This window comes from Hwanghaeella sp. LZ110 (assembly GCF_048892525.1).
In the GTDB taxonomy this organism is placed as follows: Bacteria; Pseudomonadota; Alphaproteobacteria; order UBA8366; family Aestuariispiraceae; genus Pacificispira.
Window position 1 is genome coordinate 454,115 of the sequence record NZ_JBLZHT010000002.1, and the last position, 56,700, is coordinate 510,814.

Below are 56,700 nucleotides of genomic sequence, written 5' to 3' on the forward strand. Positions count from 1 at the left end.
GCGTTATCATAAAGACAATAAAGGCATCGTGTCTGTTCAGTTAAAGAGGCATCTTTCTAAATTCGAGAATTTTTATCCAAGCCGCTCAGCCAACCCCTCGGCCCGAAGATGGGTATAGCGCCGGAGCATCTTGAACGAACGATGTCCGGAGATGGAAGACACCTCCATTGCATCGAGGCCCCGTTCAAACATGCGACTGGTTGCTTCATGTCGAAGATCATGAAAGGTCAGCCCTTCAATTCCGGCGCGTTCCACTGTGCGAACCCATGCCTTGCGTGCTGCATTCCTTGTGAGATCAAAAACAAAAGAGTCATTTGTGTCTTTGTCGAACTCTTTTGACCTTTGAAGTTCTTTCACACTTTGAAGCACTGCTAACGCGCGACGAGAAAGAGGCACGTCACGCGGGTCGCCATTCTTGGTAATATCAAGATGCGCATAGCGACACTCGGTATTGATCGAAGACCAGCGCAGGGAGAGCATTTCCCCGCGTCGCATGCCAGTCTCTATCGCGAAGATTATCAATAGCTCTATATAGCGATTGCGTGAGGCTCTGGCGGCTTCTAGCAGCAAAGCCTCCTCATTCCCCTCCAAACGCCTCTGACGCCCCTTCGCGGCGCTTGGGCGCCGTATCTGCCGAACGGGGTTCTCCAAGACGTGAATGCCCCACTCCCGGCGTGCTATCTCAATGGCATGGGAGAGAATGCTCAAGTCTCGATTGATTGTTCCGGGCGTTACAGTGAGGAGCCTCATGTCGCGATACTGCGCGACTACCTCGCTCGTCAGCGTTGCCAGCGTGTAGTGAGCAATATCGCTTTTCATCATTCCATTGATCTTGACCGCCTCTGGAATGGCCCCCCGCTTCTGCGGCGTTATCTCTGCCTTGTAACGTGCCAAAAGCTCCCGGACGGTCGTTTGCTCTGCTTTGCGCGTATCGATCCCAAAGGCCCCTCTATCGAGTTGAGATTCGAGGTTTCTCGCCCAACGCTCCGCATCAGACTTAAGATCAAAAGACTTCGCCCGGGGTGGCAGACCACGGCGTCGCACCTGTGCTTGCCAGCGTCCTCTGAGCCTTCGTATCGTCGCCATTCTCGCCTCCTTCGATCAAATCAACTATGATGTTGATAGGACGCCGGTAGAGGGCCGCCAAGGAGGTTTCCGGCGGTGTTGCGGCCCGAGTGTGCCGCAGAGCGCTAACGGCTCTCAGGGGCGCCTGGAAGCGCGTATAGAGAGCCTTGAGGGCCAAGGGTTTCCCGCTGGTCCAGAGGCAATTTCAATCGGTTAGGGGGACGCATGGGCACGGCAGAGGTCGAAAGCTCTCTGGTCGCCCATTCCAAGGTCGCAGAGGCCGCCGTGGTCGGCGCACCCCATGATGTGAAGGGTCAGGGCATCTATGCCTATGTCACCCTGAACAGTGGGGAAGAACCCAGTGATGAGTTGAAGAAAGAACTGGTCGCCTGGGTCCGCAAGGATATCGGCCCGATCGCCAGCCCCGATTGGCTGCAATGGGCACCAGGCCTGCCCAAGACCAGATCCGGCAAAATCATGCGCCGTATCCTGCGCAAAATCGCCGAAGACGATTTCTCCAATCTGGGCGACACCTCCACCCTGGCCGATCCCGGCGTCGTCGACAGCCTGATCGACAATCGCCAGAACCGGAAGTAAGCGGTTTAGGGTGTGCCGCACATGTGGCGATACTGAAAGGGCGGTGCCGATGGGTGCCGCCCTTTTTGTCCGGGTGTTTGATTCTATGTTGTGAATTTATTAATAGGATTTACTGGTCGTTGGGTCTATTTTGCGATGACCCTATGGAACTAAAGTAACAAAGATATGGCACTGGATAAATCTACACAAAAGATGGTTGATCGCTGTTGGGATACAGTCGAATTAATCCTTGAGGCGCCTAGGGTTTGTTCTTTTACAATTGGGATTACGATGAACCTAAAGGCGCGTCGAAGCGCTTATCGCTCAATTTTAATGCCACATCTTGTTGTCTTGGCAGAAGGATTTTCAGCAAAGAAGGCACATCAAATAGAAGCTGCGCTACAAGAACTTACAAGAGAAGATTTGAGAAAACATGCAAGTCGCAAGGCGGGATCTTACTCAGTTTATGAAAGAACCATTGCTAGCTTTGGCGGAAAGTCTGCAGAGAAAAACGAACATGAGTATTTTGTGTATCTAGCGTTTCGCGAAAGATTGCCTGGAGAATTACCTAGGTATGGGCGCTTTTGCCTGGAAATAGACCGCCAGTCGGAAACCGACTCTCCAAGATTCTTGCGATTTTTTAATCGGCTTCAAGACGCGAAAGATGCGGCTCAAAAACTTGATGACGGCAAATACAGCTTGTGGCTCAGTGAGCATGCCCACCCAAAGAACGGAGATGTAAAAGGAGGAGATTCAGCAAATTGGTTTTACTTCTGGTGGAATACAAAGGCCGGAAGTGGTGATAATCTTGGAAGCCCGCAACGGCGTGGAATTGGTTATGTCTATTCAGATGATGCAATCCGAAGTAAAGTTTCTCTTCCATACAAAATTTCGAAGTATGCGCCATCAAAAGACAAGTAAAAATATTTTATTTTAGATGTAATATAAAAAATAACGTTCTATACTATTGTAGTATTGAATGATGGTGACTTGTGAGGAGGGGGTCGCCGTCACGCGGTTCTCATGGAACCGGCTGCCCCGTTTGTTCAGTCACGGCTCAGTCATACCGAGAAATCTTTCATTCCTCCATTGAACGCGCCTATAGATTGCAGGGATATCTCCCGATTTGCGATTGATTTTGGGCTTTCTGACCCCATCTCAGAAACGGAGAATTTTGGGAAAATTATCAGGAAGACGTGCGGACTTATGGATATCAATAAATTGGTCGAAAGTTTTCTGGGATCGGGCGCATCCAATACGCCGTCGATGGGTCAGCAGGCGGGTCAGCAGGCGGGTCAACAGGCGGGCCAGCCGATGGGTCAGCAGATGAGCCAGCAGATTGGCGGGGCATTGAAAAGCTTTCCAGGCGGGCTGGCGGGTGGTGCGGCAGCGGGGGGGCTGGTCGCCCTGATGCTGGGCAGCAAAAAGGCCCGCAAGGTCGGCGGCACGGTTCTGACCTATGGTGGCATGGCCGTCGTCGGTGGCCTGGCGTTCAAGGCCTGGCAGAATTACAAGGCCAATCAATCCAACAGGCCGGCTGATATGCATGATATCCCGGCCCTCCCTTCGGACAGCGGCTTTGATCCCGCCCACAGCAGGGATGCACAGGGGAATGACATGCGTCTGGCCTTGATCCAGGCGATGATCAGTGCCGCCAAGGCCGACCAGCATATTGACGATGTTGAGAATAGCCGCATCCGTGAACAGATCGATGCCGCAGCCCTGGGCACGGATGAAAAGAGCTTCCTGTTCGATCAGTTGGGTCAAGACAGTGACCCTATCGCCATCGCGCGACTGGCCCAGGATGAGCCACAGGCGGCGGAATTGTATCTGGCCTCTGCCCTTGCCATTGACATCGATACGCCGGAGGAAAGCCGCTATATGGAACGCTTGGGCGATGCCCTGCGCCTGCCTGGACCGCTGATCAAGCAATTGCAAGACCATGCGGTGGCGGCCAAGGATGCGGGCATGTCCTGACCCGGTATCAGGCACATTTTCTGTCAGGGTGACCCGCGTTACACATGCCCATAGAAATCACGATGGACGGCAATGGAATAGGCATAGTCCAGCAATGTTGACCAACTGAATACCGGCATGTCGATCTCTCTTTGAATCGCGCGGGCAAAGGGTTGAAAGCCTGTACATTCCAGAACCATTGCCCCCATGGAGGGATGGCTGGTGGCGAAGTTCTTTGCGACGGCAACAATGTCCAGTTCGGCCTTCTGATATTCTGCTGTCGGTGTTTCCGGCCGCAGGTCTTTCGTCCACAGACTGTCGAACTGTGGGCATTTGCCATCATCCTTTGCGCCATGAACGACATAATTCGACTGCAGGCGAATACCGACCGACGTTAAGTGCCGATCCTGTAAATGGTCCCCTTCGGCGACCAGAAGTCCGACCACCTTGTTTGCGCCAATCAATGTCTGGGCCAGGGGCACCTGTAACAGGCTGGATGCAAAGACCGGCACCGATACTGCATTGGCAATTTCTTGCTGGAACCAGGCGAAATATCCGCATTCTGCCGCAATAGCGCGACAGCCCATGCGTTCCAGCTTTCGCGCGGCGGCCAGGACCGGCGCTAACAGGTCGCCCTTATGCTCCCCCCGGACCAGCTTCTTGATATCCACCCCTTCGGCGATTTCATATTGGATTGGATAGCCATGGGCGCTGGCATTGCGGACATCGCCCGGAAATCCAGGATAGACATCATCCAGAATGATAATCCCCAGCCCCATGCCATAACAGCTGTGGTTTCTGCGGGCATAGATTTTAGTGAGGGCGGGGTCATGGGACGGCATTCTTGGTTCCTTTCGTTCTTGCGGGGTTTCTTATTAATCCATTATATAATTATCGAAAAATAACGTTTTGTTATGGCAGGCGAAGAATGCTTATAGATGGGTCAAGGCGCGAAGAAATTTCTGTACGGCGGGTGCGCAGCCTGTTGGCCGTAGCAGAATTCCGCTCATTTTCTCTGGCTGCGAAGGCGCTTGGCTTGACCCAACCGGCCATTTCGCAACATGTCCAACAATTGGAGGCGCAGCTTGAAACGACATTGATGGTGCGCGACACGCAAGGGCTGCGCCTTTCATCTGGCGGGGCGGCGTTGCTGCCCGCCTTTCGACGATTGTTATCAAGCAATGGGGCGATACTGGACCAGTTGGCCTCCCTGGGTCAGGGGACAGAACAAATCCTGCGTATCGCCAGCCCTGCGTCTTTCGCCGCACTTTTCATTGCACCGACATTTCAGGCGATGCGGGCCAGGTTCCCCAAGCACATCCTGGACATTTCTGAAATCGATAATGAGGAGAGCCTGGACCTGGTGCGCCAGGGTGATATCGACTTTGCGATCACCAGCGTCTTCATCGCTTCGCCGGGTTTAAAATTTGAGGCACTGCATCAGGATTTCGCCTGTGTCGTCATGTCGGAAGAAAACCCGCTGGCGACCAATGTTGATCTGACCGATGAAGAAATCCTGGCGCAACCGATGATCCGCTTTCCCTCTGGCACTACGTCGCATGACTGGCTTACGGTCCTCTCACAGCGAAGTGGTGTGGAGCCCAACACAATTGCCGAAGTGCGGCAATTGGTGACCGGGTTTCAGATGATACGGCAGAATCTGGGCGTGGCGGTGGTGCCTGAGGGTGCCGCACAGGCCTGCACCCTTCCTGGTATTGTCGCAATCCCGCTCAGAGATCGCACATTCGTCCGGACGCTTGGTAGTGTCACAAGCGAAATTCAGCACCCGACAGAATTCCAAAATGAGTTACTGATAGGCTTGCGGAGCCGAACACGGATTTTCTCCAGTAGCCAGACATAATCGGTTCGTTTTGCACCGCGATTGTGGTGAAAACAGCCCCGGTCCAAAAAACATGGTGCTTTGAGAATATCAAATCCGCTACGCAGGTAAGACCTATGTCAGATATCTTTATACATATAGGTTGTCGCATCCATTCGGTCGCTGTCTGTGGCGCGGCAGAAATTGGGGATGGTGCCGGCTATTTTGTAATCCAGGCTGAGATATAGCGGTTCTGCGGCGTCGCCTGTGCGGGTGTCCAGGGTGATCAGACGGCGTCCCAATCGGGTGGCGTGGCCTTCCAGATCGGTCATCAGGCGACGCGCGATGCCGCGTTTCCGGAATTCCGGATGCACCAGAAGCTTTGAGATTTCGCAGCGATGGACCTGGTTCGGGGGCATGTCCAACAGCAATTGCCCCGTGCCGACAATCCGCCCCTGCATTGTGGCGATCAGCAACAGCCGCCCCCCGGAACGGATGATGGGGAACATTTTATGCTGCCAGAACTGACGGCTGTCTGTCATGGAGAAGGGCAGGATGAAATTAACGCTGCCCCCTGCCAGGACGGTTGCATGCAGCACCTCAGCCAGACCGTCCAGGCTGTCGTCCAGATCCTCGTTACTGACTGTGGCAATGGTGATGGGGGTCATCGTATCCTCACAATAGGACGAGCAAGTAAGTTGCACCGGTGTTTCTGGGTGTTTTGAAGCGGCTGGCACCAAATAGGTGATAACGCAGGCAATCCCCGGGGGTCAGGTGATACGGATCGTCGTCGATCCAGATATCCAAAACGCCTTTTTGCAGCAAAAGATGGTGTTCCAGCCCTGGCACAGGCGGGGCGGCATAGGCGATTTCCGTATCGGCGCGCAGTGTGCATTCCACGATTTCGGCCCTAAGCGGTGGTGCGGCAGGAGAGATCACGCGCCGTTCATAGCCGATCATTCCCTCCGTCCAGACGGGTTGATCCCCCCGGCGGCACAGGGGCGTGAAAGTCTCCTCAACCTGGGCAAGAAGGCGCGATAGGGGTAAGGCAAAGGCAGTACACAGCTTGCCAAGTACCTCTGCGGTCGGGCTGACCTCAGCATTTTCAACCCGCGACAAGGTGGCCCGGCTGACGCCGCAACGTGTCGCTAATTGATCCAGGGACCATTCCCGATCCAGGCGCAGTTTCTTTAAATGATCCGCTAATCGGTTCGAAAGAGGTGTTGTCACTGATTTTCCACAAAAGAGAAATTATTCCAGAAATGAGAATTATGTATACTGTCATATTTGTACAGCATGAAATTCAGCAAATAGGCCTCGGATTGTGTGAGTTACCGGAATCACGATACAATTAAGAATGTTCAACGAAAGTAGGGATAATGACGCATCACCCCCCTGAATTTGATATCTCCAATGGTGAGAGCGTCGCGCTGTATCTGGTCCCGGATTCGTCCAACGAAACCCTGACTGAAGACAGGGTCTATGAGGAAAACTTTCAGCTTCCCCATGTTTTTCAGCGCGACCAGACACTGGTTGGGATCACCCAGAAGCAGCATGTGACCCACACCCATGGGGGTGGATTGGTGCAACAGGCAGGGTTCTTTTATACCTCTTATGGCATCTATGGGGTATTGAGCAGTTATGATCTGAACACGGCACTGGCCGGCGTCGAATCCTTGCATGGGAATATCTCCAGTGCGACGGACTATACTGTCTATGACTTTAAGTTTTGCGCTGATATGCACGAAATCTGGGACTTTAAGCGTGGCGATGATGTTGCCGTTCTGGTCGAGGCTATTCGACGGGGCGGTTGCTTTCGCGCCGTTGTGGAAAAGAAGGATGGGTCGCGGCAATCGAGCCCTGTTGAGATGCCGTATTATTGGCCGGATCAAAATCTTGTCCAATTTCAAACGAAAATCGAATTCTTTCCCTCCGAGATTCTGGATGAAAGACGCATGACGGAAACCCTGTCTAAAGACGGCTATCCCCTGGGGGCAAATCCCGGTCCTATCACTGAATTGATTTTCAACAATGTTGCATCGACCTATCTGTCACTCTTTACGGATGGTCGTTATTATTCCCTGGGACAAGTCAAGCCAGGGACATTCCTGGAATATGAAAACTTAACGATCTTTGCCAATTGGCGTGTTAATGAAGAATAAACCAGTTTCAGGTAAATGTGCCCGTGCCGTACTTCCTGTCGGAAAGGCGTGCTGAATAGACTACGATCAGGAGTGTACTCTTGTCATTGTCCAATGATCCCAGTTTCGTTGTATCTGAGAAGATTCATGCAGTTTTGCACTATTGGACTGCACGAAAACAGGGCACAGACTGGCCATTGCGGGACTCTATCGTACCCTGGGAGCTCACGCGCTATCTGCCCAACATCGTGATCAGCGAAATCAATCGCAAAACGCATCAGGTCTATTATCGATTGGTCGGCACAAAAGTTGTCGAAATGTCCCGGTTTGATTTCACGGGGCGTTGGCTGCACGAAATGAGCCCGGCCTCTCAGGAACCCGGGGTGTGGGAACAGGCCTATGCTCTGATGATAGAGACCGGGTCGCCAGTTTACGGGCAAACGGGTATTCCCATTGCAGATGGCAGTGAAATCCTTGTGCAGGAAGAATTTGGAATGTTTCCGCTTCAGGTCCCCAATAAAGAGGTCTTTCAATGCCTGGCCCTGGAGGTTTATGGATCCGTGATGCATTTCAATCCGGATGATTTGCGTGCGATGCGACCGGTGAAAAGGTAGGATACCGGTCACAAGATGTGGACAAGCACGCATCGGAAAGGGGAGAAGGCGATGATACACGGGCTGCATCACAACGCATATCGATGTCGCGATTCAGAAGAGACGCGCATGTTCTATGAAGGCTTTCTGGGGCTGCCATTGGTTCATGCGTTTGAAATTGTTCAGACGAAAACCGGACGGGAAACAAGGGTTCTGCACAGTTTTTATCAAATGCAGGACGGGTCGTGCCTGGCGTTTTTCGAGGTTCCTTCCTCCCCCTTTGATTTCAAGGATCAGCATGACTTCGACCTGCATATCGCCTTGCTGGTTGATCGTCAGACATTGCTTGAGATGTTCGAATTGGGAAAGGCCCAGGGGCGGGAGACGCGCGGCATCGCGGATCATGGTTTCATAGAATCCATCTATTTTCGCGATCCCAATGGCTATGTCATTGAACTGACCGCGCCAACGCAACAGGCTGGCGCCATCCTGTCCAAGGGCAAGCAGGACGCGCGTGGCGTTCTGTCAAACTGGCAGGCGACAAAACCGGCCGCAGTTTCGGAATAATATTGTTCTAACCTTCCTGGCGGGAGGCTGAGGGGGCAGCAATGGCCGGTACGGGCATTAATCGACGCCGGAACGGCACTCGATGGGCGGGCGTTGCGGCATAGACCTGCTTATGCGCCTCTACAAAAAGAGCCCCGCCCAGCCTTGGTGCCCAGCGACGCCCGACCTTCTCAAAGCTAGGACCGGCCTTCAGGATCGGGTTCCAATCGCTGGGCGGCATATACAGGGCCCGGGTGATTGAAATCGGTTCAAACAAAGTATCGGCCAGCAAGCGTTCCATCTGTGCCTTGCTATAGGGTTTTCCATGACCAAACGGGGTGCGCTCTGTGCGGGACCATATTCCGCGACGCGACGGGACAACGGCCAATAAATGGCCTTGTCCAGACAGAACGCGCCAGCATTCCCGCATCATTGCGCGCAGATGCTCACTGTTTTCAACAGCATGTACCAGCAGCAATCGATCTATCGACATATCATCGAAGGGCAGGGAGGTCTCTTCCGCCAGGGCGACGCGATTGGGTTTGCCGCGTGGCCAATGGGTGACACCCTGATGGGCGGGCATAATAGCCAACAGGCGGGATGCTTCGCCGTCAAATTGTTTCAAATACGGGGTGGCATAGCCCAGTCCAACAACGCTCATCCCCTTTACATCGGGCCAGTGCGCCCGGATTTCAGCTTGCACGATCCCCCGCGCCGCCTTGCCCAGGCGGCTGCGATAGAATTGGTTAAAATCAACGACGTCGCTCCACATGGTGGTCACTATATCAGTTTGTGTAGCCAGGGGCAGCCATCAATAAATTCTAAGATATCACCGGCTCTTGCCTTCCCATCGGGGCCATGAAACTCTATCTGAAATAGGAAGATCAGGAAGAGAGGATGAATGCTGGATATCCGCCAAATACCGGTTTTGAATGATAACTACGTCTATCTGGTTCGGGAAACCCAATCCGGTGCCACCGCTGTTGTCGACCCTGCTGTTGCTGCGCCCGTGCTGGCGGAAGCACGGCGTTTGGGGTGGACCATCACACATATTCTAAACACCCATCACCATGGGGATCATGTCGGCGGCAATCTGGAAATTCAGGCTGCGACCGGCTGTCACATCGTTGGTCCGCGGGCAGACAAGGATCGCATCCCCGGCATTCAGACCCAAGTTGGGGACGGGGACCGCTATACCTTTGGACAGGCAGAGGCAACGGTGTTCGACGTGCCGGGTCATACACGGGGGCATATCGCCTATTGGTTTGCGGCGGATGATGCGCTGTTTTGTGGGGATACCTTGTTTGCCCTGGGCTGTGGGCGCCTGTTTGAAGGCACGCCCGCCCAGATGTGGAAAAGCCTTGGCAAGCTGAAGGCTCTGCCTGATGAAACGCGGGTTTATTGCGCCCATGAATATACTCAGGCCAATGCGAAGTTTGCGCTGTCGGTGGATGGCGACAATGCCGCATTGATTGCCCGGGCAGAGGAAATTGACGCGACCCGGGCCCGGGGCAAGCCGACGGTCCCCTCTATCCTGGGGATCGAAAAGCACACCAACCCCTTCCTTCGGGCCGATGATCCGGTCCTGGCCCGCAATCTTGGTCTGGGGAGCGCATCCGCCGAAGAGGTTTTCGCAGAGGTGCGGTCCCGAAAGGATCATTTCTAGGTTTTGCAACACAGTGTCCCTGACAGGACCTATCTAAAGGATGCTTACATGAAGTTATTTTACAGTGATGCCTCCCCTTATGCCCGGAAATGTGCAGTTGTTGTACAGGAAAAGGGTCTTGGGGATCAGATTGAGATTGACCGGATCAATGTCTATGAGATGGAATTCCGTGAGATCAATCCCCTAAACAAGATCCCCTGTCTGGTGCTGGAGGATGGAACGGGTCTGTTCGACAGTTTCGTAATCTGTGATCACCTGGACCGGATCGGGACCGGACCGCGCCTTATTCCGGAAGCCGGCAAAATGCGCGATCAGGTTCTGCGCCTGCATGCCATTGGTCAGGGCATGACCGATGCAGCGTTGAACCTGCGCAGCCAGGTAATGCGCGATGGCAAGCTGGATACGCCGCTGCCCAAGGATTGGTATATTGATCGCCAATGGGCGGCGATCCAGAAGAGCTGTGTTCTGTTGGATAAGGAAATCGACACGCTGCAGGGGGATTTGAACCTGGGGATGATTTCGGTCGGCACAGCGCTTGGCTATCTTGATTTGCGGATCCCTGAAGCGGCCTGGCGGCATCATGGTCCGGCATTGGTCGACTGGTACGATACGCTGATGCAGCGCCCCTCCATGCAATCGACCATCCCGAAAGGCTGACAGGGCGGTCATGGCGGAACTGACGGCGCAGGATATCATTGCGAAACTGGGATTATCCCGTCACCCGGAAGGCGGTTGGTATAGTGAAACCTATCGCCATACCACCCCGGACGGAGAGAGGGGGTATTCCACCGCAATCTATTACCTGCTGGAAGCCGGAGACTGTTCCGCCTGGCACCGCGTCACCGATGCGGATGAGGTCTGGCATTGGTATGCAGGTGGGCCGCTCGCCCTGACGATTTCACCAAATGGTCAGGATGTCATTGCGCATCGACTGGGACCGGATTTGTTGGTGGGACAGCGTCCGCAGGTCGTTGTGCCCGCCAATCACTGGCAAACTGCGGAAAGTCTGGGACATTGGACATTGGTCGGATGCACCGTTGCCCCGGCCTTTCAGTTTGGAAGCTTTGAAATGGCCCCGCCTGACTGGCGTCCAGGCTCGTCTGGAAAGGGTGAATCGTGACCTATGCCCTGCTGGCGGAGCGCCTGTTGAAGGTTGGGTTGCTGGCCCGGGGCGGGTTTCATCCCCAAACAGAAGATGACGCGCCGCCGACTTGCCGAACGGTTATCCTTGTTGGTAATGCGGGTCCGGAATTCTGGGCGCATTTTCAGGCCGGGCGTCGCTCAGAACCCAATCCACTGGATGCCTGGACCCGGCGGGAGGTGAACCGCATCGCAGCCTCTGCCTCCGGATGGGCGGTGTATCCATCGGACGGCCCCCCCTATTTCCCCTTTCAGAAATGGGCGCAAAAGGCTGACAGTGTTTTTCCCTCCCCGATTGGCATGCTGATTCATCCGCATTATGGATTGTGGCATGCCTATCGTGCCGCAATCTGTCTGCATGATGCGATACCCGTCCCGGCACGCATGGTGGCGGGCAATCCCTGCGATACCTGTGGTGATCAGCCCTGCCTGACGACATGTCCCGTCAGGGCATTTTCGACCAGCGGCTATGATGTTGCCCGTTGTGCAGCGCATATTGATACGCCAGAAGGGACGGATTGTCTGGAAAAAGGGTGCCGGGCCCGACGGGCCTGTCCCATTGCCAGTGAGGCGTTATATGCGCCCGGCCAGGCGGAATTTCACATGACGGCATTCCAGAACGCCCGCCACGCAGAGAAGAATCGTTAAATCAACGGATCGAATATTCCGTACGCGTACAGTTACGAAACGCTGGTTTCCCGTACAACCCGCGTTAAGGTCAGGACATCCACGGTGCGTGCCCCCTCCCGTTTCAACCGTCTGGCGATTGCATTCACGGTGGCCCCGGTGGTCAGAACATCATCGATCAACAGGACACGTTTATCTTTCAGCGTGTCCTTATGTTGGGCGGCAACACGAAAAGCACCTTCGACATTGCGACGACGGGCGGACGGGGACAGATGACCTTGAGAGTCCGTTTCCCGCTGGCGAATGACCAGATCGCCAATAAACGGAATGCCAGCCGCACGGGCCAAGGGCTGTCCCAGAAGGCTGGATTGATTATAGCGCCGCGAAAAGAGTCGACGGCGGTGCAATGGTACCGTGGCGATTATATCTGCCTCCTGCAACAATTCGCCACCTGCCCGACGCATCCATGCGGCCAATCCTGGGGCAAGATCAGTTCGATCCCCATGTTTGAAGGCAATAACGATCTGGGCGATCCGGTCGTCATAAGCGACAGCAGCGCGGGCCCGGTCAAAATAGGGGGGACGTGACAGGCACGCACCACAGCGAACACCAACGCCGAAATCAAGTTCAAATGGATAGCCGCATTGGCAGCATTGCGGCGCGGCGATAAAGCGCGCCTGAGTCCAACATTCCGTGCACAACCCGCCGGTCGAACCGGTTTGAACCCCGCAGCTTGCGCAACGGGGCGGCAATACGAAATTCAATGCGGCATGCAGTATTTGCGCAGGCAGGGCGGTTGCGACACCGGGGAAGGTTTCAATCCGCATTTTGGCCTGTGGCGATTGCGCCGGAAGGGATTGGGAAATCGGGGAATGTCAACGTGCCTTCCCGCCGTACTTGAGGAACCAGGGCAAGTTCCCAATCGATGTAGCGTTGCATGGCTGTCTTATCGACGGTAATTTCATAGGGTTTATGTAAGACATCATCTTCTGCTGAAAAAGCATCCTCAATGCCCGAACCCATCGGGCCGCCCGCTTGTTCCCAGGCAATTGTGCCCCCGGTCAGAACACGGACTCGATGGACGCCGGCGCGCATCATATCCTGTGCGGCCAAAGTTGCGATGCGGGGGTCCCGGGCGGTGAATACCAGCAATCGGCTGCACAAGACGGATTTCAAATCCTCCATGGCTCTGGCGCGGATGGCAAATCGGGCCCCCTGCGGATGCCCCTTGCGATGGCTCAGACTGGACGAAAAATCAATCATAACGGCATCCGTCAGTTTCATCGCATCCTGAGCGGCGATCTCGGAAACCGGCATCAGGCCCAATTCGAATACAGATTCCTCAATGGACCCTGTTTCCGTGCCACGAGACCCAATCCCTCCTTTCAAAACGGTGACATCCTGCCAGCCCATCTGGCGCAGCCAGGCGGCCGTCATAAGGGCGCGGGTTTCGGTGTCGTCAATCAGCACAAGGCGGCTGTTCAGAATGCCAACATATTCATCCGTTGCCTGGACCAGTTGCCCGCCCGGCGCATGATGGGAACCGGGTATATGCCCTGCCTCAAATTCCTCTATCGTGCGTACATCCAACAGATAGGTTGTACGATCGACTTCTGTGCGCCATGCGTTGATCGCATCCCAATCCAGCCTTTCTACACCGAAATGTGCCCCTACTTTGTGCGCGGCGGACCGTGCCCAATCATTCCCTGCCGCATCTGGTTCAGGGGCCAGGTTCGTGTTGCCACGGGCGCATTCCAGCCCGGCCAGCATCCATCCCATTGTGCCATTCTCCAGCGCCACAACCGGATTGGGGATCCCTGCATTGATGAGGGATTGTGCGCCAATGATAGAGCGAGTTCGCCCGGCGCAATTTACAACAATGGTCGTTGTTGGATTGGGCGCGACGGTTTTGACACGATGAACCAGTTCCGCGCCCGGCATATCAATTCCCCCCGGTATGGATAAGGAATTGAATTCGGTGAAAGGTCGGCTGTCCAGAATGACCAGATCATCCCCGGATCGCTGCATCTGGTTCAGGGTTTCAGCGGAAACATGCGGCGTCCCAAATTTCGCCTCGATATATTCTCCGAATGCTTTTGACGGAACGTTCACGCCTGAAAACAGGGGAAATCCTGCCGCTTCCCACGCATCAACACCGCCGTCCAGAATGGAAATATCAGTCCATCCCGCGAAGGCGAGTATGTCTGCGACACCTGTGACCAATCCTTCGCCTGCATCGCACAGAACGATCGGTACGGACTGGCGGGGGATCATGCGGCGGTAGAGAAGTTCAAACCGGCTGCGGGGCATATTGACCGCACGCAGGATATGGCGGGCGCCAAAGCAGCCTTGCTCTCTGGGATCGATCAGGGCAATTTCCTGCCCGCGGCACAAGGCGGCGTGAAGACTGTGTACATCGATGGTTTTGACTGACACCGGGAACCCTTTATCTTGAATGCTGTTTTCCTACTGTAAAAGCATGCGACGGGGTAGGGAAAGACTTTGATCCAATTGTGGAATGAGAAAGTGAGCCATTGTGTCCGGTGACACTCAGATAGTTTTTGATCGCGCGGTTTTGCGTCATCGACGGGACCGTGCGGCACTGCGGGCAGGGGATCATGATTTTCTGTTCCGGGAAATCGCCGATCGATTGGTTGAGCGGTTGGAGGATGTTGCGCGGACCTTTGAGTTTGCCCTGGACCTGGGGTCGCGCGATGGGATGCTTGCCGACACGCTGCGTACCAGTGGCAGGGTCGGTCGGATCATGCTGTGTGATCGCTCCCCGGTCTATGCCGCACAGGGGGCCGGGCGGGGCTATCCCAGTTTTGTGGCCGATGAGGATCTTCTGCCCCTGCAGGATGAGACTTTTGATCTGATCACATCCTGTCTGGCGCTGCATTGGGTGAATGATCTTCCCGGTTCTCTGGTTCAGATCAATAGGGCGCTAAAGCCGGATGGATTGTTTCAGGGGGTGATTTTCGGGGGGGAAACCTTAACGGAACTGCGTCAATGCCTTATGGAGGCGGAGCTTGCGGAAATGGGCGGCGTCTCGCCGCGTATATCCCCTATGGTGGATCTGCGGGATGCGGCGGGTCTCTTGCAACGGGCCGGCTTTGCCCTGCCGGTTGCGGATATGGACCGGATTGATGTCAGCTATGCCGATCCTTTCCAACTGATGGCGGATCTGCGCGCGATGGGAGAGGCGAATGCGGTTCTGGAGCGTCTGAAGCATAGCACACGGCGCAGTGTCTTCATGCGCGCGGCAGAGCTTTATGCGGCACGGTTTGGGGGACCGGACGGGCGCATCACGGCGCGGTTTGATGTGATTTTCCTGCATGGTTGGCGCCCCGCCGCGTCACAGCCCAAGCCCCTGTCGCCTGGCAGTGCGACAACGCGCCTGGCCGATGCATTGGGGACGGAAGAAATCCCGACCGGGGATGGGGTTCGCCCAAAAGGGCCGGGGCATTCCGATCAGTAATCAAGTGTGGTTGCCGCCGCGATTGCGCCTGTCTTGGCGCTTTGTATAAGGATCGCACATCCGCCCGTCCCCTTCATCTGATCCGGTGTCAAAGTCAGGTTTGCCGGGCCTCCCTGCCAGTTGGATGACAGGGTTTCAATGGACCGAACCACGCGGGCATTGACCAGGTTTTTGCCGGAGTTTTCTCCTCGCAGCACTTCGGTTTCATGCGGGGCATCAAATCCAATCAACAATACTTGATAGGATTCCGCGTCTTGTGGCATCCCATCCAGCGTTATCTGTGCGCCGCCCCCGGCTGTGGGGGTTACGGTCATCTGCGGCGGGTTTGACCCCATTTCCCGCATCTGCCGCTTCATGGCAGCCGATTCAATTCTGGCTTCTACGGCGCTGCGGCGCGATCCGACTTCATGGGCAGTCCCATCGATCACCATTTGCGGGGTATAATTATAGGCCGATCCCAGCAGGGTGTTGTAGTGCCGCTGACGCGCGGTAAAGGCCGGGTCCGCAAACGGATCCTTCCAGCCGATATAATCCCAATAATCGACATGAAACTCCAGGGCCAGAACGTCATCCCGTTTGGTCAGGTCTTTCAGAAAGGCTTCTGCTGGGGGGCAGGAACTGCAGCCCTGACTGGTAAACAACTCAACCACGACCAAGGGTGTCGCATCTGCTGCATCAGTGGAATTGCTGAACCCTGCCATAGTGCCTGCCGTGATAAGGGACAGGGCAATCAGGCTGCGTTTCAGAAAATGGCGTCGATCATGTGTCATGGCAGGACGATAGGCCGGAACGGCAATCCGCTCGAATCACATCTGGGTGACTGCTGGTTGATGGCGCGCATCGGACCGGATCAGCCTGATGTAACCTGGACGGAAATTGACAGAGACTGAAATGCCTCCGCAGGGCCATAGAACGACCCTGTAACGGGCAAGGCCTGAGACGGATCGCGGGTCACTGCCACACGGATCAGGTTTGCACCCCCGGCGATGCCATTGGTCGGATCATATTCAACCCATCCGGCGCCAGGCAGATAAACCTGAACCCAGGCATGGGTCGCACCGGCACCGCGCAGATGGGCCCCTTCCGGTAGATTCGGGTCCTTAAAGGCGGCATCCATGGCAGGGTCGTACAGATATCCCGACACGAAACGCGCCCCCAGGCCAAAAGACCGCACCGCCTCCATAAAGAAGAGGGCGAAATCGCGACATGTGCCGGTGCCCCGTTCCATCGTCTCCATGGGCGTCTGGGTGCCATGGGCGTCGCGGGTTTCATAGGTAAAGGTATTGCTGATTGCCTGATTCATGGCCAACAGCGTCTCTGCCGTATTGGGCGCGCTGGTTGGGTCCGTGCTGTTTACCAGAAATTGCCGCGCCCATTCGGTCAGCTTGTGATCCGGGTCTGGATAATGACGTTCCGTGCAGCGCCCCAAATCTGCGATTTCGTCCGTTTTATACGGGAAGGGCAGTGTCGTTGCGAAGGAATCAAGAGTGGAAAAATCAGGATAGGACAGTCCGTAATGTTCTATTTTAATTGTGCTTTCGATATCCAGATGATCCGCCTCCTCCAGGAAATTAACACGCGCGATGGAATTGCCAAACACATCATGGGTCCAGCGAAACTCTGATGCCGGATAGACGGACAAAGACGCCTCTATCATGCGCAGGTCGTGGCTGTCGCGGGGGCGCATGATCAGGGCGTGTTCGCCAAATCGCACCGGTCGGTCATATCGATAACTGGTCAGGTGATGGACGGTCAAAATTTGCATGATATTTCCCAAGTTTATAAAGGAATTCAACCGCACTGCGAGGAAGAAAAAGTGTTAGCGTCTTATTAACTTCTATGTGACAGACTTCAAACGTCCATTTGGAATAGTTAAGCATGTTTTTAAACGGGTACCATGATGACGCAGGTTGTAAAATCCCCCCAAAAAATCGATCCCAGTTTGGTCAGAATGATCGATATTGCCCTTCATACGGACGGTAAACAAAACACTCCAGCCATAAAAGCTATATTGAAACATGCAAAGATTCTTAATTGTCTTTATGAAGTGTCTGAAGCCTTGAATGATTGTGAGCGGCCATTTTCTGAGATTATGACCGAAATCGTTACGATGATTCCAAAAGGCTTACGGCATCCCAAGAAAGCCAGCATACGCATTGATTGTTGCGACGTCACCTATCTATCCCCCAATTTCAAACCGTCACCCTGGATGATATCGTCCGTTATTCATTGTAAGGACAGACTTATCGGACGGATGGACGTTTTTTACGCGGAATCCTCACCAAACAAGACACATCCCAGCTTTATCCCCGCAGAGCAGAAATTGTTGTCAGAAATAACCAAACGGATCGGCAGAAATTGTTCCCTGCGTCATGAGGGGGATGCACTGCGTATTGCTGCAAACCGGTTGAGTTCCAGCTTTGAGGCGGCGACAATTGGATTATTCTATCTGGACATAAAAGGAAATTTTCTGAGGGTGAATTCCAGTTTTGCCCAAATGCTTGGCTATTCGGCGGAAAATATGGCCACGCAGTCTTTGCAATCTGTGCTGTCGCCCCAGAGCCGTGAGCCCGATGATCCGCTGTACTGTATCTTCTACGATGGTCCAATTGAACCCTGCCAGGCATTAGCCAGATTCGTCTGTGCCGACGGATCGTATGTTACCGGCGATATCTCGTTAACGCCGGAACTGATGGAAGACGGCAGCGTCGACTGCATCGTCGGGTCAGTGCAGAAAGTATCCCCCCAAGATGACATCGTCGATAGGGAAGCGCAGATGCAGGCGCATCTGCGTCGCGCAGAATTTGAGATCGTGAATGTCTTGAGCAAGGCGCAATCGCACCGGGATCCGTATACATCGGAACATCAAAACCGCGTCGCCACCCTGGCCGTATCAATCGGTCGCCAGATGGGTATGCAGGGTCCCCAGCTAAAAAATTTGGAATTGGGCGCGCGTATCCATGATATTGGAAAATTGGATATCCCCTCCGACATTCTCAGCAAGCCGGGTGCGTTGACGCCCCAGGAATACGACCTGATCAAAACCCACAGCGCCATGGGCTGCGATATCGTTGCTGGCGAAATTCTCCCGCCAGTTATTCAGGATATCATTCTGCATCATCACGAAAGATGGGATGGAAGTGGGTATCCGGATGGTCTGGTGGGGACAGAAATCTCATTGGAATCGCGCATTGTGGCAGTTGCCGATAGCCTGGAATCCATCACGTCCCACCGTCCCTATCGACCCGGTCGTGGCCTTAGAACCGCCCTTGATATCATCAAGGAGGAAAAAGGCCGTCTTCTTGATCCAGATGTTGTGGAAGTCTGTGTTGCGATGGGTGAAGAAGGCTATTTTGACTGGCTTATCGTTCAGTAAAACTGGATTGGCCAGGCGTTCGGCGCGGGATTGCCACAATACTGAGGGGCGCGCCAACCGGCGCGCCCCCGCTTTACGATCATACTGAATTCTGTCCTTAAGCAGCATTGCCCTCGGCAAGCAGGTTGCGCAGCACATATTGCAGCACACCGCCATGGCGATAATAGTCGATCTCGCCCGCTGTATCGATGCGGCAGGTCAGGGCGACTTTCTCGCTGGCACCATCCTTGCGGTGGATAACCAGGGTAACATCCTGGCGGGGCTTCAGATTGGCGTCGATATCGATCAAATCGAAGGTTTCTGACCCATCCAGCTTCAGAGATTGCCAATTGGTGCCTTCCTTGAACTGTAACGGAAGAACGCCCATGCCAACCAGATTGGAGCGGTGGATGCGTTCAAAGCTTTCCACGATCACAGCCTTCACACCCAACAGATTGGTGCCCTTTGCCGCCCAGTCGCGTGATGATCCGGTGCCGTATTCCTTGCCCCCGAAAATAACCAGTGGGGTGCCGTCTTCCTTGTACTTCATCGCCGCATCATAAACCGACATCTGCTCGCCAGACGGCATGAAACGGGTGAAGCCGCCTTCGACGCCATCGACCATGGCATTGCGAATGCGGATATTGGCGAAGGTGCCGCGCATCATCACTTCGTGATTGCCCCGGCGAGAGCCATAGGAATTGAAGTCTTTCGGGCGGACCTGACGTTCCGTCAGATACTGGCCTGCGGGCGTATCGGGTTTGAAAGAGCCTGCTGGTGAGATGTGGTCCGTGGTGACGGAGTCGCCCAGGATTAACAGCGGACGCGCGCCCTTGATCTCAACCGGGTCTGACGGTTCAGGGGCCATATCGACAAAATAGGGCGGGTGCTGAACATAGGTTGACCCATCATTCCATTCATAGGTTTCGCCGCCTGTGACGTCGATTGCCTGCCATTGCGGCGTGCCTTGGAAGACATTGCCATAGCGGCTTTGGAACATGGCCGGGGTTAGGCATTGCTGAACGGTTTCCAGGATTTCGTGATTGGTCGGCCAGATATCTTTCAGATAGACCGAGTTGCCGTCGCTGTCTTCTCCCAGGGGATCGCTGGCGACATTGATTTTCACATTTCCGGCCAGTGCATAGGCAACAACCAGGGGCGGGGAGGCCAGATAGTTCGCACGGGTTTGCGGGCTGACACGGCCTTCGAAGTTCCGGTTGCCGGACAGAACGGCGGCTGTGACCAGATCGCCTTCATCAATTGCATCTGAAATGGCTTCAGGCAGCGGACCGGAATTCCCGATACAGGTGGTGCAGCCATAGCCCACCAGATCAAAGCCCAGCGCGTCCAAATCGGCTTGCAACCCGGCCTTTTCCAGGTAATCGGTCACAACCTGGGACCCGGGCGCCAGGGAGGTTTTGACCCATGGCTTAACCGACAGGCCCTTTTGACGCGCCTTGCGGGCGACCAGACCGGCTGCGACCAGCACGGCGGGGTTGGAGGTATTGGTGCAGGATGTGATCGCTGCAATCACGACGGACCCGTCCTGCAGCTTATACTCTTCGCCGGCAACGGCGGTGGCATTGTCGGAATGACCGCGCTCTTTAAAGACACCTTCGATATTTTCCGGCATCTTGGACAGGGTGACACGATCCTGTGGGCGTTTGGGGCCAGCCAATGAGGGTTCAACAAGATCCAGGTCCAGAGACAGCGTGTCGGTGAAGACCGGCTCAACAGAGCCTGCTTCCCGCCACATGCCCTGAGCGCGTGCATAGGCTTCGGTCAGGGCGATTTCATCGGCGTCGCGACCAGAGAACGTCAGATAGCGGATGGTTTCGGCGTCGATCGGGAAAATCCCGCAGGTTGCCCCATATTCCGGGGCCATATTGGCGATGGTCGCACGGTCGGCCAGGGTCAGGCTGTCCAGCCCGTCGCCATAGAATTCTACGAATTTCCCAACCACGCCCTTTTTGCGCAGCATCTGGGTGACGGTCAGAACCAGATCGGTGGCGGTCATGCCTTCTTTCAGGCGGCCGGTCAGCTTAAAGCCGATTACTTCCGGGATCAGCATCGTAACGGGCTGTCCCAGCATGGCGGCTTCTGCTTCAATCCCGCCAACACCCCAGCCCAGCACGCCCAGGCCATTGACCATGGTCGTATGGCTGTCGGTGCCAACCAATGTATCGGGATAGGCAATTTCGGCGCTGCCGGTTTTCTCTGTAGAAGACCAGACACCGCGGGCCAGGTATTCGACGTTCACCTGGTGGCAAATGCCTGTGCCGGGGGGCACAACGCGGAAGTTATCAAATGCGGTCTGGCCCCAGCGCAGGAATTCATAGCGTTCCCCATTGCGCTCAAACTCAAGATCCACATTTTTCTTGAATGCATCCGGACCGCCGAAATAATCCACCATGACGGAATGGTCGATTACCAGATCACAGGGCGATAGCGGGTTAATTTTCTGAGGATCGCCCCCCATTTTCACCATGGCGTCCCGCATCGCAGCCAAATCAACAACCGCTGGCACGCCGGTGAAATCCTGCATCAGCACCCGTGCAGGGCGATAGGCGATTTCACGATCGGACGATTTCGTTTTCAACCATGCAGCCATCGCCTTGATGTCATCCACGGTTACGCTGCGCGCATCTTCGAATCGAAGCAGGTTTTCCAGCAGAACCTTCAGTGAAAAAGGCAGCGTGCTGACATCTCCGATTTGATCCTTAGCCGCGTCCAGCGCGTAATAATCATATTTTTTCTTGCCGACAGTAAGGCTGCGGCGCGTTTTCAGGCTGTCGTGGCCGGTCATTGTCATGGTGATGAACTCTCCCTTTAAAGAAAGAAACGGGTGGGAGGCGGGCAATCACGCTTTTTCAACCCTTTTGGGTCGGAAAATGGCCCAGGCGTCCCCCCGGCAAATTGTCTATGCGTGCGGGTTATACTGCATTGCAGTGTAGGGGAACAATGATCAAATTAAAATGGGTGTGTGATTTGACCCAAAACAGGGCGAAACGGGGGCCATTTTCTGCCTTTGGCGGGTCAATCATAGGTGGATTGATTTTTTTTGAATAAGTGGTGCGATTTTTATTGCAGATTTCCCGAATAACGGTATGTTTAATGCACTTCTGCCGTGTATAAGGAAATCGGTTGTTCGTTTTCATATCCTTGTGATGAAATGATCAACTGGCCAAACGCCCTATACTTTCTGGCAGCGCCGAACATGTATCGGCTTCAACATCGCCACTTATAACCGATCGATATTCGATCCTGTGTGTTGCTGTATGGGTATTGCCATGCATGAACACAGTTGTGATCAGTGGCAATTCTCATCAATAAATCAGGAGATTACCATGCCACATCCTACGGATGTTTTTGTTGGCCGTCGTGTACGTGAAGCCCGTGTTGCCAAAGGGATGTCCCAAACAGATTTGGGCGACCGGTTGGGTGTCAGCTTTCAGCAGGTTCAGAAATATGAGAAGGGCACCAATCGCGTTGGGGCCAGCCGTCTGCTGCAAACTGCTCAGGCATTGACCGTTCCGGTTGAATATTTCTTCGATGGCGTTGATGAAACCCATGCTGATGATGCGCCCAGCAATGCCAAGCTGTCCCGTAAGGCCATCGCGACGGCAACGAAACTGCATCAAATTCCTGATGATGCAATGCGCCGCGAAATTATCCGTCTGATTGATGTGGCTTCAGAAATTCGCATGGCGAGCTGAAACGTCAGGCTGAAGCGTCACTTTGTAGACACCAAAAAGGACCGTGATGCATTTCCCGGTCCTTTTTTGTCTCTAAAGGGCGGTAATCTGTCGCGACGCTTTCGATCAATCAAGGGCCTCAACGCGGGCAAGCCGTGCCCGACGATCCACTGGGCGCAGGGCCTCAATGGCACGGGTAACAATGCTTTTCGCATCCAGTTGCGCCCGGGCAATCTGGTTTGTCTGACTGTCATGGTCGACAAAAAAGTCCGGCATATACAGGGGCGCGAAATTGCGCATATTCACGGACAATCTCTGACGGGCAATGCTGTCCATTACCAGGCTGGCGAAGCCACCGGATGATCCTTCTTCGATGGTAACGACAGTGCCATGATTGGCAAACAGCCGCGCGACAAGGTCATCATCAACGGGCTTTGCAAATCGTGCATCCGCGACTGTGGTGGGAAAGCCCAGGCCATTAAGCATTTCTGCGGCCAGCAGCGCATCTTGCAGACGGGTGCCATAGGACAGCAGGGCAATCGCGCTGCCTTCTGTCAGGATCCGACCGCGCCCGATGGGCAGGACATCTCCCCGATCCGGCAGGTCCAGGCCAACCCCGTCCCCACGCGGATAGCGGAACGCAGAGGGGCGATCATCAATCTGCGCGGCGGTGGCGACCATGTGCATCAGCTCCACCTCGTCCGATGGTGCCATCAGAACAAATCCCGGCAAACACCCCAGATAGGTTATATCGTAAGACCCCTGATGCGTGACACCATCGGCCCCGACCATGCCGGCGCGATCAATTGCAAACCGCACGGGCAGCCGTTGGATGGCGATGTCGTGCACGATCTGGTCATAGCCGCGCTGTAGAAATGTCGAGTAAATCGCAGCAAACGGCTTCATGCCCTCACAGGCCAGTCCGCCACAGAATGTAACGGCATGCTGTTCTGCGATTCCGGCATCAAAGGTGCGATCCGGGAAGACCTTGCCGAATTTATCCAGGCCCGTGCCCGACGGCATGGCCGCTGAGATGGCGCAGATCCGATCATCAGCCTTGGCTTCCTCAATCAGGGCCTTGGCAAAGACATTGGTATAGCTTGGTGCTTTTGGTTGTGCTTTTTCCTGCGCCCCGCTGACGATGTCGAATTTTGATACCCCATGATATTTACAGCCCGACTCCATTGCAGGGCCATAGCCTTTGCCTTTCTCCGTGATCACATGCAACAGCACAGGACCATTGGTCCACGCCTTTGCCTGTTCCAGAACCTGGACCATTTCGTCCACATCATGACCATCAAAAGGCCCGGCATAGTGAACGCCCAGATCATCAAACAATGTTGCAGATGGCGCAAAGGAGGGCAGTTGAGTGACCTTCAGGGCGGCATGGCGTGCCCCCTTGTCTGGCATATGGTCGCGCAGATCCGTCAGAAAATGCTGCAACGCGCCAGCCGGTGGGGCAATCGACATATTGTTGTCGTTCAGGATGATAATCAGGCGCCACCCCTGGGCGCCGGCATTATTCAGCCCCTCATAGGCCATGCCGCCAGTGATCGCGCCATCCCCCACAACAGCCACAATGTGATTGTTCTGTCCTTTGAAATCGCGCCCGGCTGCGAAACCCAGACCAGCGGATATCGCGGTTGAGCTGTGCGCCGCACCAAATGGGTCAAATACGCTTTCCTTGCGATTTGTGAATCCAGACAGGCCACCCCCCTTGCGTATCGTGCGCATGGCGTCGCGCCGACCCGTCAGAACTTTGTGGGGATAGCATTGATGGCTGACATCCCAGATGACCTTGTCCTGGGGTGTGTTTAGGGTGAAATGCAGCGCGACGGTCAATTCCACTACGCCCAGGCCCGCCCCCAGGTGCCCCCCTGTTTCTGAAACAATATCAATTACTTCAGTACGCAATGCGTCACAGATTTCTGACAGGTGTTTTCGGTCATGCAGACGCAGATCATGGGGGGTTGCAATACCGTCCAGAAGCGTTGATTTCAATCCGACAGGGGGACCAATCTGACCACTTTGCGCCGCTGTTCGTCCTGGCTTTCCGCGCTGCATGTTCATTGTTTTGTCCATCCCCGCATTGCCTGTCCGGTCGTACCGGAATTTTATAGCTCCGTGATCCCATCGATGTGGTCGCAATGGACCATTATCTAACAGTTCCGGGCCTTTGAGGCGGGGTTGCAGTCGTTATGTCAGACTTTCAGACACCGCCATGGTTCAAACATTAAACGGTGTTGTTGTTAAAATGTAAAGTAAGATTTACGTAAACTAAAATTGACACATTTTGTTTTAAAGCAGCTTTCCCAGCCAGCACAAAAGAAATGAACCGACCGGGCATGGCCCAATCGGTTCATAATTCTGCACTGTGTGGCACCATCAAGATGTCTTATTGTGCAACGGATTTCAGATAGGCAATCACATCCAGCCGTTCATCTTCTTTCTTCAGCTTAAAGGCCATCTTGGTGCGGCCAGGCGCATCTTTGCCCTGGTCCTTCAGATAGCCTTCCAGGAAACCCTGCGGGTCTTCCAGATAGTTGAAGATGTTTTCTTCCGTCCAGACCAGCCCGGCTTCTTCTGCGGCGTGGTTGATCTTGGAATAACGGTAATCTTCAATTTGGCTGGCGGGCCGCCCAACGATTCCGTACAGGGAAGGTCCAACCTTGTTTGTGCCTTCCTCAACCGAATGGCAGGCCATGCATTTCTTGAATACTTTTTCACCTTTGGCGGCATCCCCTTCGGCCAGTGCCTGGCTGCTGAGAAGCAGGACGGAGGCTCCAAATGCGAAACCGATCTTGCGGATCGTGCTCATACCGTATCACTCCCACCTAGATTTTGTGCCCTGTAAAACTGGACACGTATGATTGTTGACGCTTCGTCATATAATCCGACACCCCATAGCGTCCAGTGTAAATATCAGATTACAGATACAGTGTAGCGTGCGGAATAGGGCAGAAATTTGACGCTCTTCTAAAATCGCAGATGCGACATATCCAACGCTGGTTCATGGGGTCCGAACGCGCTAATCTTTGGCGGAAATAATTTGAAAAATCATGGAAGTTGCCTCCAAAACCCCAAAAAACTTGGGTTTCTTGAGAGTGCTTCCTGATATGGGAGAATTGAAAAATGACTTATACTTTAGACGCCCTGATTGAAGATTGCCGCATGACACTAAAGGAGGGTGAATCGGAAAAGACCCTAATTTCTGTGTGCGACCATGTGAAGCGGGCTCTGGCGGACCCCACCTTCCTGGAACAGACGATCCTGAACCGTCCGAAGGATCCAGAGCGGCAGGTCTTGTACGAAGATTCTGATCTGGGATTCTGTATTTGCGCCCATGTGTATGAGGGGGAGAAATCCGGCGATCCCCATGACCACGGGCCGACCTGGGCGATTTATGGTCAGGCAGAGGGTGAAACCGAGATGACTGATTGGCGTATTCTGCGCCCCGCAACAGATGACAGCCCGGCCAAGGTTGAACTGGTCCGTCGTTATAATATGGTGCCGGGCGACGCCCATATTTATCCCACAGGGGCGGTTCATGCACCGTTGCGCAGGGGGCCGACCCGCTTGCTGAGGATTGAGGGGCGCAATACCGACAAAATCACCCGAACACCGATTGAGGCTGTTTGAATTTAGTGATCTGGGTCGCTAGGGTGGCGCCTGAAAATTTATCATAAAGAAAGAGAGTTCATGTCTGACCTGACCCGTCTGGAACAGCACGGCCCTATTGCCGTGATCGTCATCGAAAACCCTCCCGTCAATGCCATGAGCCCCGGCGTTCCCGGCGGCCTGATTGGTCATCTGCGCGCGGCAGAGGCGGATCCACAAGTGAAAGCCATTGTGCTGATGGGGGGGGGTCGCGGTCTGATTGGTGGCGCGGATATCGCCATGTTTGGCAAGCCCTGGCCGGAGGGGGAACCCAGCTTGCATACTCTGATTGCCGCCCTGGATGCCTGTCCCAAGCCAACCATTGCCGCCTTGCAGGCCCATACGCTGGGCGGCGGGCTTGAGATTGCGATGTCCTGTCATTATCGCATTCTGGTTGAGGGCGGTATGGTCGGACAGCCGGAGGTTAATTTGGGCATTCCCCCAGGGGCAGGCGGCACACAACGCTTGCCGCGCTTAGCAGGGATTGCGGCCGCTGCGGATATGATCATTTCCGGTAAGCCGGTTGGTGCGAAAAAGGCCCTGGAGTTGGGCATTGTGGATCGTGTCGTGTCCGGGGACATTCTGCCTGCAGCCCTGTCCTTCGCGGAGGAAATGGCAGAGGCTGGAGAACCCGTTGCGGTTTCAGCCCGCGCCGTTGAGGCACCCGCGCCAGAATTTTTCGTGACCTTGCGGGAACAGACCGCCAAACGTGCGAAAGGCATGCGCGCCCCGCTGGCCTGTCTGGAATGCGTTGAGGCTTCTCTATTGCCCTTCGCGGAAGGGTCCAAGAAAGAACGGGAAATTTTTGAAGCCTGTGTTGCATCTGAAGAAGCGGCCGCATTGCGCCATATGTTCTTTGCAGAACGCGCCGCGACCAAGATTGCCGACATTGATCCAAAAACACCATCGCGGACGGTTAAGACTGTTGCAGTGATTGGTGCGGGCACGATGGGCGGCGGCATTGCAATCGCGCTGCTGGATGCTGGCTATCAGGTCATGTTGCTGGAACGGGCGCAGCAAGCCCTGGATGCAGGCTGTGCGCGGATTGAAAAGAATTATCAGGATCAAGTCGCCAAAGGCCGCCTGAAAGACGTCCAAAAGGATGCGCGTCTGGCCGCCCTGAAACCGGTGACGGATATTGAAGAATTGGCTGCGGCGGATCTGGTGATTGAGGCGGTTTTTGAAGACCTGGCCGTGAAGCGGGAAATCTTCGCCACTTTGGCTCGGGTAACCAAACCTGGGACGATCCTGGCAACCAACACGTCTTACATCGACGTGAATGAAATTGCGACCGCTGCCGGTGATCGTGTTTCTGATGTGCTGGGCATGCATTTCTTCAGCCCCGCGAATATCATGAAATTGCTGGAAATCGTGCGCGCGGATAAAGCGTCGCCAGAAGCCCTGACCACGGCGCTTGCAGTGGGCAAGAAGCTTGGTAAAACGCCAGTCGTGGCCGGTGTTTGTGATGGGTTCATTGGCAACCGCATTTACAATGTCTATCGACGGGAAGCGATCTTCTTGATGGAGGAAGGCGCCAGTCCGACACAGGTCGATCGTGCGATGACCAGTTTCGGCATGGCTTTGGGTCCATTTGCCGTGATGGATCTGGCCGGGCTGGATATCGCCTGGGCACAGCGCAAGGCGACGGCGCATTTGCGCGACCCGAACAAACGGTACTGCACCCTGCCGGATCGCTTATGTGAAATGGGGCGCTTTGGTCAGAAAACCGGGCGGGGCTTTTACCTGTATGAGCCAGGCAATCGCAAACCAGTCCCGGACCCGAATGTGGAGGCCCTTGCGGAAGATACGGCGAAGGAATCCGGCATCACCCGGCGTGAGATCACAGATCAGGAAATCGTTGAACGCTGCCTGTACGCCTTGGTCAATGAATCCTGTGCCTTACTGCACGAGGGCATTGCTCAGCGGGCCAGTGATGTGGATGTCGTGTTCTGCAATGGTTATGGTTTCCCGCGCCAATTGGGCGGGCCGATGTTCTGGGCTGAACGCATCGGCTTCGATACGGTCCTGGCAAAGGTTACCGAATACTCCCAGAGCCATGATTTCTGGGAGCCATCGGTAGGCCTAAAGACACTAGCCTAAGCCTGATCGCGCAGCCGGAAGCGTTGCAGCTTCCCGGTCTGCGTTTTGGGCAGTGCCTCCAGGAAACTGATCGCGCGGGGATACTTGTAAGGGGCAATGGTCGCCTTTACAAAATCCTGCAGGGTTTTGATCATCAGGGCACCGCCCTCATATCCAGGCTTCAGCACGATGAAGGCCTTGACGATTTGACCACGGTCTTCATCGGGCACACCCACCACACCGCATTCCGCGACGGCTTCATGCCGCAACAAGGCATCCTCCACCTCCGGTCCGGCAATGTTGTAGCCTGATGACACGATCATATCATCCGCCCGGGCGGCAAAATGGAAATTCCCGTCTTCGGATTGATAGAAGGCATCGCCCGTCAGGTTCCAGCCATCCCGGACATATTCCTTTTGCCTGTCATCAGCCAGATACCGACAGCCCGTTGGCCCCCGCACCGCCAGCTTGCCAACCGTGCCACGGGGAACTTCCACCATGTCGTTATCAACCACCTTGGCTTCATAGCCAGCAATCGCAGTGCCGGTCGATCCCCCGGTCGCAGTGCCTATCGCGTTGCTGATAAAGATATGCAGCATCTCCGTCGCACCAATCCCATCCAGTATCGGAACGCCGGTTTTTTCTGTCCAGGCGGTGAACGTTGCAGCGGGCAGGGTTTCCCCAGCAGATACCGCAATGCGCAGGCTGGATAAATCCGCCCCCTTGTCCATGGCAGCCATCATCGCACGATAGGCAGTGGGGGCGGTGAAGCAGATCGTCGCTTTATGGGTTTCGATGATCTCGATCAGGTTAGGCGGGGTCGCTGTTTCCAGCAGGGTCGCCGTGGCGCCGAAACGCAGGGGAAACACCGCCAAGCCGCCCAGGCCAAAAGTGAAGGCCAGGGGTGGGGATCCAACGAATACATCATCCGGCGTGACCTTTAGAATATTTGCTGCGTAACCATCGGCGATCGCCAGTATGTCGCGGTGAAAATGCATCGTTGCCTTTGGCGAACCGGTCGTGCCGGACGTAAAGCCCAGCAGTGCGACATCATCTCGCCCGGTTTTCACGGCCTGGAACTTCACAGATTTGTTCAGTGCGATGCGGTCCAATTCGCTGTCATGGTTCGCGGTGCCATCAAAGTTGATGACTTGCTGCAGGAATTTATTGTCCTTGGCACAGGCGACCAATTCGTCGGCCATGCGGCTGTCCGTCAGGGCCAGTTTGATTTCCGCCTTATCGACGATCTTGGCCAGTTCTACGGCGCGCAGCATCGGCATTGTGTTGACCGCAACGCCGCCGGCCTTGGTCACAGCCAGCCAGATCGCAACCATGGCCGGATTGTTTCCAGACCGGATCAGCACGCGATTGCCAGGCTCCAACCCGTAATCTTCTACCAGGGCATGGGCCAGCCGATTGGTCCAGTCGGTCAATTCCTTGTAGGTGCGTTTGCGGCCATTGCCGATCAGCGCCGTATTATCCCCAAAGCCACGCTCCACCATACGATCCGTCAATTCGACACCGACATTGATGTAATCGGGATATTGAAATTCGGGGCGGTCCAGGATCAGGTCCGGCCATTGATCCTTTGGCGGCAGATTGTCTCTGGTAAAGGTATCGGTGTGTGCGGATGGTCCCAACATGGTCTGTGCCCTCATTTCGTCGTGCCGGATCTAAAAGTCAGTCTTTCTCAGAAAGCAAATGACGGGCGATGACCACCTTTTGGACATCACTCGCCCCCTCGTAAATGCGCAATGCGCGAATTTCGCGATACAGCCGCTCGACTATGGTGCCGCTGCGCACGCCGTCCCCGCCATGCAGTTGCACGGCGGCATCGATGACCCGCTGGGCGGCCTCTGTTGCATACAGCTTCGCCATGGAGGCTTCTCGGCTGATCCGGGCGGCACCCGAATCTTTCGTCCAGGCCGCGCGGTATATCAGCAGGGCTGATGCATCCACATCCAATGCCATATCGGCCAAGTGCCCCTGAACCATCTGTAAATCCGCCAGCGGGGCCCCGAACAATTCGCGAGAGGCCGCGCGGGATAGGCCTTCATCCAGGGCGCGTCGGGCAAAGCCTAAAGCCGCTGCGCCGACGGTGGAACGGAAAATGTCCAAGACACTCATCGCAATGCGGAAGCCCTTGCCCCGCTCCCCGATCAAGGCTGATTTAGGAATCGTGGCGCCATCAAAATGCAATCGGGCCAGGGGATGGGGCGCGATGACGTCCAGTCGCTCCGCAATTTTCAGGCCGGGCGTATCGGCTGGCACAAGAAAGGCGCTCAACCCCTTGGCGCCAGAGCCTTCACCCGTGCGGGCAAAGGTGACATAGAAATCTGCGATGCCACCATTCGAAATCCAGGTCTTCTCTCCGGTCAGAACGTAACCATCTACTGTTTCCTCTGCGGACAATTCAATATTGGCAACGTCAGATCCTGATTTTGGTTCGCTGAGCGCGAAGGCGGCAATCGCGGTTCCGGCGCGCGTGCGCGGCAACCATTCGCGTTGCTGTTCCGGACTGCCGAACAGGGATAGTGCGCCGGTGCCCAGTCCCTGCATGGCAAAGGCAAAATCCGCCAATCCATCATGCCGTGCCAGGGTTTCCCTGATCAGGCAAAGGCTGCGCACATCCAGCGGCGTGAGTGCATCCGGATCAGGCGCGCTGTGGGTCAACCATCCCGCCTTACCCAATCGTGCAACCAGATCTCGACAGGCCGCATCAACATCCCCATGATCGACATGGCTCAATTCCGCCTGTGCCCAGGCGTCCAGATCCGCGGCAAGTCTGCGGTGTTTCTCTTCGAAAAACGGCCAATCCAGAAAAGTTGTATCAGGCATAATTGGCACCTTGTAACAGAAGAAAATCGTTCTTGTACTCCCTCCCCCTAGAGGGGGGAGGGTTGGGGTGGGGGTGATAGGCCGTAAGGCCTTTGCCTGCGGCGGGCTTGAATGCGGAGGAGAGAGCACCCCCCTCCCAACCTCCCCCCCTCAAGGGGGGAGGGGTAAGATAGGGCTCCCCCCCTCAAGGGGGGAGGGGCAAGCACGGGATCTTGACCGTGCCAGCCCCTGTTTTCTTCATGAAGATGATGGGTCCGCATCATCGCTTAATCCCCTTTAAAATCGGGGCGCTGTTTCGCGACAAAAGCATCATAGGCGCGGCGGAAGTCGCGGGTCTGCATACAGATCGCCTGCGCCTGCGCTTCTGCTTCGATGGCCTGATCCAGGGTCATGGACCATTCCTGGTTCAGCATGGTCTTGGTCATCATATGGCCAAAATTTGGCCCAGCCGCGATGGACTGTGCCAGGGCAATGGCATCGGCTTCCAGCGCATCAGCGTCTACAAGTCGATTAAAGAATCCCCAGGCCAGACCTTCTTCCCCCGACATGGAACGACCAGTGTACAGCAATTCCGCTGCGCGGCCCTGTCCAATGACACGGGGCAGCATCGCACAGGCGCCCATATCACATCCCGCCAATCCAACGCGTGTGAAAAGAAATGCCGTCTTTGATGCATCGGTACCCAGGCGCAGATCAGAAAACAAGGCGACCATCGCGCCAGCACCCACACAGATGCCATCAACGGCGGCGATGACAGGCTGGGGGCAGGCCTTCATGGCCTTTACCAGATCACCGGTCATTCGGGTGAATTCCAGCAATCCCTTCATGTCGCGATCCAGCAGCGGACCGATAATATCATGAACATCCCCGCCAGAGGAAAAGTTTCCGCCATTGGAGGCGAAAACCACCGCCTTCACATCATCGCAATAGGCAAGGTCGCGAAATGTGTCGCGCAATTCTGCATAGCTTTCAAAGGTCAGCGGGTTTTTGCGCTCTGGTCGGTTCAGGCGGATGACGGCGACATCCTCCTGCATTTCCCACAGGAAGTGTTTTGGATTCAGATTCTTCATGGCGGTCATTGTCATTGGTCCTTTTTCTTACGCTTGGCCTGGCGGGTCTTTTGCTGTTCCGCCGTCTGCGCGTCGCGCAGGCCTTGCAGCAGTTCCGTCAGATGTTCAATTTCGTCCTGCGGGATCGGTTCCAAAAGCGCGTTGATCCAGGCATGATGCTCATCTGCCATATCAGAAAATGTGGATTGACCATCCGGGGTCAACATCACAATCGCCGTGCGCCGGTCTGTGTCATGGGCGGATCGATTGACCAATCCCTCTTCTACCAGCCGTTCTACAATGCCGGTCACATTGCCATTGGACACCATCAGGCTTTCCGAAAGCCTGGTCATTGTCATACCGTCAGGGTTTCGGAACAGCGCGGCCATTACATCGAACCGGGGCAGGGTTGCTTCGAATTCCGACTTAAACCGTTCCCGCAATGTGTTTTCGATATGTCGCGTGGTGCGCAGCATATTAATCCACAGGCGCAGCCGCATCTTGCGCAGCAATTCTGCTTCGTCCAATCGGGCAGGTTTTGAGCTTTTTATATGCGCAGCGGTTGCGGGGTCTTGTATGGTCATGTTTCTCCCCCGGAAACAGAAATGGCTTGGCCTGTAATGCTGCTGGCCTGGCTTGAACACAGCCACAAGGCCGTTTCGGCAATTTCTTCCGGCTGAATGAAACGGCCCTGCGGGTTGGTTTTCAACAGGCTTGCCCGGGCCGCTTCTTCGTCGCGCCCGGTCTTTTCCATGATATTTGTGATGGAATCTTGCAGCAAAGGGGTTTCGGTGAAGCCGGGGCAGATCGCGTTGACAGTGATGCCTTCCTTGGCAACTTCCAGGGCCAATGCTTTGGTTAAGCCGATGACGCCATGCTTGGCGGCGCAATAGGGCGAGACATAGGCATAGCCTTTCAAGCCCGCTGTACTGGCAACGAAAATGATGCGGCCCTGTTTGGATTGACGCATGGAAGCCAGCGCTTCCCTGGCGGTCAGAAAGGCCCCGGTCAGATTAACGGCCAGGCTGGATTCCCACAGCGCCATATCGGTTTTGCCGATAGGGGCACTTTTCGCTGCCCCAGCATTGGCGACGGCGATTGTTACAGGCCCAAAGGTCTCCGCAGCGGCCGCAAAGAGGGCGGCAACAGACTCCTCGTCAGTAACGTCACATTGTATCGCCTGTGCCTTTGGCAATTGTTTGGCCAGGTCCTGCAAGGGCGCAAGGCGTCGCCCGGCGATCGTTATTGCTGCGCCGGCCTCTGACAGACAGCGAGCAATTGCCGCCCCGACGCCCGTTCCGCCGCCGGTGATGAGTGCATGCTGTCCGTTGAGGTCTGCCATTGTATCCTCTATCGCTAAACTTTGCCGGTCATGACATCCTGTCGTGCGGCAAGGCGTGTCAATTGATCCCGACCGGGCTGATAGGGGGCAGGCCAGTCCTGCATGTCATAGCCCAGATCGGCGGCTGCATGCAGGGTCCAGTAAGGATCCGCCAAATGCGGTCTGGCCAGACAGCACAGGTCTGCGCGCCCCGCCATCAGTATGGAATTCAGGTGGTCTGGCTCATAGATATTGCCAACCGCCATGGTGGCGATCCCGGCCTCGTTCCGGATGCGGTCTGAAAACGGTGTTTGGAACATCCGTCCATAAACCGGTTGCGCCCGTTTAGAGGTCTGTCCGGCGGAAACATCAATGATGTCAACGCCCGCCTCTTTCAGCATGCCGGCGATTTCAACCGCATCATCCGGGCCGATCCCTTCGCCTTCAACCCAGTCATTGGCGGAAATTCGAACGGACATTGGTTTGTCATCCGGCCAGACCTTGCGCACTGCATGGAAGATTTCCAGCGGGAAGCGCATGCGGTTTTCCAGGCTGCCGCCATAGTCATCCTCGCGCTGGTTGGTCAGCGGGGTGATGAAGGCCGACAGCAGATATCCGTGGGCGAAATGCAGTTCCAGCAAATCAAAGCCCGCACGGTTGCCCCGTTCGGCGGCAGCCACGAATTGGTCACGGACCATATCCATATCGGCGCGGGTCATTGCCTTGGGCGTTTGGTTCTTTGAGGACCAGGGCTGGGCTGTGGGGGAAAGAATTTCCCAATTCCCATCTTTCAGCGGGGCGTCCATTTCTTCCCAACCAACCTGGGTCGACCCTTTAGGGCCGGAATGACCCAATTGCAGGGCAATTTTGGCGGGGCTTTCCTGATGCACGAAATCAACAATCCGCTTCCAGGCGGCTTCCTGATCGTCGGAATAAAGGCCGGGACAGCCAGGCGTGATGCGCCCTTCAGGCGACACGCAAGTCATTTCGGTATAGACCAGACCGGCCCCGCCCAGGGCGCGACTGGTGTAATGGGTGAAATGCCAATCGGTCGGCACCCCGTCGACGGCCTTGTATTGTGCCATGGGGGAGACGACGACGCGGTTCATCAATTCCATGCCGCGCAGCCTGAAGGGGACAAACATGGGCGGGCGGGCCGTTTCGGGAGCCTTCCCGGTGGCGGATTTTTCAAACCATTTTTCGGCTTCTGCCAGCCATTTGGCATCCCGGGCGCGCAGATTTTCATGACTGATCCGCTGTGATCTGGTCAATAAGGAATAGGCAAATTGCGTCGGGTCCAGATGCAGATAGCGCTCCACCTCCTCAAACCATTCCGTAGAATTGCGCGCGGCAGATTGCAGGCGCAGCACTTCCAGGCGACGGTCAGCCTCGTAGCGGGCGAAGGCGTCTTTCAGACTGGGTTCGGAATGCACCATATCTGCCAGGGCAATGGCGCTTTCCAGTGCCAGCTTGGTGCCGGATCCGATGGAGAAATGCGCGGTGGCTGCCGCATCACCCATCAGGACGATATTCTCATGAGACCAGGTTTCGCACAGGACCCGATTGAAGTTCAGCCAGGCAGAGCCGCGCAGATGTCGCGCGTTGCTCATCAAACTGTGACCACCCAGGTACTTCTCAAAGACCTTCTCGCAGGTCGCGATGGTCTCGTCGGTGGTCATCGTATCGAAGCCGAAATTCTTCCAGGTCTGCTCTGAACATTCCACGATGAAGGTCGCGGTTTCGGAATCGAACTGATAGGCATGGACCCAGATCCAGCCATGTTCCGTCTCTTCAAAGATGAAGGTAAACGCACCATCAAATTTCTGTTTGGTGCCCAGCCAGATGAACTTGCAGGCCCGGGTATCGATATCGGGCTTGAAGACATCCTCAAAAGTTTTGCGGGTTTTTGAATTGATGCCGTCGCACGCAATAACCAGGTCATAATCGCGATAAGGCTCAACACTGTCGATTTCGGTTTCGAACTGAACCTCAATGCCCAGGGCTGCTGCACGGTCCTGCAGGATGTTCAGAAGTTTGCGCCGTCCAATACCACAGAAGCCATGCCCGCCGGATCGGATCACCGTGTCGCGATAATGTACCGCGACATCATCCCAATAGGAGAAATTGGCGCGGATATCCGCCGCGCTCTCTGCATCATTGCGCGCAAGATTATCCAGTGTTTCGTCCGACAGGACGACCCCCCAGCCAAATGTGTCATAGGGTCGGTTGCGCTCAATCACGACAATTTCGTGATCGGGATTGCGCACCTTCATTGAGATCGCGAAGTAGAGACCGGCCGGACCGCCCCCAAGACAAGCTACACGCATCACGTTCTCTCCCATACTCACAATTGGTAGGGACTGAGCGTGACGCAGGCAGAAATTTATTTCAAGCTAAAAATATTTAAGCTTAAAACAATTTTGATGATTTTGGAAAATCAGGCCTTGCTGGTATCAACGATTACGCGATTTCCAGAGCTGTCGGTGCGATGATATTTGAAGGGAGTCTCTTTGAAGACAGCAGATTTCATTTCATCGATCATCTGTTGCGCGCGCTGGCCCCCGGTCAGATCGACGACATCAATGATCCAATGGCGATCACCGGATGTCCAATCCTGCGGTCGTATCCTGGTCGATCCCTGAATCAATCTCTCTTCGGCATCCGCATTCAGCTTGGCCCACAGAACCAACCCCATCGGGCGGCCATTTTCGTCGCGATAGATGCGGAACTGTTGTTTCATAACCGGCGTCATGACCAACCATTCCAGATCCGCCATAAAGAAATAGCGATGCGATGGTGTCATGGAGAATAGCCAGCAAATCTCACCCAGAACCGACGCAACGGTCGGAGCCGCCTTGGCGGGGGCGGCTTTGTGCGTCTTTGGTGTCGTTTCCGTCTCCGGTGTTTTCGCCATACGCCGTTGCCCCCGAGTTTATTGAAATTTTTTAAAGAAGTATCGTTCTATACCTAAAATTACCCGTGGCGACATTGCAAAATAAAAATTCCATGCGCCTACCGCCTCAATTTGGTGCTTGGCCGCTGAACACGGCAAAACGCCATGCCTTAAAACTGCAATCCACATTGGAAAATCCAACTTGTGTCAGCCATTGGAGTTGATCGTCTAAAGCAGCGCATTTGTCATGGGACATGCGTTCCAGAGCCGTTTCGATTTCTTCTTCAGAAGCACCAAGTTGCCGAATTTGCTCATGCCATATTTTTGAATAGCGTGCGTCTGAAATGGCTGTCGGGCCGGCGACCTGTTCTGCATTTACGAACAGGCCACCCGGTTTTAAGGCACCGTGGATCCGTCGATACAGGTCCCGCTTATGATCATCAGTCAGATGGTGAATCGCCAATGCTGAGATGATCAAATCCCAGTTGCCGCCAAGGTCAGCCCCTGTCAAATCAACATTGGCCATATCGGCAACATGATACTCGACCTGATCGATCCCCGAAAACCGATTGCGTGCCTGATCCAGCATGGCGAAAGAACCATCCAAAAGGCAGAGTCTGGCAGCGGGGCTTTGTGCCAAAACCATCGCAGAGAACAGGCCTGTTCCCGCCCCGATGTCCAGAACATGGATTTCTGGTGTGGTTTGCCATTCCTGAATCAATTTAAGGGCTGTTCCGTAAAAATCATCGAAGCATGGAACCAGGCGTCGGCGCAGATTATCGTATGTGCCGGCGTCGCGACTGAACAGAATTGAGGCCGCCACTTCGTCTTTGGTCATCGTCTGACCCTCGGCAAATCAGTGCTGTGCTGTGTCATTGTGTTGCTTTCGGCATAAGCCTGGGGTTCAGGGTATAGGTTGCAAGGGCGTCACTTTGGGCCAGAATATGACCCTGCATCGCGTTTTCGGCAGTGGGTCCATCAAATGCCCCATGCAAACCCAAAGTGGGAACATCAAGGGCGAATATGCGCACGATATAGCGATGCGGCTGTTCATCATTGACCGGCGGGCACGGTCCATCATAGCCGCCGTACGTTCCGGCCATATCCGGATGTGTGGATAGGAAGGACGTAAAAACATTGAAACCCCGACGGCCGTGATCTGTTTCGCCAATCGGTTTTCCATGCGGCACCAATCCGTCACTTTCGACACCCGATGCCAGGGAGGTGATGGCAGCTGGAATATCAACCAGCACCCAGTGATGCACCGTGATGCGTGGTGATTCCTCAGTGATTATCGTGCCAGCCTTATTGATCTGGCTGAAATCCTTTGGAACATCGATATCGATCATCAACAGCGCATAGGACTGTGTGCCATCGGGACCAGCAGACCATTCAATGGCGGGACTGATATTTTTGACAGTGCTGGAGGGGGGTGGACAAAACGCGGCCTGGTCCGGCAGACGTCCATCAGGCGCCAACCCCCCGATTTTGACATGTAAGTGGCCAGTGTCCGCATGGACTGATGCGCCGCAGATCATTCCATTCAGGATGGTCACAGCAGTTAATATTCTCAGATGCCTCATCATCTCTTCTATCCTCTTGAGTTGAATGCTGCAGAGTATAGAGGGGGATGCAATCCCTTATGGACCGGTTCCGATCAGAATTGCGCCTAAACCGATCAGTCGTTCACGCGCGCATATTTCTGACGGCGTATGGTTGAAGGGGTGAATCCGTAACGCTGCTGAAAATGTCTGGAAAAATGAGAACGCGACCGATAGCCCGTTGCGGCAAGGGCGTCTGCCACATCGGCATTTCGGTCATGGAGAATCATATAGGCAGCCTTCATTCGTTCAACGCGCAACACCTCGCGCAGTGTCTGGCCCTCCGCCCGCAGTCGCCGTCGCAAGGTCGCTTCCGATAGGGAGAGTTCTTTTGCGACTTTTGCCGCAGTCCAGGGCAGATGCAGGCGGTGGCGGATAAGCAAACGAAATGCCTCGATGACCGATCCATCAACATATTTTGGCACCAGGGGCAGGACGCCCTGTTCGGCTAGGATAAGAAGGACTTCAAGAATTCGATGCTCGATGACGCGCGGGGACGCCGACAGGGTGTGCGATAGAACCTGCGCACCATGCAGTATGGCGGAACATAGAGCGGCGCTTACCCGCACCGATTTGATTTGGCCGCCGCGCCCAACGAATTGGGGCCAAAGACGGGCCGCCTTTATGATCAACTCACGAGAGAACTGCACAAAAAGAGCGCGGTAAAAGCCTGATTGTGCATCTGGTTCGTTCACAACATCCAAGCGGGTCCCTGGTGTCACGACAAAAGCGTTTCCGGCCGTGTAGAGGCGATGTTCGCTGCCATCATACACCTCTTTGCGTCCCTCGATGACGATGACAAGCCCTGCTGTCGGTGTGACCAATTCACGAATGTGCTCCTGACGTCTGGTGACGAAGGCTGACAGAATTGGATTGTTGTTATCTTCAAGCAGGGCGCGAGAATCGACTTCGGCAAGCCGGCGAAGCGTGCTTACAAACTCTCTCTGGCTTTGCGTATCGACAGTTCGATCTGCGTGTCTCATCGGATTGGCAAGTTTCAGCGTTCATGGATTGTGTGGTACCGTCACCGCATACTTTTAGCTTCTTTCACAGACGCTATAAAATCACTAAAAATAAAGATAGACCCTGAACGATAAAAGCTGGAGGAACGCGAATGGCTCTGTCCCCCTATTTCATGCCGATCGATGCGGGCGACAATGCCTTTACCGTTGAGGCACCTAAAATCAAGTTTGGTGCCGGGGCTCTGGCGGAGATCGGTCAGGATGCCGCGGCCCTTTGCATGACACGGATCGCCGTATTCACCGACCGGGTGGTGAAAGACCTGCCTGCGCTGGCCACGGTGACAGAGGCCCTGCAAGGAGCGGGATTGAATTTCGAGGTCTATACTGAAACGGAAGTCGAACCGACGGATCGGTCTTTCAAGGCCGCGGCCGAGTTTGCGCGTCAGGGAAAATTTGACGGCTATATCTCCGTCGGGGGTGGATCGGTCATGGATACGGCCAAGGCGGCCAATCTGTATGCGACCTATCCAGACGACTTCCTGGCCTATGTAAATGCCCCTGTCGGGCAGGCAAAACCGGTGCCTGGCCCGCTGAAACCTCACATAGCCTGTCCCACGACTTTTGGCACGGCGTCGGAATGCACGGGGATCGCCATCTTTGATTTTCTGGAGATGGAGGCTAAAACGGGAATTGCAAATGCTCGTTTGCGGCCCAGCCTCGGAATATTAGATCCAACCAACCTTGCCAGCCTTCCCCCCCTGGTCCTGGGGGCCAATGGTTTTGATGTCTTCTCCCATGCGTTTGAGAGCCTCACCGCGCGTCCCTTCACCCATCGTGCAAAGCCTGCTACCTCCTCTGCGCGGCCGTTGAGTCAGGGGGCCAACCCCTATTCGGATCTGGCCTGCCGCGAATCGATCCGCCTGATTGGCGATCATCTGGTATCGGCAGTGAATGACCCGACGGAGGATGATTATGAAGCCCTGATGTTCGCGGGCATGCTGGCAGGGATCGGATTTGGCAATGCGGGCTGTCACATTCCCCATGCCATGTCCTATGCGGTGGCGGGGCTGGTGCGGGACTATCAACCACCCGGCTGGCCATCCAACCATGCAATGGTGCCCCATGGAATTTCTGTCATTGTGAACGCCCCAGCGGTTTTCCGGTTCACAGGTCCGGCCTGTCCGGATCGTCATCGATTGGGCGCGCAGGCGATGGGGGCGTCTGCCGAAGAACTGGCAGACCAGGCACCCGGAGATGCCCTGGCCAACAGAATCGAAGAGATGATGCGGGCGACAGGTATTCCAAATGGCCTGACAGGTGTTGGTTATTCAATGGACGATTTGGACAATCTGGTGTCGAAAGCAGCACCGCAAAGGCGATTGCTGGACAATGCGCCATTGGCGATTGCGGAGTCTGAACTTCGGAAGATTTTCACAGATGCGATGCGTTATTGGTAAATTTCATGTGGTAAACATTGTCGCACTGCTGAAAAAACGACATTTGGACTCGTTTTGATTCCGGCTTAGATTCCAGGGCTTTGCGTAAGACGCACAGCTTTCCCTTCCAGCCATGCGTTATTTTTCTGTCAGATTTGTGAATGTGACAGTGGTTTTTCAAAATTGGCTGGGCTATATAAGGCCTCGATGAATGATCGATCATAATCATATGGATGGAAAAATGAGCGATTCGAGCAAGAACAAAAAACCCGAGTCTGACCGTAAGTACGAAACCAAGACTCGGAAATGCCTGATGTGCCGTTCTGATTTCAAGAGCGCCTGGCCGGGAGAGCGCGTATGCTCTAACTGCAAGCAGACCAGCGCCTGGAACGAACCGTCCATCGCGGCGTAATGTCACTCTAATATACAGAGTGTTCAAATAGTTTGTGCGACCGCCCTCCAAAAGAGGGCGGTTTCGCATTTCTGACCCGATGATTGCGCTTGAAAGCCGACTTATCTAAGGCAACACTTCGCCGCTCGTCCAGTGGGTGTGACGGGCCTGAACATAGGATCCATGCGTCATGGTGGCACATTCCGTTCTGGTGATTGGTAATCGTACCTATTCCAGTTGGTCCCTGCGGGGGTGGCTGGTTATGGCTCAGGCAGGCCTGCCATTTGATGAAGAGATGATCTGGCTTGATATGCCTGATCACAAATCCGCTATGCGGGCCGCAACCGGGGGCGTTGGAACGGTTCCTACCTTGCGCATCGGGGATATTTGCATCGCCGACAGTCTGGCAATTGCTGAATATGCTGCGGAAAAAGCCCCAGATGCTGGATTATGGCCCAAGGATGCCATGGATCGCGCCCTGGCCCGGTCCCTGACCGCGCGCATGCATTCCGGCTTCACCAATCTGCGCCGGGACTGTCCGATGAATTTGTCCAACCGGTTTCTGGATTTCAAACCGGATGATGGCGTCCTGGCAGATCTTGCGGTTCTGCAGGCAGCCTGGACAGAATGCTTGAACCGCAGCGCCGGGCCATACTTGTTTGGTGCATTCGGGGCGGTGGATGCATTTTTCGCCCCTGTGGCAATTCGGGTTTACGGATTTAACCTGTCGCTGTCGCCTCAATGCATGGACTATGTTAATGCGCTGTTGGATCACCCCCTGGTGCAGCAGTGGATAACCGCTGCACGTCTGGAACAGGATGTACAACGTCCCAGGACGGATCGCCTGACTGCGGGCGGTTTCACACCGGGCGATTGGCCCATCCTGCGAGACCGATAGTGTCGAATTCGCATTGAAGCCTTAATTCAGCTTTGACCTGTCTGGATTTCTCGCTAGGCTTGGATCGTGTAACAGGGCTCAAACTTGACCCTGCGGAACTATCCAGTGGAAGTTTTATGAACGAGGATCTGCTTGGCTATAATGAAATGGTGGAACAGGCCATGCGCTCCGTTGTGCGCAAGGCGCTGGATCGCGCTGCCAAGGGGGGATTGCCCGGCAATCATCATTTCTACATCACCTTTCGCACGGAACATCCAGACGTGATGATCCCGAACCGCCTGAAGGCGCAGTATCCGGAAGAAATGACCATTGTCCTGCAGCACCAGTTCTGGGGCTTGCAGCCGGATGATGAAGGTTTTGATGTGGAACTCAGCTTCAACCGTCAGCACGAACATTTGCGCATACCTTATGCGGCGCTTGTCACCTTCGCCGATCCGTCCGTCAATTTCGGGCTGCAGTTCCATGTGGAAGTGGACGAAGATAATGTGACCGTGGAGCATCCCGAGGCCGCTTCTGATGAAAAGGGGCCCAGCCGCGAAGAAATGAACTCCAATGCCAATATGGGGGACGACGTCGCCGATCATGACGGGGCGGAGGATGACGAGTCCCGCACTGATAACGTCGTGACCCTGGATTTTACCCGAAAAAAATAAACGACCTGCCTTGCTAAACCAGTTGTAAGAGGAACCATTCGATGGTTGATCCCGCCTTTCTTGATATGCTGCCGCTGGGCCCAGACACGACGAGCTATCGCAAATTGAGCAGCGATTTCGTATCAACAACACAGTTTCAGGGCGAAGAGATCATCACGGTTGATCCTGAAGGGTTGCGCCTGTTGTCGGAAGAGGCGTTTCGCGACATTAATCATTTATTGCGTCCGGGCCATCTGGCGCAATTGGCAAAAATTCTGGATGACCCTGAAGCATCGGATAATGATCGTTTCGTCGCCTATGATCTTCTGAAGAATGCCAATATTGCGGCAGGCGGTGTGCTGCCGATGTGTCAGGATACCGGCACAGCCATCGTGATGGGCAAGAAGGGGCGGCGCATCTGGACCAATGGAGAGGATAAATACGCGCTCTCAAAAGGGGTTCTGGACGCCTACAATCATAACAATCTTCGGTACAGTCAGGTTTCCCCGATCTCAATGTTCGAAGAAAAGAACACGCGCAACAATCTACCGGGCCAGATCGAGCTCTATGCGGAAGGGACTGAGGACGCCTATAAGTTCCTGTTCGTCGCCAAGGGTGGGGGGTCTGCGAACAAGACATTCCTGTTCCAGGGCACGCCGTCGCTGTTGGAACGCGAGCGTCTGATCAAATTCCTGGATGAAAAGATCCGCACATTGGGAACCGCCGCCTGCCCACCCTATCACTTGGCGGTTGTGATTGGTGGGACATCGGCGGAATTTAACCTGAAGACTGTGAAGCTGGCTAGTTGCCGTTATCTTGATGGACTGCCCACACAGGGCGGCGAAGAAGGGCATGGCTTCCGCGATCTGGAAATGGAAGCGGTTGTGCACGAATTGAGCCGCAATATGGGGATCGGGGCGCAGTTCGGGGGTAAGTATTTCTGTCATGATGTCCGTGTGATCCGCTTGCCGCGTCATGGTGCCAGCCTGCCCATTGGCATTGGTGTATCCTGTTCCGCAGACCGTCAGGCACTGGGTAAGATAACCAAGGATGGTGTGTTTCTGGAAGCGTTAGAGCGGGATCCCGCGCGGTTCCTGCCGGAAATTTCGGATGACAGTTTCTCCGGGGATGTTGTTGAAATCGATTTATCGATGCCAATGCCGGACATGCTGGCCAAGCTGTCACAATATCCAATCAAAACGCGCCTGTCCCTGACAGGAACCATCATCGTGGCGAGGGATGCCGCCCACAGCAAGCTGCGCGCCAGGCTGGATGCGGGCGAGGCGTTGCCGGACTATTTCAAGAATCACCCGATTTACTATGCCGGACCGGCGAAAACACCCACGGGCTATGCGTCTGGTTCCTTTGGGCCGACCACGGCCGGGCGGATGGACAGTTTTGTCGATCAGTTCCAGGCCGCAGGCGGATCCATGATCATGCTGGCAAAGGGCAACCGGTCCCCAATCGTGCGCAAGGCCTGTGCCGCCCATGGCGGGTTTTATCTGGGGTCCATTGGCGGGCCAGCCGCCCGCCTGGCCCAGGATTGTATTCGCAAAGTGGAAGTTGTTGAATATGAAGAGCTGGGCATGGAGGCGATCTGGCGCATTGAGGTCGAAAATTTCCCGGCCTTTATCGTCATTGACGACAAGGGCAATGATTTCTTCAAGGATATGATGCCAGATTGACCGGCTTGAGATGTCCTATGCCGCCCATCGAACCGCCCCTTTTTCTGGAAGACGGCCCTGCGGATGCCCCCTGGCGATTAATATTGGCTCATGGGGCCGGGGCCCCGATGGACAGCCCCGTGATGACAGCGATTGCCCAGGCTGTGGCGCAACAGGGCATTGCGGTCAGTCGATTTGAATTTCCCTATATGCGGACCCGCCGCCTTGAAGGGGGACGTCGACCGCCGGATCGTGCGCCGAAACTGATTGCGGCCTGGCGAGAGGCCTTGACTGCTGTTGCCGCGAACCATCCAGCTCAGCGGCTTGCCATCGGCGGGAAATCCATGGGGGGCCGAATGGCCACCCTGTTGGCGGCGGAACCGGATGCGCCATTGCAGATTGGGGCAATCGTCACGTTAGGGTATCCATTTCATCCGCCCGGCAAGCCTGACAGATTGCGGGTTGATCATTTTCCGGCATTGGACGCGGTTCCAATTTTAATGGTCCAGGGAACGAGAGACCCCTTTGGCAGTGCATCGGAAGTTCCCTCCTATCGCCTGCCGGCGCGCGCCATTCTGCATTGGGTGGAAGACGGCGATCATGATTTGAAACCGCGCAAAATGTCAGGTCGAACGCATATGCAAGCACTTACAGAGCTTGCAAATTCCATCTCAGATTTTTTCAGCGGGCTTTAGACTTTCCGCCTCAAAGACCTCTAGTAGGGCAGGCGCGGTCCTGTATTCCTGTGACATATTTGATATTTGTTAATTAATGTATTCAGAATGTAACCTATCAAAACTGGCATTCGGTAATCATTCCTTAAGAAGTGCTGACTAGCTTAAAGGGGCGTTCAAGACTCTTTGCACCGTATATGCGCTACTTTCGGGATTAATCGAGGTGACTGTAAAATGATGATGAATACTCATAGGGCATTGGCCAGAAGGACACTGGTGCAGGGCACTGAGGATCCAGCCGAAATAAAGAAGCGCTCTGTTGTGATATCTGGTCATCGAACCAGCATTTCATTGGAGAATGTATTCTGGGAATCATTGCGCGATATTGCGTCGTCGCATGGACAGTCGGTCAATCAACTGGTGACGGAAATTGATCGACAGCGCACCGGCAACCTGTCCAGCGCCATTCGAACCTATGTTTTACTGGATGCCGTATCCGACTGAGACATTAGGACGCAAGGGGATATGCCTTTGAAGTAGAAGATGTTTCTTCCATACGCCCGATATTTTATGTTGCACTGCACAATTTTCTCTTGACCTTTGCGGCCCGAACCCTCATTTGTCATGCAATTGTTGCGGTGCAGCAAGACGATATTTCAGTGAGAGCACTGGGCTGACCCACTGCTCTGTTCAAGTTTGGCGACCCGCCAAAGTTTGTCGAGCACATTAGGAGGAACACCCATGTCCAAGTCTCCAAAGTCCGGTTTTGATCCAATGAACAACCCCTTCATGGACCCGAAAACCAATCCTTTTCTGGATCCTGAGAAGAACCCTTTCCTGAAGGGCGATTTCGCCAAGATGTTCCAGGGTTTTGAAGCGCCGAATATGAGCGGTATCACCGACAGTCAGCGCAAGAACATGGAAGCCTTGACCGTTGCCAACAAGACGGCGGCGGAAGGTGTACAGGCCGTGATCAAGCGTCAAAGCGAAATCATGAAAAACACCATGGATGAAGCCAATGCGGCCCTGCAGGAACTGCAGAGCAAAGGCGTCAGCACCCCGGACACGGCTGCGTCAATCGATCAGGTCAAGAATACGATTGAAAATAGCATCACAAATATGCGCGAACTGTCAGAAATGATGGCCAAGTCGCAGGCTGAAGCTTTCGACATCGTCAACAAACGGTTTGTTGAAAGCATGGACGAGCTGAAAGCTACGATGTCCAAGATTTCTAAGTAAGTTCTGCGCCTGTTTGCAGGTTGCTGGTTTTGAACGCCTCGATCCGTAAGGGTCGGGGCGTTCTTTCGTCATGGCTTTATTTTTTATAAGGGTGTCCGTATCCTACTCCCGAATACCGCCTTGAAGCCGAAAAGAGGAAAACGGACGTGACGGACACCGAATTGAGTTTTGAGGATTTTCTGAAGGTCGATATCCGGGTCGGCACCATTCTTCGGGCTGAACCTTATCCGGAGGCCCGCCGTCCCGCAATCAAGCTGTGGGTGGATTTTGGACCAGATATTGGGGAGCGAAAGAGCTCTGCACAAATCACCAGGCATTATGATGTGGACAGTTTGCCAGGCCGACAGGTTCTGGGCGTTGTGAATTTTCCACCCAAGCAAATCGGTAAATTTATGTCCGAAGCCCTTATTCTAGGGGCGCCGGACGAGGCGGGGGAAGTCGTCTTGTTGCAACCCGGCAAGCCCGTTCCAAATGGCGGGCGGATGTATTGAGGGGTCGCATGGAACCTCCCTACCTCAGGATAAAATTCCTATAATATTTCAATAATTTATGCGCTTTCGTTAGGAATGCATTTTCTGCATAGCTGAGTTCTTCTCTGCTCATGTCACACCGTTTGATTTACTCTATGCAGCGACCTGTATAACGGGCATACAGGCACCAATCCCGATCACGACGGCTGCACCATGCAGTCGCAAGAGGGTCGTTCCCTGGAACGGGTCGGGGCGGAACATCTACTGGTAGGAGAGACGCCGATGCCGCGTGACGACATCGCTCTTTCCCGACTGGGGACGGCCGCGGACGTGTTCCAAAGCGAATCCCACGAGGACAAGAGCGTACAGACGAATGCAACCGTAATCCCTTTTCCCTCTCAGGAAGGAAGACTGGATCATTTTATCCAACGCGATGGTATGTGCTTCGCGGGAACCCATCTGATTATCGACGTCTGGGACGCCGCTAATCTGGATGATATCGATCATATCGAAGCCACTTTAAAAGAATGCGTGACCGTGGCCGGGGCGACCCTGCTGCATTGCCATCTGCATCGCTTCAATCCTGAAGGCGTGTCTGGTGTTCTGGTTCTGGCGGAAAGCCATATCTCGATCCATACATGGCCGGAAATGGGCTATGCGGCGCTGGATGTCTTTATGTGCGGCGACAGCCGTCCTCATGAAGCCATCGCCGTGCTCAAACGGGGCTTTGCTACGCAGAATGTCACGGTTCAGGATCTGCATCGCGGTCGGGTTTCTTAAGCCTGCGCCATCTTCTACACTGCATCCAAACGCGGGCCTTGGCGGGTCCGCGTTGGTGCATCTATTTACAAGGGAAGCTCAATGACCGATTGGTTTGACGAGACGCTTCATCCGGAATTTCGCCAGGGCCTGTCCATGGATCGCGTCCTGTACCGGGACACGTCGGATCTGCAGGATCTGGTGATCTTCGACAATGCACGCTTTGGTCGGGTGATGTGTCTGGATGGTGTGGTGCAAACAACGGAAGGCGACGAATTCGTCTATCACGAAATGATGGCCCATGTCCCGATTCTGGCCCATGGCGCGGCCAGGACGGTTTTGATCATTGGCGGCGGCGATGGCGGTATGGCGCGGGAGGTTTTGAAGCATTCCAACATGTTGGTCACGATGGTCGAAATTGATGGGGCCGTCGTGGATTTTTGTAAGGACCATCTGCCCAACCATTCTGCAGGGGCTTTTGATAATCCCCGCCTGGATCTGATCATCGCCGATGGCGCACAATTCGTGAAGGAAACGGAGCGGCGGTTTGATGTCATAATTGTCGATTCCACGGATCCGATCGGTCCCGGTGCCGTCCTGTTTACAGCGGAATTCTATGCTGATTGCAAACGATGCCTGACGCCCGGTGGTGTTGTGGTGACCCAGAATGGGGTGCCATTCGTGCAGCCGGAAGAAATCACTAATTCCTTTCAGCGCCTGGGTAAAAGCTTTGCCGATGTGCATTTCTATCGGGCCGCTGTTCCCACCTATCAGGGCGGCGATATGGCCTTTGGCTGGGCCAGCGACAATGCGCAATTGCGCCAGGTTTCCGTGTCGGAATTGACCCGCCGATATCAGGCTTCCCGGATCGAAACACGCTATGTGACGCCCGAACTCCATGCGGCGTCCTTTGCGCTGCCCAAAACCATTCAGGATTTGATGCGCTAGGCTCACCGCAGACTTGCAAAACGCACAGACTACGGATACAAGGCCCCCGTGTCTGACGGTTCACCCGCCCAGACAAGCCGCCTTAGCTCAGTTGGTAGAGCATCGCATTCGTAATGCGGGGGTCGCGTGTTCGAGTCACGCAGGCGGCACCATTTTTTTCAAAAATGATGCCCTTTGTTTAGATGGTAGGTTCGAACTAAGTTCGAACCGGCGCACCATCTTTATTTCAGCGCATCCACCACGGCTGGATCTGAAAGCAAGGATTCCAGCTTTCTTTGAAAAGCAGATGTCACAGCGATACCGACATCGGATGGTAACCCGAGGGGGCCGAGGTTATCGCGTCCTTGTACGGCGCTTTCGGCTATTCTTTCTCCAGATTCATCCAGAACCTGTAGACGAAGATCATACAAAAACGCCGTATTATAGAACGTGTCCGATTTCAATTCATTGACGATCATCAAAATAGAGCGTTGCCGATTGATTTTAACCAAGCTGCTTACGACCGTCTTATAATTTCCATCATCCACAATGCTGACAGGCGTTGCATCAACGCCATTCTTTCTGAGTGCAGAAATCAAGCTGGCTGTAATATCTTCAGACAAGGGGGCCTTGCTGGTGGTAGTTACATCGAAGGGATTACCAAAACCGCCACGTTGCAAACCAACAAAGTCTGGGGTTTTATCCTTTGAAACGATGTAAGAACGAATATCAAGCGTACCGACAGCGACTGTCTTATCCGTTTGAACTGTTGTGTTTGTGCCGTCGATGTCAAAATTTGTGGTGTTACCAATCGCACAACCACTAACAAAAATCGCTATAAATAAGCAAAGTGCATATCTTAAAACCATATTTAATCCCCCGCTGATACATTCTGATTTATACATCCTCAGAACTCAATAACACTCTATTATAGATGGGAAAATAAACAAACTTTCACCCAAACGGTCGGATCGTGCCGATATCGTGTTGGGTGATGTAATCCGCGACGGCCTGTTTCAGGGCGGTGGCGGCCTGGATGGGGATTTTATAGGCATGGCCGCCCTGAACCAGGCGATTGTCTTGCATGACCCAGAAGCTGGGCGTCTTGCCGCGATTAGAAACATGCACCGCCAGCGGCACGGGGGTGCCGTTGGGATTGGTCAACGACAAACGGGTGCCGTCTTCCTTTGGCGTAAGGTCGATACCAAACTGCCAGCGCTCTTGGCGCAGGACATATCGGATCGCTTCTTCTACCAGTTTGACGGGGTCATCGGCATCAACCCGGGCCAATTGTTGGGCCACCAGAATCTCTAAAGCCTGCGATGCGGTGCTGATATCTTCAGAATCTATCGACAGTGCTGCATTTAAGCAACGCGCCCCAATCGTTGCTAAATCCTCAGGCGCGAGCATTCCAGCAAGGCCCCAGTGTTCCAGATCTTCCGCCGTGGTTTCCCGATTGCGTTCGACCGAAAGGCGAAGCGGTGCAACCTGTGGGACAGTGTTACCCTGAGCGCTATCCTGGTTTTCGTTCGACCCTTCTTTCGATTGGACGGTGGATTTACCGTTATGAACTAAGACGATAGCATTTAGATCGGAAATAAAGCGTATATCAGTCAATTTTTATATAATCTTTCTGCATGATCGTTAAAGACGTATGAAAGTTTCATTCCGGCACTTACTTGGGGTGTTGAATTGTTGATAAAGCAATGTTCACTATAATGCTACTATAGTTGTATATCTGTCATTTTAAAATTACCTCGATACCACAAAAATCGCGTTTTACTAGAACTTTTGAAAATCAATCAAGTTGAATAACGTGAGGGATTCGCTAATTGTGTTGCCGATAATTTGGTCGGTAAAGGAATTACTAGATGGCACATCCAGTTGACGTAGCAGTTGGCAATCGGGTTCGGGAGTTAAGGACGCGTGCGGGACTGTCTCAGACTGATTTGGGGGAAAAGTTGGGCGTCAGCTTTCAACAGGTACAGAAATACGAAAAAGGTGTGAATCGCATGGGGGCCAGTCGCTTGATACAGATTTGCGATGCCTTGAAAGTTTCAATTGCGGATGTTTTCGATGGGGTGGAATCAACCGTGGATGCAGCGCAAAAAACACTGGTGGATCCGGAAGCGATGCGCATCGCCCGCGACATTCAACGCATTGAAAATGAAAATATGCGCATGGCGGTTAAACAATTAGTCCGGACTATGTCGCGGGCATAAGATTGGCGTGAAGATTGAACAGACAGACATGTCTGTGATGGTATCTTTTATTGAAAACTAGCTCCACCATTTCCGGGTGTTCCATGCGATCCATCGCTGGGCCCTTGGCCTTGTTGCGCCGCCCCTCTATTCTTGCGTCGGATACATGCTCAAAGGATAAGAGAGGCTTGGATGGTTGCGCTTTTTATTGATGCGGATGCCTGTCCTGTGAAAGATGAGGCATTGAAAGTCGCCACCAGGCATGGCCTGAAGACCTATATGGTCAGTGATGGCGGCTTGCGCCCCTCTCGTGATCCGATGGTACAGGATATCATCGTCGCCAGCGGGGCAGATGCCGCCGACGATTGGATCGCCGAAAACATTCAGCCAGCAGATATTTGTGTGACCAATGATATTCCATTGGCAGCACGCTGCCTGGCACAGCAGGCCTTTGCGCTGAAGCCCAATGGGGATGTCTTCACGCAGGATGGCATAGGAATGGCCCTGGCACAGCGAGAGCTTATGCAGGGCCTCAGAGAAACCGGTGCGATTACGGGAGGACCGCGCCCGTTTAACAAAGCGGATCGTTCTCAATTTCTCAATCGATTGGAAACCACAGTACAGGCGGCCAAACGCCGGTCGTGAATCGGAATCAGGTGAAGGTTTCCTGGGTCTTGCCAAGCCGGGCGGATCGCAAGACAGTCGCGGTTCAAACCTTACGCTATGAAACGCCTGGATATCAAAGCATGCGATTGTGGAAAGAGAGCGTGAAACCATGACTGGTGATACCCCGATGATGCCGCTGGACGGTGTTCGGATTCTGGATCTCAGCCGCATTCTGGCGGGGCCGACAGCGACGCAATATCTGGGCGATCTGGGCGCAGATGTGATAAAGGTCGAAAGGCCGGATGCAGGAGATGACACGCGCAAATGGGGCCCCCCTTATGTAACAGGGGCAGATGGGAAACCCACCCGCGAGAGCGCGTATTATCTGAGCTCTAACCGCAACAAGCGGTCCATCACTGTTAATCTGGCCAGCCCGGAAGGGCAGAAACTTATCCGCCGTCTGGTGGCAAAATGCGATGTTCTGGTCGAAAACTATAAAGTGGGCGGGTTAAAGAAATATGGCCTGTCCTATGACGATCTGAAGGGTGAATTTCCCGGGCTTGTCTTCTGCTCGATCACTGGGTTTGGCCAGACCGGCCCCTATGCGAAACGCGCCGGCTATGACTTTCTGGCGCAAGGCCTGGGTGGGCTGATGTCCATCACCGGCCCCCGGGAGGGGGAACCGATGAAGGTCGGTGTCGGGATTGCCGATGTCATGTGCGGTATGTATGCGACGACCGCTATTTTGGCAGCGTTAAGGCACCGGGATCGCACCGGCCAGGGTCAACAGATCGATTGCGCCCTGCTGGACACACAGGTCGCCTGGCTGGTGAATGAAGGGGTGAATTATCTGCTGTCGGGTCAGGTTCCCGTGCGACAAGGCAATGAACATCCCAATATCGTGCCCTATGCGGTTATGGAATCGTCCGATGGTCATTTTATTCTGGCGGTGGGTAATGACAGTCAGTTCCAGAAATGGTGTGACTTTGCTGGTGCACAGGATCTGGCAGAGGATCCACGCTTTACGACGAATTCACTGCGGGTTGCCAACAGGGTCTCCCTGTATGCCGCAATGCCTGCCTATACCAGGCAGAAGTCCACGGATGTATGGATTGAAGGGCTGGCCGCGCGGGGCGTGCCCTGTGGGCCAGTGAAAAACATCGCCCAGGTGTTTGAGGATGAGCAGGTCGTCGCGCGAAACATGAAAATCGACGTGCCGCACCCCCAGGCGCAATCCGGCACAGTCCCGCTGATCGCCAACCCGGTTAAATTCTCGGAAACGCCGATACAGTATCGCATGGCGCCGCCGACGCTGGGTCAGCATACGGATGAAATACTGCGCGATGTTCTGGGCTGTGATGAGGGGGAGATTGCGGCATTGGCTGAACGTGGCGCGACGACGGCTATCGGGGCCGGTGGCGACAGTTAATCAGTCCAACGGTCAATATCCGGATCCAGCCCCAGCAGGGCCAGACCCTGGGCGACGGAGCCGAATTCATCGCCGCTGACGACCTGATCTGTGCCAAATTTGTCAGTAAAGATTTTCCGCACCGCCGGGATCAGAGAACTGCCCCCGGTCATGAAGACACGGTCAATTCGGGCGGGGGTCATGTCGGCCTGTTGCAGTAACGATTCCACGGTTTGTGAAATCTGGGCCAGGTCCGGGGCGATCCAGTCTTCAAAAGCGGAGCGATCCAGCGTTTCGGTCACCTCAACATTCCCCAGATCAATCGACAGGTCGGCGGTGTCCTGGCTGGACAATGTCGCCTTCGCTTTGGACACGGCCTGGAAACAGGCAAGCCCGCGGTTCATTTCAATCACATCGATCAAGTTCTGGATCTGATCCGGGGCTGTAGAGCTGCGTTTTATATCATCCAATTCCCGTAACGAGACGGGCGTTCGTAAACTGGTCAATAAATGCCATTTGGAAAAGGACGTGTAATATTTGCGCGGCACAGGCAGCGTTTTGCCATTCACAAGGCACTGTGACTCGCTGCCCAGATGCTTCAACAGGACATTCTGGATAATGCGATAGTCAAAACTGTCCCCTGCGATCCCGATCCCGGCATGGGCAATCGGATCGGCCTGAATGGCGTCCGTCGTATGTTCAAATCGTGTGATCAGGAAATCCGACGTCCCGCCACCGAAATCTGCAATCAAAACCGTGACAGATTGCTGAAGCTCCCGGAAGTAAGAAAAGGCGCCTCCAACGGGCTCCAGGGCGATACGGACCTTGCTAAGCCCCAGTCGATCAAATGCTTCCCGATATCGCGTCAGGGCCAGGGCTTCATCTGGAAACGGCCCGTAAAAGGTCACAGGGCGTCCCAGGACGATTTCCTTTTCTCCCTCAGCTGCTGCAATTGCTTTCAATAGGGTCGTGTTCTGGAAGAAGCTGACCATCAGGTCGGAAAAACTGAACCGCTTGGTGAAAATATTGGTGTGTTTGAAGGCCGCGCTGGCGACATGGCTTTTGAACGATTGGATATAACGCACGTCGTCGGGATATTCCGCTGCCAGCTCAATTGCCTTATGACCCGTCTCATAGTCAATCTGTGCGCGTCCATCCACTTCAACCGGCTCAAAGGCCAGAACGGATGGGTGGACATCTGTTGCCGTCTCGCCAGATTTCTCCAGCGGCACGGTGGAAACGGGTCCGTTACGGTGCGCCCGGATGACAACAGTGTTGGTCGTGCCGAAATCGACACCAAAGGAAATATCCGCTGTCATGATGCGTTACCGGAATATTAAAGATCAGAAATTGTGTTCCGCGACTTTCCGCAGCAGGAAGTCCCGAAACACGGTGATGCGTTTGGAATGGCGCAATTCTTCCGGATAGACGAAATAGGCCTGTGTCACCGGCCCTTCGATTTCAGGCAGGACCGGCTCCAGCTTCAACTGTTCAGGCTGCATGAATTCCGGTAAGGCGGCCAGCCCCAAACCAGATTGAACCGCGCGATAAATGCCATACACATTGTTGACCCGCAGGATCGGTCGGCGCGGCGTTTCCGGCCTGGCACCGATATCCAGCAACCAGTTGATGGATTTCGATGGCTGAGGCGCTTCTTCCCCAAAAACGATCAGGTCATGATGATCCAGATCCACTGGCGTCTTTGGTCGTTCCCGCCGTTCAAAATATTCAGGACTGCCATAGATCAGGTGCCGCACGCTCATCAGCGGTCGCTGGATCAGATCGGGCTGGCGGGGCGGGGACATGCGGATCGCCACATCGGCCTGACGCATCCCCAGATCCAGCTCTTCGTCCGACAGCAACAGAGTCACTTCGACTTCCGGGAACAGGTCGATGAATTCACGGATATGGGGCGTCAACCAGGTTGAGCCGAAAGCCATGGTCGTGGTGATTTTTAGAGGGCCGGATGGGCGGTCCTTGGTTTCCCCCAGCCGGGCTTCGGCCATGCTGAGCTTGTGAAAGACATCTTTCACCGTGCGATACAGCATTTCTCCCTGCTCGGTCAGCAGCAAGCCACGGGCATGGCGGTGGAACAGGGGCACGCGCACGCTTTCTTCCAGCGCCGAAATCTGACGTGAGATCGCGGATTGGCTGAGATTCAGCTTTTCGCCAGCATGGGTAAAGCTTCCCGCCTCAGCCACCGCATGAAATATGCGCAGTCTGTCCCAATCCATTGGCATTGGTTGTCCCCCGGACCTCTAGATTTGTACTCAATATTCCTTTACCCCACCTCTATGTAGGAGACTTGGGCCAAAAAATCGATGGAAAATGATGCCTGATGGTAAATGGTCTGGCTTTGGATGCGGCGATGACGCCCCGACTGCCCCGAAAGGGGGAAGTCGGGACTTCGCACTATGGTCTGGTATATCGCCCTGACTCTTCTATCAGATCAAGGCCCGGCCTTATGGGAGGCCGCGCTGTCTATTCTGCAGGTTGGGCGGTCGCCTGATCTTCGAACAACGGGTGTTTCAGGGCCTTCAATATCTCCCGTGGGACGACATGTTTGATGTTATGGCGTGTGATGTCCCAGTCGTGCAACAGGGCGTCTGCCCATTTTGAATGGGTGTTGACGACATGGTCCTGGATCATGGTGCGGCAAACATCCGCCCAATAGTCTGTCTCCAGCGAATAGACATCGACCGATTCAGGGTTCAGATACAGGGACAGGCGGTCATCCGGGTCATAGATGAAGGCCATCCCGCCGGTCATGCCGGCTGCGAAATTGTCGCCGACTTCGCCCAGAATACAGACATAGCCTCCGGTCATGTATTCACAGCCATTCGACCCGACGCCTTCCACAACGGTATAAGCACCGGAATTTCGTACCGCGAACCGATCCCCCGCCATGCCGGCCGCAAACAGGCGACCATCGGTTGCCCCATACAAACAGGTATTGCCGATAATCGCGTTCTTGTTGCTTTCCAGCGGGCTGGTGGTGATTGGGCGGATAACAATTTCACCGCCGCTTAATCCCTTGCCGACATAGTCATTGGCATCACCCAGAACTTCCAGCTTCAATCCCTGCACGGCAAATGCCCCCAGGGATTGCCCGGCCGATCCGCGCATGCGTACGGTCAGATGACCCGGGCGCAGGGCTTTCATGCCGAACTGACGGGTGATCTTGGAGGAGATCTTGGTACCGATTGCCCGATAGGTGTTTCGGATATTGTATTGAAGCTGCATTTTCTCCCGGTCGCGGAACAGGTTTTCCGCATCCTGGATCATCAGCGCATCCAATGTTTCTGGCACTGAATTGCGGCCTTCCGCCTCTGTCGGGAAGACACCGCGCACCATGCCCGGTTGGGTCAGGAGGGGGTTCAGGTCCAGATCATCCAGATGATCCGCGCCCCGGCTGACCTGGGCCAGCAATTCCGTGCGCCCGATAATGTCGCTGAGCGATCGCGCGCCCAGGCGGGACAGAATCTCGCGAACCTCTTCTGCAACGAAACTGAACAGGTTCATGACCTTTTCCGGCGATCCACTGAATTTATCAATCAGGCGTTCATCCTGGGTACAGACCCCAACCGGGCAGGTATTGGAATGGCATTGCCGCACCATGATACAGCCCATGGCGACAAGGCTGGCGGTCCCGATACCATACTCTTCTGCGCCTAGAATGGCGGCGATGACCACATCGCGACCGGTGCGAATGCCGCCATCGGTGCGCAGCCGCACGCGGTGGCGCAATCCGTTCAGCGTCAGCACTTGATGTGCCTCTGCCAGACCCATTTCCCACGGCAGGCCCGCATATTTGATGGAGGTCTGGGGCGAGGCACCGGTTCCGCCGGAATGACCGGAAATCAGGATCGTATCGGCATGGGCCTTGGCGACCCCTGCGGCAACCGTGCCGATCCCGGCCTTTGCGACCAATTTCACGCAGACCCGTGCTTCAGGATTGATCTGCTTTAAGTCATAGATCAGCTGCGCCAAATCCTCGATGGAATAGATATCATGATGTGGCGGCGGGCTGATCAGGGTTACGCCCTCGGTCGAATGGCGCAGCCGTGCGATGATGCCTGAGACCTTGAATCCCGGCAACTGGCCCCCTTCGCCAGGCTTTGCGCCCTGGGCCATCTTGATTTCGATCTCGCGGCAATTGTTCAAATATTCCGCCGTGACGCCAAACCGGCCAGAGGCCACCTGTTTGATCGCGGAAGAGGCATTGTCGCCATTTTCCTTGGGCTTATAGCGCGCAGGATCTTCGCCCCCCTCTCCGCTGTCGGATTTTGCGCCAATCCGGTTCATGGCAATCGACAGGGTTTCATGGGCGATGGGCGA

Annotated in this window: 56 protein-coding genes, 1 tRNA gene and 1 pseudogene (1 of these 58 running past the window's edge); 31 read left to right on the top strand and 27 right to left on the bottom strand. The window is 54.7% G+C overall.

All coding sequences use genetic code 11. From position 1 onward, the window contains the following. Positions 1-72: 72 nt before the first annotated feature. Complete coding sequence (locus ACOSDM_RS05870; RefSeq protein ID WP_420723560.1) at positions 73-1,086, bottom strand: integrase; 1,014 nt, start codon at positions 1,084-1,086, stop codon at positions 73-75. A 186-nt stretch (positions 1,087-1,272) separates the two neighbouring features. Here ACOSDM_RS05870 and ACOSDM_RS05875 point away from each other — a divergent pair. From ACOSDM_RS05875 to ACOSDM_RS05885, 3 genes and pseudogenes are all read left to right on the top strand, one after another. Next, positions 1,273-1,662 (top strand): annotated as a pseudogene (locus ACOSDM_RS05875) (AMP-binding enzyme); the annotation flags it as partial. A gap of 165 nt (positions 1,663-1,827) precedes the next feature. Beyond that, positions 1,828-2,562, top strand: coding sequence for a hypothetical protein (locus tag ACOSDM_RS05880; RefSeq protein ID WP_420723561.1), 735 nt, complete (start codon positions 1,828-1,830; stop codon positions 2,560-2,562). A 285-nt stretch (positions 2,563-2,847) separates the two neighbouring features. Beyond that, positions 2,848-3,618: a tellurite resistance TerB family protein gene (locus ACOSDM_RS05885; RefSeq protein WP_420723562.1), complete on the top strand. Its 771-nt coding sequence runs from the start codon at positions 2,848-2,850 to the stop codon at positions 3,616-3,618. 38 nt (positions 3,619-3,656) lie between these two features. Here the strand turns inward: ACOSDM_RS05885 and ACOSDM_RS05890 are convergent, their stop codons facing one another. Continuing rightward, positions 3,657-4,439, bottom strand: a complete 783-nt coding sequence (locus ACOSDM_RS05890) for an aspartate/glutamate racemase family protein (protein WP_420723563.1) — start codon at positions 4,437-4,439, stop codon at positions 3,657-3,659. 86 nt (positions 4,440-4,525) lie between these two features. Here ACOSDM_RS05890 and ACOSDM_RS05895 point away from each other — a divergent pair, with 86 nt between their 5' ends. Further along, positions 4,526-5,458: a LysR family transcriptional regulator gene (locus tag ACOSDM_RS05895; protein ID WP_420723564.1), complete on the top strand. Its 933-nt coding sequence runs from the start codon at positions 4,526-4,528 to the stop codon at positions 5,456-5,458. Positions 5,459-5,556: 98 nt separating this feature from the next. On the opposite strand, the gene ACOSDM_RS05900 is transcribed toward ACOSDM_RS05895, so the two are convergent. Both ACOSDM_RS05900 and ACOSDM_RS05905 read right to left on the bottom strand, forming a co-directional pair. Beyond that, positions 5,557-6,084 (bottom strand): GNAT family N-acetyltransferase, encoded by a 528-nt coding sequence (locus ACOSDM_RS05900; RefSeq protein WP_420723565.1) that lies wholly within the window; start codon positions 6,082-6,084, stop codon positions 5,557-5,559. A 7-nt stretch (positions 6,085-6,091) separates the two neighbouring features. Further along, complete coding sequence (locus ACOSDM_RS05905; protein WP_420723566.1) at positions 6,092-6,646, bottom strand: helix-turn-helix domain-containing protein; 555 nt, start codon at positions 6,644-6,646, stop codon at positions 6,092-6,094. A 149-nt stretch (positions 6,647-6,795) separates the two neighbouring features. Here ACOSDM_RS05905 and ACOSDM_RS05910 point away from each other — a divergent pair, with 149 nt between their 5' ends. The 3 genes from ACOSDM_RS05910 (at position 6,796) to ACOSDM_RS05920 (ending at position 8,717) form a co-directional block, all read left to right on the top strand. Next, positions 6,796-7,578, top strand: coding sequence for a hypothetical protein (locus ACOSDM_RS05910; RefSeq protein WP_420723567.1), 783 nt, complete (start codon positions 6,796-6,798; stop codon positions 7,576-7,578). An 80-nt stretch (positions 7,579-7,658) separates the two neighbouring features. Further along, positions 7,659-8,171, top strand: coding sequence for a PAS domain-containing protein (locus ACOSDM_RS05915; RefSeq protein WP_420723568.1), 513 nt, complete (start codon positions 7,659-7,661; stop codon positions 8,169-8,171). A 51-nt stretch (positions 8,172-8,222) separates the two neighbouring features. Continuing rightward, the gene (locus ACOSDM_RS05920) at positions 8,223-8,717 is read left to right on the top strand and encodes a VOC family protein (protein WP_420723569.1); all 495 of its coding nucleotides are present in this window, start codon (positions 8,223-8,225) and stop codon (positions 8,715-8,717) included. Positions 8,718-8,724: 7 nt separating this feature from the next. On the opposite strand, the gene ACOSDM_RS05925 is transcribed toward ACOSDM_RS05920, so the two are convergent. Further along, positions 8,725-9,468, bottom strand: a complete 744-nt coding sequence (locus tag ACOSDM_RS05925) for a methyltransferase domain-containing protein (RefSeq protein WP_420723570.1) — start codon at positions 9,466-9,468, stop codon at positions 8,725-8,727. Between the two features lie 129 nt (positions 9,469-9,597). Between ACOSDM_RS05925 and gloB the strand changes: the two genes are divergently transcribed. The 4 genes from gloB to ACOSDM_RS05945 are packed head-to-tail and all read left to right on the top strand — an operon-like array spanning position 9,598 to position 12,150. Beyond that, entirely contained in the window at positions 9,598-10,362 is a 765-nt protein-coding gene (gene gloB, locus ACOSDM_RS05930) for a hydroxyacylglutathione hydrolase (protein WP_420723571.1), read from the top strand. Between the two features lie 48 nt (positions 10,363-10,410). Further along, positions 10,411-11,019, top strand: a complete 609-nt coding sequence (locus ACOSDM_RS05935; protein WP_420723572.1) for a glutathione S-transferase family protein — start codon at positions 10,411-10,413, stop codon at positions 11,017-11,019. Between the two features lie 10 nt (positions 11,020-11,029). Beyond that, complete coding sequence (locus tag ACOSDM_RS05940; protein ID WP_420723573.1) at positions 11,030-11,482, top strand: cupin domain-containing protein; 453 nt, start codon at positions 11,030-11,032, stop codon at positions 11,480-11,482. Then, positions 11,479-12,150, top strand: coding sequence for a ferredoxin (locus ACOSDM_RS05945; protein WP_420723574.1), 672 nt, complete (start codon positions 11,479-11,481; stop codon positions 12,148-12,150). The genes ACOSDM_RS05940 and ACOSDM_RS05945 overlap by 4 nt, the downstream gene beginning before the upstream one ends. A gap of 32 nt (positions 12,151-12,182) precedes the next feature. Here the strand turns inward: ACOSDM_RS05945 and ACOSDM_RS05950 are convergent, their stop codons facing one another. After that, positions 12,183-12,956 (bottom strand): double zinc ribbon domain-containing protein, encoded by a 774-nt coding sequence (locus ACOSDM_RS05950; RefSeq protein WP_420723575.1) that lies wholly within the window; start codon positions 12,954-12,956, stop codon positions 12,183-12,185. Then, complete coding sequence (locus tag ACOSDM_RS05955; RefSeq protein WP_420723576.1) at positions 12,946-14,565, bottom strand: rhodanese-like domain-containing protein; 1,620 nt, start codon at positions 14,563-14,565, stop codon at positions 12,946-12,948. The genes ACOSDM_RS05950 and ACOSDM_RS05955 overlap by 11 nt, the downstream gene beginning before the upstream one ends. 100 nt (positions 14,566-14,665) lie before the next feature. On the opposite strand from ACOSDM_RS05955, the gene ACOSDM_RS05960 reads away from it, so the two are divergent. Continuing rightward, positions 14,666-15,607 (top strand): methyltransferase domain-containing protein, encoded by a 942-nt coding sequence (locus tag ACOSDM_RS05960; protein ID WP_420723577.1) that lies wholly within the window; start codon positions 14,666-14,668, stop codon positions 15,605-15,607. On the opposite strand, the gene ACOSDM_RS05965 is transcribed toward ACOSDM_RS05960, so the two are convergent. Next, positions 15,601-16,377, bottom strand: a complete 777-nt coding sequence (locus tag ACOSDM_RS05965; protein WP_420723578.1) for a DUF1223 domain-containing protein — start codon at positions 16,375-16,377, stop codon at positions 15,601-15,603. The two genes, ACOSDM_RS05960 and ACOSDM_RS05965, sit on opposite strands and share 7 nt — an antisense overlap. 80 nt (positions 16,378-16,457) lie before the next feature. After that, a complete protein-coding gene (locus ACOSDM_RS05970; protein WP_420723579.1) occupies positions 16,458-17,372 on the bottom strand; it encodes a transglutaminase family protein in 915 nt (304 codons plus the stop codon). Between the two features lie 327 nt (positions 17,373-17,699). Here ACOSDM_RS05970 and ACOSDM_RS05975 point away from each other — a divergent pair, with 327 nt between their 5' ends. Continuing rightward, positions 17,700-18,983: an HD domain-containing phosphohydrolase gene (locus tag ACOSDM_RS05975; RefSeq protein WP_420723580.1), complete on the top strand. Its 1,284-nt coding sequence runs from the start codon at positions 17,700-17,702 to the stop codon at positions 18,981-18,983. A 97-nt stretch (positions 18,984-19,080) separates the two neighbouring features. Here ACOSDM_RS05975 and acnA read toward each other — a convergent pair whose 3' ends face one another. Further along, complete coding sequence (acnA, locus tag ACOSDM_RS05980; protein ID WP_420723581.1) at positions 19,081-21,774, bottom strand: aconitate hydratase AcnA; 2,694 nt, start codon at positions 21,772-21,774, stop codon at positions 19,081-19,083. 535 nt (positions 21,775-22,309) lie between these two features. Between acnA and ACOSDM_RS05985 the strand changes: the two genes are divergently transcribed. After that, positions 22,310-22,678 carry a helix-turn-helix domain-containing protein gene (locus ACOSDM_RS05985; RefSeq protein WP_420723582.1) on the top strand — a complete coding sequence of 123 codons (369 nt, stop codon included), beginning with the start codon at positions 22,310-22,312 and terminating at the stop codon, positions 22,676-22,678. Positions 22,679-22,783: 105 nt separating this feature from the next. Here the strand turns inward: ACOSDM_RS05985 and dxs are convergent, their stop codons facing one another. Together dxs and ACOSDM_RS05995 are read right to left on the bottom strand one after the other, a co-directional pair. Beyond that, on the bottom strand, positions 22,784-24,727 hold the full coding sequence (gene dxs / locus ACOSDM_RS05990) for a 1-deoxy-D-xylulose-5-phosphate synthase (RefSeq protein WP_420723583.1): 1,944 nt from the start codon (positions 24,725-24,727) through the stop codon (positions 22,784-22,786). 325 nt (positions 24,728-25,052) lie between these two features. Next, complete coding sequence (locus ACOSDM_RS05995; RefSeq protein ID WP_420723584.1) at positions 25,053-25,475, bottom strand: c-type cytochrome; 423 nt, start codon at positions 25,473-25,475, stop codon at positions 25,053-25,055. 314 nt (positions 25,476-25,789) lie between these two features. On the opposite strand from ACOSDM_RS05995, the gene ACOSDM_RS06000 reads away from it, so the two are divergent. After that, entirely contained in the window at positions 25,790-26,296 is a 507-nt protein-coding gene (locus tag ACOSDM_RS06000) for a hypothetical protein (RefSeq protein ID WP_420723585.1), read from the top strand. A gap of 60 nt (positions 26,297-26,356) precedes the next feature. Further along, positions 26,357-28,414 carry a 3-hydroxyacyl-CoA dehydrogenase NAD-binding domain-containing protein gene (locus ACOSDM_RS06005; protein ID WP_420723586.1) on the top strand — a complete coding sequence of 686 codons (2,058 nt, stop codon included), beginning with the start codon at positions 26,357-26,359 and terminating at the stop codon, positions 28,412-28,414. Here ACOSDM_RS06005 and ACOSDM_RS06010 read toward each other — a convergent pair. The 10 genes from ACOSDM_RS06010 to ACOSDM_RS06055 form a co-directional block, all read right to left on the bottom strand. Beyond that, a complete protein-coding gene (locus ACOSDM_RS06010) occupies positions 28,411-30,036 on the bottom strand; it encodes an AMP-binding protein (protein WP_420723587.1) in 1,626 nt (541 codons plus the stop codon). The genes ACOSDM_RS06005 and ACOSDM_RS06010 overlap by 4 nt on opposite strands. Before the next feature lie 37 nt (positions 30,037-30,073). Then, positions 30,074-31,231, bottom strand: coding sequence for an acyl-CoA dehydrogenase family protein (locus ACOSDM_RS06015; RefSeq protein WP_420723588.1), 1,158 nt, complete (start codon positions 31,229-31,231; stop codon positions 30,074-30,076). A gap of 266 nt (positions 31,232-31,497) precedes the next feature. Next, positions 31,498-32,310, bottom strand: a complete 813-nt coding sequence (locus ACOSDM_RS06020) for an enoyl-CoA hydratase family protein (RefSeq protein WP_420723589.1) — start codon at positions 32,308-32,310, stop codon at positions 31,498-31,500. Positions 32,311-32,312: 2 nt separating this feature from the next. Next, positions 32,313-32,864 carry a MarR family winged helix-turn-helix transcriptional regulator gene (locus ACOSDM_RS06025; protein WP_420723590.1) on the bottom strand — a complete coding sequence of 184 codons (552 nt, stop codon included), beginning with the start codon at positions 32,862-32,864 and terminating at the stop codon, positions 32,313-32,315. Next, positions 32,861-33,622 carry an SDR family NAD(P)-dependent oxidoreductase gene (locus tag ACOSDM_RS06030; protein ID WP_420723591.1) on the bottom strand — a complete coding sequence of 254 codons (762 nt, stop codon included), beginning with the start codon at positions 33,620-33,622 and terminating at the stop codon, positions 32,861-32,863. The genes ACOSDM_RS06025 and ACOSDM_RS06030 overlap by 4 nt, the downstream gene beginning before the upstream one ends. A gap of 14 nt (positions 33,623-33,636) precedes the next feature. Continuing rightward, positions 33,637-35,928 (bottom strand): bifunctional salicylyl-CoA 5-hydroxylase/oxidoreductase, encoded by a 2,292-nt coding sequence (locus ACOSDM_RS06035; RefSeq protein WP_420723592.1) that lies wholly within the window; start codon positions 35,926-35,928, stop codon positions 33,637-33,639. 110 nt (positions 35,929-36,038) lie between these two features. Then, positions 36,039-36,515: a toxin-activating lysine-acyltransferase gene (locus ACOSDM_RS06040; protein ID WP_420723593.1), complete on the bottom strand. Its 477-nt coding sequence runs from the start codon at positions 36,513-36,515 to the stop codon at positions 36,039-36,041. Between the two features lie 106 nt (positions 36,516-36,621). Then, positions 36,622-37,332 carry a class I SAM-dependent methyltransferase gene (locus tag ACOSDM_RS06045; protein ID WP_420723594.1) on the bottom strand — a complete coding sequence of 237 codons (711 nt, stop codon included), beginning with the start codon at positions 37,330-37,332 and terminating at the stop codon, positions 36,622-36,624. Positions 37,333-37,366: 34 nt separating this feature from the next. Further along, the gene (locus tag ACOSDM_RS06050) at positions 37,367-38,080 is read right to left on the bottom strand and encodes a YbhB/YbcL family Raf kinase inhibitor-like protein (protein ID WP_420723595.1); all 714 of its coding nucleotides are present in this window, start codon (positions 38,078-38,080) and stop codon (positions 37,367-37,369) included. Positions 38,081-38,172: 92 nt separating this feature from the next. Then, the gene (locus tag ACOSDM_RS06055; RefSeq protein ID WP_420723596.1) at positions 38,173-39,078 is read right to left on the bottom strand and encodes a helix-turn-helix transcriptional regulator; all 906 of its coding nucleotides are present in this window, start codon (positions 39,076-39,078) and stop codon (positions 38,173-38,175) included. A gap of 131 nt (positions 39,079-39,209) precedes the next feature. Between ACOSDM_RS06055 and ACOSDM_RS06060 the strand changes: the two genes are divergently transcribed. From ACOSDM_RS06060 to ACOSDM_RS06115, 12 genes are all read left to right on the top strand, one after another. Beyond that, positions 39,210-40,514: a hydroxyacid-oxoacid transhydrogenase gene (locus tag ACOSDM_RS06060; protein WP_420723597.1), complete on the top strand. Its 1,305-nt coding sequence runs from the start codon at positions 39,210-39,212 to the stop codon at positions 40,512-40,514. A 220-nt stretch (positions 40,515-40,734) separates the two neighbouring features. Next, positions 40,735-40,905, top strand: coding sequence for a hypothetical protein (locus ACOSDM_RS06065; protein ID WP_420723598.1), 171 nt, complete (start codon positions 40,735-40,737; stop codon positions 40,903-40,905). Positions 40,906-41,074: 169 nt separating this feature from the next. Then, positions 41,075-41,782: a glutathione S-transferase gene (locus ACOSDM_RS06070; RefSeq protein WP_420723599.1), complete on the top strand. Its 708-nt coding sequence runs from the start codon at positions 41,075-41,077 to the stop codon at positions 41,780-41,782. Positions 41,783-41,898: 116 nt separating this feature from the next. Beyond that, positions 41,899-42,435, top strand: coding sequence for an SspB family protein (locus ACOSDM_RS06075; protein ID WP_420723600.1), 537 nt, complete (start codon positions 41,899-41,901; stop codon positions 42,433-42,435). Positions 42,436-42,476: 41 nt separating this feature from the next. Next, a complete protein-coding gene (locus ACOSDM_RS06080) occupies positions 42,477-44,099 on the top strand; it encodes a fumarate hydratase (RefSeq protein ID WP_420723601.1) in 1,623 nt (540 codons plus the stop codon). A gap of 17 nt (positions 44,100-44,116) precedes the next feature. Then, the gene (locus ACOSDM_RS06085) at positions 44,117-44,773 is read left to right on the top strand and encodes an alpha/beta family hydrolase (protein ID WP_420723602.1); all 657 of its coding nucleotides are present in this window, start codon (positions 44,117-44,119) and stop codon (positions 44,771-44,773) included. Positions 44,774-44,986: 213 nt separating this feature from the next. Next, positions 44,987-45,256 (top strand): ribbon-helix-helix domain-containing protein, encoded by a 270-nt coding sequence (locus ACOSDM_RS06090; protein WP_420723603.1) that lies wholly within the window; start codon positions 44,987-44,989, stop codon positions 45,254-45,256. 237 nt (positions 45,257-45,493) lie between these two features. Further along, complete coding sequence (locus tag ACOSDM_RS06095; RefSeq protein ID WP_420723604.1) at positions 45,494-45,991, top strand: phasin family protein; 498 nt, start codon at positions 45,494-45,496, stop codon at positions 45,989-45,991. Positions 45,992-46,137: 146 nt separating this feature from the next. Beyond that, a complete protein-coding gene (locus ACOSDM_RS06100) occupies positions 46,138-46,482 on the top strand; it encodes a tRNA-binding protein (protein ID WP_420723605.1) in 345 nt (114 codons plus the stop codon). Positions 46,483-46,674: 192 nt separating this feature from the next. Continuing rightward, positions 46,675-47,241 (top strand): adenosylmethionine decarboxylase, encoded by a 567-nt coding sequence (gene speD / locus ACOSDM_RS06105; RefSeq protein ID WP_420723606.1) that lies wholly within the window; start codon positions 46,675-46,677, stop codon positions 47,239-47,241. Positions 47,242-47,322: 81 nt separating this feature from the next. Then, positions 47,323-48,168, top strand: coding sequence for a polyamine aminopropyltransferase (speE, locus tag ACOSDM_RS06110; protein ID WP_420723607.1), 846 nt, complete (start codon positions 47,323-47,325; stop codon positions 48,166-48,168). A gap of 76 nt (positions 48,169-48,244) precedes the next feature. Continuing rightward, positions 48,245-48,320 (top strand) — tRNA-Thr (locus ACOSDM_RS06115). A gap of 69 nt (positions 48,321-48,389) precedes the next feature. Here ACOSDM_RS06115 and ACOSDM_RS06120 read toward each other — a convergent pair. Then, a complete protein-coding gene (locus tag ACOSDM_RS06120) occupies positions 48,390-49,052 on the bottom strand; it encodes a hypothetical protein (RefSeq protein WP_420723608.1) in 663 nt (220 codons plus the stop codon). A 49-nt stretch (positions 49,053-49,101) separates the two neighbouring features. Further along, positions 49,102-49,764: a hypothetical protein gene (locus tag ACOSDM_RS06125; protein WP_420723609.1), complete on the bottom strand. Its 663-nt coding sequence runs from the start codon at positions 49,762-49,764 to the stop codon at positions 49,102-49,104. A 254-nt stretch (positions 49,765-50,018) separates the two neighbouring features. Between ACOSDM_RS06125 and ACOSDM_RS06130 the strand changes: the two genes are divergently transcribed. The 3 genes from ACOSDM_RS06130 to ACOSDM_RS06140 all read left to right on the top strand — a co-directional run bounded on the left by ACOSDM_RS06130 (position 50,019) and on the right by ACOSDM_RS06140 (position 52,383). After that, the gene (locus ACOSDM_RS06130; protein ID WP_420723610.1) at positions 50,019-50,369 is read left to right on the top strand and encodes a helix-turn-helix domain-containing protein; all 351 of its coding nucleotides are present in this window, start codon (positions 50,019-50,021) and stop codon (positions 50,367-50,369) included. A 171-nt stretch (positions 50,370-50,540) separates the two neighbouring features. Continuing rightward, a complete protein-coding gene (locus ACOSDM_RS06135) occupies positions 50,541-50,993 on the top strand; it encodes a YaiI/YqxD family protein (RefSeq protein WP_420723611.1) in 453 nt (150 codons plus the stop codon). Positions 50,994-51,123: 130 nt separating this feature from the next. Further along, a complete protein-coding gene (locus tag ACOSDM_RS06140; RefSeq protein ID WP_420723612.1) occupies positions 51,124-52,383 on the top strand; it encodes a CaiB/BaiF CoA transferase family protein in 1,260 nt (419 codons plus the stop codon). Here the strand turns inward: ACOSDM_RS06140 and ACOSDM_RS06145 are convergent. The 3 genes from ACOSDM_RS06145 to gltB all read right to left on the bottom strand — a co-directional run. Further along, positions 52,380-53,681, bottom strand: coding sequence for an Hsp70 family protein (locus ACOSDM_RS06145; RefSeq protein ID WP_420723613.1), 1,302 nt, complete (start codon positions 53,679-53,681; stop codon positions 52,380-52,382). The genes ACOSDM_RS06140 and ACOSDM_RS06145 overlap by 4 nt on opposite strands. 24 nt (positions 53,682-53,705) lie before the next feature. Beyond that, the gene (locus ACOSDM_RS06150) at positions 53,706-54,596 is read right to left on the bottom strand and encodes a LysR family transcriptional regulator (RefSeq protein WP_420723614.1); all 891 of its coding nucleotides are present in this window, start codon (positions 54,594-54,596) and stop codon (positions 53,706-53,708) included. 247 nt (positions 54,597-54,843) lie between these two features. Then, positions 54,844-56,700, bottom strand: the final stretch of a protein-coding gene (gene gltB / locus ACOSDM_RS06155) for a glutamate synthase large subunit (protein WP_420723615.1). The gene runs 2,688 nt beyond the window's last position; the window shows 1,857 of its 4,545 coding nt (coding positions 2,689-4,545); its start codon lies beyond the right edge, outside the window; the stop codon is at positions 54,844-54,846.

Bases quoted from the DNA above. Each gene is read 5' to 3' on its own strand.
- ACOSDM_RS05870 (WP_420723560.1), bottom strand. From the start codon at position 1,086: ATGGCGACGATACGAAGGCTCAGAGGACGCTGGCAAGCACAGGTGCGA.
- ACOSDM_RS05880 (WP_420723561.1), top strand. From the start codon at position 1,828: ATGGCACTGGATAAATCTACACAAAAGATGGTTGATCGCTGTTGGGAT.
- ACOSDM_RS05885 (WP_420723562.1), top strand. From the start codon at position 2,848: ATGGATATCAATAAATTGGTCGAAAGTTTTCTGGGATCGGGCGCATCC.
- ACOSDM_RS05890 (WP_420723563.1), bottom strand. From the start codon at position 4,439: ATGCCGTCCCATGACCCCGCCCTCACTAAAATCTATGCCCGCAGAAAC.
- ACOSDM_RS05895 (WP_420723564.1), top strand. From the start codon at position 4,526: ATGCTTATAGATGGGTCAAGGCGCGAAGAAATTTCTGTACGGCGGGTG.
- ACOSDM_RS05900 (WP_420723565.1), bottom strand. From the start codon at position 6,084: ATGACCCCCATCACCATTGCCACAGTCAGTAACGAGGATCTGGACGAC.
- ACOSDM_RS05910 (WP_420723567.1), top strand. From the start codon at position 6,796: ATGACGCATCACCCCCCTGAATTTGATATCTCCAATGGTGAGAGCGTC.
- ACOSDM_RS05920 (WP_420723569.1), top strand. From the start codon at position 8,223: ATGATACACGGGCTGCATCACAACGCATATCGATGTCGCGATTCAGAA.
- ACOSDM_RS05925 (WP_420723570.1), bottom strand. From the start codon at position 9,468: ATGTGGAGCGACGTCGTTGATTTTAACCAATTCTATCGCAGCCGCCTG.
- gloB (WP_420723571.1), top strand. From the start codon at position 9,598: ATGCTGGATATCCGCCAAATACCGGTTTTGAATGATAACTACGTCTAT.
- ACOSDM_RS05935 (WP_420723572.1), top strand. From the start codon at position 10,411: ATGAAGTTATTTTACAGTGATGCCTCCCCTTATGCCCGGAAATGTGCA.
- ACOSDM_RS05940 (WP_420723573.1), top strand. From the start codon at position 11,030: ATGGCGGAACTGACGGCGCAGGATATCATTGCGAAACTGGGATTATCC.
- ACOSDM_RS05950 (WP_420723575.1), bottom strand. From the start codon at position 12,956: ATGCGGATTGAAACCTTCCCCGGTGTCGCAACCGCCCTGCCTGCGCAA.
- ACOSDM_RS05965 (WP_420723578.1), bottom strand. From the start codon at position 16,377: ATGACACATGATCGACGCCATTTTCTGAAACGCAGCCTGATTGCCCTG.
- ACOSDM_RS05970 (WP_420723579.1), bottom strand. From the start codon at position 17,372: ATGCAAATTTTGACCGTCCATCACCTGACCAGTTATCGATATGACCGA.
- ACOSDM_RS05975 (WP_420723580.1), top strand. From the start codon at position 17,700: ATGACCGAAATCGTTACGATGATTCCAAAAGGCTTACGGCATCCCAAG.
- acnA (WP_420723581.1), bottom strand. From the start codon at position 21,774: ATGACAATGACCGGCCACGACAGCCTGAAAACGCGCCGCAGCCTTACT.
- ACOSDM_RS05985 (WP_420723582.1), top strand. From the start codon at position 22,310: ATGCCACATCCTACGGATGTTTTTGTTGGCCGTCGTGTACGTGAAGCC.
- dxs (WP_420723583.1), bottom strand. From the start codon at position 24,727: ATGAACATGCAGCGCGGAAAGCCAGGACGAACAGCGGCGCAAAGTGGT.
- ACOSDM_RS05995 (WP_420723584.1), bottom strand. From the start codon at position 25,475: ATGAGCACGATCCGCAAGATCGGTTTCGCATTTGGAGCCTCCGTCCTG.
- ACOSDM_RS06000 (WP_420723585.1), top strand. From the start codon at position 25,790: ATGACTTATACTTTAGACGCCCTGATTGAAGATTGCCGCATGACACTA.
- ACOSDM_RS06005 (WP_420723586.1), top strand. From the start codon at position 26,357: ATGTCTGACCTGACCCGTCTGGAACAGCACGGCCCTATTGCCGTGATC.
- ACOSDM_RS06010 (WP_420723587.1), bottom strand. From the start codon at position 30,036: ATGTTGGGACCATCCGCACACACCGATACCTTTACCAGAGACAATCTG.
- ACOSDM_RS06015 (WP_420723588.1), bottom strand. From the start codon at position 31,231: ATGCCTGATACAACTTTTCTGGATTGGCCGTTTTTCGAAGAGAAACAC.
- ACOSDM_RS06020 (WP_420723589.1), bottom strand. From the start codon at position 32,310: ATGACCGCCATGAAGAATCTGAATCCAAAACACTTCCTGTGGGAAATG.
- ACOSDM_RS06025 (WP_420723590.1), bottom strand. From the start codon at position 32,864: ATGACCATACAAGACCCCGCAACCGCTGCGCATATAAAAAGCTCAAAA.
- ACOSDM_RS06030 (WP_420723591.1), bottom strand. From the start codon at position 33,622: ATGGCAGACCTCAACGGACAGCATGCACTCATCACCGGCGGCGGAACG.
- ACOSDM_RS06035 (WP_420723592.1), bottom strand. From the start codon at position 35,928: ATGCGTGTAGCTTGTCTTGGGGGCGGTCCGGCCGGTCTCTACTTCGCG.
- ACOSDM_RS06040 (WP_420723593.1), bottom strand. From the start codon at position 36,515: ATGGCGAAAACACCGGAGACGGAAACGACACCAAAGACGCACAAAGCC.
- ACOSDM_RS06045 (WP_420723594.1), bottom strand. From the start codon at position 37,332: ATGACCAAAGACGAAGTGGCGGCCTCAATTCTGTTCAGTCGCGACGCC.
- ACOSDM_RS06050 (WP_420723595.1), bottom strand. From the start codon at position 38,080: ATGATGAGGCATCTGAGAATATTAACTGCTGTGACCATCCTGAATGGA.
- ACOSDM_RS06055 (WP_420723596.1), bottom strand. From the start codon at position 39,078: ATGAGACACGCAGATCGAACTGTCGATACGCAAAGCCAGAGAGAGTTT.
- ACOSDM_RS06060 (WP_420723597.1), top strand. From the start codon at position 39,210: ATGGCTCTGTCCCCCTATTTCATGCCGATCGATGCGGGCGACAATGCC.
- ACOSDM_RS06065 (WP_420723598.1), top strand. From the start codon at position 40,735: ATGAGCGATTCGAGCAAGAACAAAAAACCCGAGTCTGACCGTAAGTAC.
- ACOSDM_RS06070 (WP_420723599.1), top strand. From the start codon at position 41,075: ATGGTGGCACATTCCGTTCTGGTGATTGGTAATCGTACCTATTCCAGT.
- ACOSDM_RS06075 (WP_420723600.1), top strand. From the start codon at position 41,899: ATGAACGAGGATCTGCTTGGCTATAATGAAATGGTGGAACAGGCCATG.
- ACOSDM_RS06080 (WP_420723601.1), top strand. From the start codon at position 42,477: ATGGTTGATCCCGCCTTTCTTGATATGCTGCCGCTGGGCCCAGACACG.
- ACOSDM_RS06085 (WP_420723602.1), top strand. From the start codon at position 44,117: ATGCCGCCCATCGAACCGCCCCTTTTTCTGGAAGACGGCCCTGCGGAT.
- ACOSDM_RS06090 (WP_420723603.1), top strand. From the start codon at position 44,987: ATGATGATGAATACTCATAGGGCATTGGCCAGAAGGACACTGGTGCAG.
- ACOSDM_RS06095 (WP_420723604.1), top strand. From the start codon at position 45,494: ATGTCCAAGTCTCCAAAGTCCGGTTTTGATCCAATGAACAACCCCTTC.
- speD (WP_420723606.1), top strand. From the start codon at position 46,675: ATGCAGTCGCAAGAGGGTCGTTCCCTGGAACGGGTCGGGGCGGAACAT.
- speE (WP_420723607.1), top strand. From the start codon at position 47,323: ATGACCGATTGGTTTGACGAGACGCTTCATCCGGAATTTCGCCAGGGC.
- ACOSDM_RS06120 (WP_420723608.1), bottom strand. From the start codon at position 49,052: ATGTATAAATCAGAATGTATCAGCGGGGGATTAAATATGGTTTTAAGA.
- ACOSDM_RS06130 (WP_420723610.1), top strand. From the start codon at position 50,019: ATGGCACATCCAGTTGACGTAGCAGTTGGCAATCGGGTTCGGGAGTTA.
- ACOSDM_RS06135 (WP_420723611.1), top strand. From the start codon at position 50,541: ATGGTTGCGCTTTTTATTGATGCGGATGCCTGTCCTGTGAAAGATGAG.
- ACOSDM_RS06140 (WP_420723612.1), top strand. From the start codon at position 51,124: ATGACTGGTGATACCCCGATGATGCCGCTGGACGGTGTTCGGATTCTG.
- ACOSDM_RS06145 (WP_420723613.1), bottom strand. From the start codon at position 53,681: ATGACAGCGGATATTTCCTTTGGTGTCGATTTCGGCACGACCAACACT.
- ACOSDM_RS06150 (WP_420723614.1), bottom strand. From the start codon at position 54,596: ATGGATTGGGACAGACTGCGCATATTTCATGCGGTGGCTGAGGCGGGA.